Source organism: Rhizobium hidalgonense (genome assembly GCF_005862185.2).
GTDB lineage: Bacteria > Pseudomonadota > Alphaproteobacteria > Rhizobiales > Rhizobiaceae > Rhizobium > Rhizobium hidalgonense.
This window is the reverse complement of the sequence record NZ_CP054028.1, coordinates 738,402-794,759: the sequence shown is the minus strand read 5'-3', so window position 1 is coordinate 794,759 and position 56,358 is coordinate 738,402. Positions and strand designations below refer to the sequence as shown.

At 62.1% G+C, this 56,358-nt stretch carries 52 protein-coding genes and 1 pseudogene (2 of these 53 running past the window's edge); 23 read left to right on the top strand and 30 right to left on the bottom strand.

Annotated elements, in window-relative coordinates; translation table 11 throughout:
• From FFM81_RS24995 to FFM81_RS24980, 4 genes are all read right to left on the bottom strand, one after another.
• A protein-coding gene (locus FFM81_RS24995; protein WP_138386039.1) for a ferritin-like domain-containing protein crosses the window boundary here: on the bottom strand, nucleotides 1–186 show its 5' end (the start). It extends 933 nt beyond the left edge of the window; the window shows 186 of its 1,119 coding nt (coding positions 1–186); the start codon lies at nucleotides 184–186; its stop codon lies beyond the left edge, outside the window.
• 99 nt (nucleotides 187–285) lie between these two features.
• Entirely contained in the window at nucleotides 286–2,157 is a 1,872-nt protein-coding gene (locus FFM81_RS24990) for a GMC oxidoreductase (RefSeq protein WP_097536773.1), read from the bottom strand.
• A 95-nt stretch (nucleotides 2,158–2,252) separates the two neighbouring features.
• Complete coding sequence (locus FFM81_RS24985; protein WP_138386040.1) at nucleotides 2,253–3,686, bottom strand: glycoside hydrolase family 15 protein; 1,434 nt, start codon at nucleotides 3,684–3,686, stop codon at nucleotides 2,253–2,255.
• A gap of 264 nt (nucleotides 3,687–3,950) precedes the next feature.
• The gene (locus tag FFM81_RS24980; protein ID WP_025418600.1) at nucleotides 3,951–4,295 is read right to left on the bottom strand and encodes a helix-turn-helix domain-containing protein; all 345 of its coding nucleotides are present in this window, start codon (nucleotides 4,293–4,295) and stop codon (nucleotides 3,951–3,953) included.
• A gap of 178 nt (nucleotides 4,296–4,473) precedes the next feature.
• Between FFM81_RS24980 and FFM81_RS24975 the strand changes: the two genes are divergently transcribed.
• Both FFM81_RS24975 and FFM81_RS24970 read left to right on the top strand, forming a co-directional pair.
• A complete protein-coding gene (locus tag FFM81_RS24975; RefSeq protein WP_025418601.1) occupies nucleotides 4,474–5,127 on the top strand; it encodes an acyl-homoserine-lactone synthase in 654 nt (217 codons plus the stop codon).
• A 191-nt stretch (nucleotides 5,128–5,318) separates the two neighbouring features.
• Nucleotides 5,319–6,041, top strand: a complete 723-nt coding sequence (locus FFM81_RS24970) for a helix-turn-helix transcriptional regulator (RefSeq protein WP_003568728.1) — start codon at nucleotides 5,319–5,321, stop codon at nucleotides 6,039–6,041.
• Nucleotides 6,042–6,057: 16 nt separating this feature from the next.
• Here FFM81_RS24970 and FFM81_RS24965 read toward each other — a convergent pair whose 3' ends face one another.
• Entirely contained in the window at nucleotides 6,058–6,522 is a 465-nt protein-coding gene (locus FFM81_RS24965) for an Lrp/AsnC family transcriptional regulator (RefSeq protein WP_003568729.1), read from the bottom strand.
• 124 nt (nucleotides 6,523–6,646) lie between these two features.
• Here FFM81_RS24965 and alr point away from each other — a divergent pair, with 124 nt between their 5' ends.
• The 3 genes from alr (at nucleotide 6,647) to FFM81_RS24950 (ending at nucleotide 10,170) form a co-directional block, all read left to right on the top strand.
• A complete protein-coding gene (gene alr / locus FFM81_RS24960; RefSeq protein WP_138386083.1) occupies nucleotides 6,647–7,780 on the top strand; it encodes an alanine racemase in 1,134 nt (377 codons plus the stop codon).
• Between the two features lie 31 nt (nucleotides 7,781–7,811).
• Nucleotides 7,812–9,068: a D-amino acid dehydrogenase gene (locus tag FFM81_RS24955; RefSeq protein WP_025418604.1), complete on the top strand. Its 1,257-nt coding sequence runs from the start codon at nucleotides 7,812–7,814 to the stop codon at nucleotides 9,066–9,068.
• Nucleotides 9,069–9,168: 100 nt separating this feature from the next.
• On the top strand, nucleotides 9,169–10,170 hold the full coding sequence (locus tag FFM81_RS24950; protein ID WP_246401388.1) for a helix-turn-helix transcriptional regulator: 1,002 nt from the start codon (nucleotides 9,169–9,171) through the stop codon (nucleotides 10,168–10,170).
• Between the two features lie 67 nt (nucleotides 10,171–10,237).
• On the opposite strand, the gene aptA is transcribed toward FFM81_RS24950, so the two are convergent.
• Complete coding sequence (gene aptA, locus FFM81_RS24945) at nucleotides 10,238–11,569, bottom strand: omega-aminotransferase AptA (protein WP_025418606.1); 1,332 nt, start codon at nucleotides 11,567–11,569, stop codon at nucleotides 10,238–10,240.
• Nucleotides 11,570–11,711: 142 nt separating this feature from the next.
• Here aptA and FFM81_RS24940 point away from each other — a divergent pair, with 142 nt between their 5' ends.
• A complete protein-coding gene (locus tag FFM81_RS24940; RefSeq protein ID WP_003568734.1) occupies nucleotides 11,712–12,260 on the top strand; it encodes a cupin domain-containing protein in 549 nt (182 codons plus the stop codon).
• Here FFM81_RS24940 and FFM81_RS24935 read toward each other — a convergent pair.
• Nucleotides 12,257–13,042 carry a pyrroline-5-carboxylate reductase gene (locus tag FFM81_RS24935; protein ID WP_003568735.1) on the bottom strand — a complete coding sequence of 262 codons (786 nt, stop codon included), beginning with the start codon at nucleotides 13,040–13,042 and terminating at the stop codon, nucleotides 12,257–12,259. The genes FFM81_RS24940 and FFM81_RS24935 overlap by 4 nt on opposite strands.
• 4 nt (nucleotides 13,043–13,046) lie before the next feature.
• Nucleotides 13,047–13,766: a GntR family transcriptional regulator gene (locus tag FFM81_RS24930; RefSeq protein WP_003568736.1), complete on the bottom strand. Its 720-nt coding sequence runs from the start codon at nucleotides 13,764–13,766 to the stop codon at nucleotides 13,047–13,049.
• Nucleotides 13,767–13,967: 201 nt separating this feature from the next.
• Between FFM81_RS24930 and FFM81_RS24925 the strand changes: the two genes are divergently transcribed.
• The 11 genes from FFM81_RS24925 to FFM81_RS24875 all read left to right on the top strand — a co-directional run bounded on the left by FFM81_RS24925 (nucleotide 13,968) and on the right by FFM81_RS24875 (nucleotide 24,095).
• On the top strand, nucleotides 13,968–14,798 hold the full coding sequence (locus tag FFM81_RS24925) for a substrate-binding periplasmic protein (RefSeq protein ID WP_025418607.1): 831 nt from the start codon (nucleotides 13,968–13,970) through the stop codon (nucleotides 14,796–14,798).
• 61 nt (nucleotides 14,799–14,859) lie between these two features.
• The gene (locus FFM81_RS24920) at nucleotides 14,860–15,642 is read left to right on the top strand and encodes an amino acid ABC transporter ATP-binding protein (RefSeq protein WP_025418608.1); all 783 of its coding nucleotides are present in this window, start codon (nucleotides 14,860–14,862) and stop codon (nucleotides 15,640–15,642) included.
• A gap of 12 nt (nucleotides 15,643–15,654) precedes the next feature.
• Nucleotides 15,655–16,317, top strand: coding sequence for an amino acid ABC transporter permease (locus tag FFM81_RS24915; protein WP_138386042.1), 663 nt, complete (start codon nucleotides 15,655–15,657; stop codon nucleotides 16,315–16,317).
• A 9-nt stretch (nucleotides 16,318–16,326) separates the two neighbouring features.
• Complete coding sequence (locus tag FFM81_RS24910) at nucleotides 16,327–16,992, top strand: amino acid ABC transporter permease (protein WP_025418610.1); 666 nt, start codon at nucleotides 16,327–16,329, stop codon at nucleotides 16,990–16,992.
• 31 nt (nucleotides 16,993–17,023) lie between these two features.
• Complete coding sequence (locus tag FFM81_RS24905) at nucleotides 17,024–17,902, top strand: dihydrodipicolinate synthase family protein (protein WP_003568741.1); 879 nt, start codon at nucleotides 17,024–17,026, stop codon at nucleotides 17,900–17,902.
• 46 nt (nucleotides 17,903–17,948) lie between these two features.
• Entirely contained in the window at nucleotides 17,949–19,187 is a 1,239-nt protein-coding gene (locus FFM81_RS24900; RefSeq protein ID WP_138386043.1) for an NAD(P)/FAD-dependent oxidoreductase, read from the top strand.
• 34 nt (nucleotides 19,188–19,221) lie between these two features.
• The gene (locus FFM81_RS24895; protein ID WP_138386044.1) at nucleotides 19,222–20,712 is read left to right on the top strand and encodes an aldehyde dehydrogenase family protein; all 1,491 of its coding nucleotides are present in this window, start codon (nucleotides 19,222–19,224) and stop codon (nucleotides 20,710–20,712) included.
• Entirely contained in the window at nucleotides 20,709–21,743 is a 1,035-nt protein-coding gene (locus FFM81_RS24890; RefSeq protein ID WP_138386045.1) for a proline racemase family protein, read from the top strand. Before FFM81_RS24895 ends, FFM81_RS24890 begins: the two co-directional genes overlap by 4 nt.
• 8 nt (nucleotides 21,744–21,751) lie before the next feature.
• The gene (locus FFM81_RS24885; RefSeq protein WP_138386046.1) at nucleotides 21,752–22,516 is read left to right on the top strand and encodes an SDR family NAD(P)-dependent oxidoreductase; all 765 of its coding nucleotides are present in this window, start codon (nucleotides 21,752–21,754) and stop codon (nucleotides 22,514–22,516) included.
• 62 nt (nucleotides 22,517–22,578) lie between these two features.
• Nucleotides 22,579–23,334 carry an SDR family NAD(P)-dependent oxidoreductase gene (locus FFM81_RS24880; RefSeq protein WP_138386047.1) on the top strand — a complete coding sequence of 252 codons (756 nt, stop codon included), beginning with the start codon at nucleotides 22,579–22,581 and terminating at the stop codon, nucleotides 23,332–23,334.
• 83 nt (nucleotides 23,335–23,417) lie between these two features.
• Nucleotides 23,418–24,095, top strand: a complete 678-nt coding sequence (locus FFM81_RS24875) for a GntR family transcriptional regulator (RefSeq protein WP_138386048.1) — start codon at nucleotides 23,418–23,420, stop codon at nucleotides 24,093–24,095.
• 24 nt (nucleotides 24,096–24,119) lie between these two features.
• Here FFM81_RS24875 and FFM81_RS24870 read toward each other — a convergent pair.
• The 4 genes and pseudogenes from FFM81_RS24870 to FFM81_RS24855 form a co-directional block, all read right to left on the bottom strand.
• A pseudogene (locus FFM81_RS24870) lies at nucleotides 24,120–24,485 on the bottom strand (Ldh family oxidoreductase); the annotation flags it as partial.
• Nucleotides 24,486–24,631: 146 nt separating this feature from the next.
• Complete coding sequence (locus tag FFM81_RS24865) at nucleotides 24,632–25,216, bottom strand: TadE/TadG family type IV pilus assembly protein (RefSeq protein ID WP_003568751.1); 585 nt, start codon at nucleotides 25,214–25,216, stop codon at nucleotides 24,632–24,634.
• A 1-nt stretch (nucleotide 25,217) separates the two neighbouring features.
• Entirely contained in the window at nucleotides 25,218–25,748 is a 531-nt protein-coding gene (locus tag FFM81_RS24860; protein ID WP_003568752.1) for a TadE/TadG family type IV pilus assembly protein, read from the bottom strand.
• Nucleotides 25,745–27,103, bottom strand: coding sequence for a TadE/TadG family type IV pilus assembly protein (locus tag FFM81_RS24855; RefSeq protein WP_003568754.1), 1,359 nt, complete (start codon nucleotides 27,101–27,103; stop codon nucleotides 25,745–25,747). The genes FFM81_RS24860 and FFM81_RS24855 overlap by 4 nt, the downstream gene beginning before the upstream one ends.
• 342 nt (nucleotides 27,104–27,445) lie before the next feature.
• On the opposite strand from FFM81_RS24855, the gene FFM81_RS24850 reads away from it, so the two are divergent.
• A complete protein-coding gene (locus FFM81_RS24850) occupies nucleotides 27,446–27,751 on the top strand; it encodes a hypothetical protein (RefSeq protein ID WP_246401346.1) in 306 nt (101 codons plus the stop codon).
• Here the strand turns inward: FFM81_RS24850 and FFM81_RS24845 are convergent.
• The 4 genes from FFM81_RS24845 to FFM81_RS24830 form a co-directional block, all read right to left on the bottom strand.
• Nucleotides 27,738–28,451, bottom strand: a complete 714-nt coding sequence (locus FFM81_RS24845) for an RNA polymerase sigma factor (protein WP_003568757.1) — start codon at nucleotides 28,449–28,451, stop codon at nucleotides 27,738–27,740. The genes FFM81_RS24850 and FFM81_RS24845 overlap by 14 nt on opposite strands.
• 45 nt (nucleotides 28,452–28,496) lie before the next feature.
• Nucleotides 28,497–28,823 carry a cupredoxin domain-containing protein gene (locus FFM81_RS24840; RefSeq protein WP_003568758.1) on the bottom strand — a complete coding sequence of 109 codons (327 nt, stop codon included), beginning with the start codon at nucleotides 28,821–28,823 and terminating at the stop codon, nucleotides 28,497–28,499.
• A 7-nt stretch (nucleotides 28,824–28,830) separates the two neighbouring features.
• Nucleotides 28,831–29,352 carry a DUF4142 domain-containing protein gene (locus FFM81_RS24835; RefSeq protein WP_003568759.1) on the bottom strand — a complete coding sequence of 174 codons (522 nt, stop codon included), beginning with the start codon at nucleotides 29,350–29,352 and terminating at the stop codon, nucleotides 28,831–28,833.
• A gap of 146 nt (nucleotides 29,353–29,498) precedes the next feature.
• Entirely contained in the window at nucleotides 29,499–29,846 is a 348-nt protein-coding gene (locus FFM81_RS24830; RefSeq protein ID WP_003568760.1) for a DUF488 domain-containing protein, read from the bottom strand.
• Between the two features lie 199 nt (nucleotides 29,847–30,045).
• On the opposite strand from FFM81_RS24830, the gene FFM81_RS24825 reads away from it, so the two are divergent.
• On the top strand, nucleotides 30,046–31,185 hold the full coding sequence (locus FFM81_RS24825) for a polysaccharide biosynthesis/export family protein (RefSeq protein ID WP_138386050.1): 1,140 nt from the start codon (nucleotides 30,046–30,048) through the stop codon (nucleotides 31,183–31,185).
• Here the strand turns inward: FFM81_RS24825 and FFM81_RS24820 are convergent.
• The 14 genes from FFM81_RS24820 to tssA all read right to left on the bottom strand — a co-directional run bounded on the left by FFM81_RS24820 (nucleotide 31,182) and on the right by tssA (nucleotide 49,858).
• The gene (locus FFM81_RS24820; RefSeq protein WP_138386051.1) at nucleotides 31,182–32,105 is read right to left on the bottom strand and encodes a serine/threonine-protein kinase; all 924 of its coding nucleotides are present in this window, start codon (nucleotides 32,103–32,105) and stop codon (nucleotides 31,182–31,184) included. The genes FFM81_RS24825 and FFM81_RS24820 overlap by 4 nt on opposite strands.
• The gene (gene tagF, locus FFM81_RS24815) at nucleotides 32,095–33,471 is read right to left on the bottom strand and encodes a type VI secretion system-associated protein TagF (protein ID WP_138386052.1); all 1,377 of its coding nucleotides are present in this window, start codon (nucleotides 33,469–33,471) and stop codon (nucleotides 32,095–32,097) included. The genes FFM81_RS24820 and tagF overlap by 11 nt, the downstream gene beginning before the upstream one ends.
• Nucleotides 33,472–33,481: 10 nt before the next feature.
• Nucleotides 33,482–36,961 (bottom strand): type VI secretion system membrane subunit TssM, encoded by a 3,480-nt coding sequence (gene tssM, locus FFM81_RS24810; RefSeq protein WP_138386053.1) that lies wholly within the window; start codon nucleotides 36,959–36,961, stop codon nucleotides 33,482–33,484.
• Nucleotides 36,958–38,481 carry a type VI secretion system protein TssL, long form gene (gene tssL, locus FFM81_RS24805; protein WP_138386054.1) on the bottom strand — a complete coding sequence of 508 codons (1,524 nt, stop codon included), beginning with the start codon at nucleotides 38,479–38,481 and terminating at the stop codon, nucleotides 36,958–36,960. Before tssL ends, tssM begins: the two co-directional genes overlap by 4 nt.
• Nucleotides 38,478–39,818, bottom strand: a complete 1,341-nt coding sequence (gene tssK / locus FFM81_RS24800; RefSeq protein ID WP_138386055.1) for a type VI secretion system baseplate subunit TssK — start codon at nucleotides 39,816–39,818, stop codon at nucleotides 38,478–38,480. Before tssK ends, tssL begins: the two co-directional genes overlap by 4 nt.
• Nucleotides 39,808–40,980 (bottom strand): FHA domain-containing protein, encoded by a 1,173-nt coding sequence (locus FFM81_RS24795; protein ID WP_138386056.1) that lies wholly within the window; start codon nucleotides 40,978–40,980, stop codon nucleotides 39,808–39,810. The genes tssK and FFM81_RS24795 overlap by 11 nt, the downstream gene beginning before the upstream one ends.
• A gap of 10 nt (nucleotides 40,981–40,990) precedes the next feature.
• The gene (gene tssG / locus FFM81_RS24790) at nucleotides 40,991–41,992 is read right to left on the bottom strand and encodes a type VI secretion system baseplate subunit TssG (protein ID WP_138386057.1); all 1,002 of its coding nucleotides are present in this window, start codon (nucleotides 41,990–41,992) and stop codon (nucleotides 40,991–40,993) included.
• Nucleotides 41,993–42,012: 20 nt separating this feature from the next.
• Nucleotides 42,013–43,794 carry a type VI secretion system baseplate subunit TssF gene (tssF, locus tag FFM81_RS24785; RefSeq protein WP_138386058.1) on the bottom strand — a complete coding sequence of 594 codons (1,782 nt, stop codon included), beginning with the start codon at nucleotides 43,792–43,794 and terminating at the stop codon, nucleotides 42,013–42,015.
• Nucleotides 43,787–44,296: a type VI secretion system baseplate subunit TssE gene (gene tssE, locus FFM81_RS24780; protein ID WP_138386059.1), complete on the bottom strand. Its 510-nt coding sequence runs from the start codon at nucleotides 44,294–44,296 to the stop codon at nucleotides 43,787–43,789. The genes tssF and tssE overlap by 8 nt, the downstream gene beginning before the upstream one ends.
• A complete protein-coding gene (locus FFM81_RS24775; RefSeq protein ID WP_138386060.1) occupies nucleotides 44,289–45,119 on the bottom strand; it encodes a type VI secretion system accessory protein TagJ in 831 nt (276 codons plus the stop codon). The genes tssE and FFM81_RS24775 overlap by 8 nt, the downstream gene beginning before the upstream one ends.
• A complete protein-coding gene (gene tssC, locus FFM81_RS24770; RefSeq protein ID WP_425504984.1) occupies nucleotides 45,116–46,519 on the bottom strand; it encodes a type VI secretion system contractile sheath large subunit in 1,404 nt (467 codons plus the stop codon). The genes FFM81_RS24775 and tssC (FFM81_RS24770) overlap by 4 nt, the downstream gene beginning before the upstream one ends.
• 62 nt (nucleotides 46,520–46,581) lie before the next feature.
• A complete protein-coding gene (tssC, locus tag FFM81_RS24765) occupies nucleotides 46,582–48,063 on the bottom strand; it encodes a type VI secretion system contractile sheath large subunit (RefSeq protein ID WP_025418632.1) in 1,482 nt (493 codons plus the stop codon).
• A gap of 129 nt (nucleotides 48,064–48,192) precedes the next feature.
• Nucleotides 48,193–48,717, bottom strand: a complete 525-nt coding sequence (tssB, locus tag FFM81_RS24760) for a type VI secretion system contractile sheath small subunit (protein ID WP_138386061.1) — start codon at nucleotides 48,715–48,717, stop codon at nucleotides 48,193–48,195.
• Nucleotides 48,718–48,793: 76 nt separating this feature from the next.
• Entirely contained in the window at nucleotides 48,794–49,858 is a 1,065-nt protein-coding gene (gene tssA, locus FFM81_RS24755; protein WP_138386084.1) for a type VI secretion system protein TssA, read from the bottom strand.
• Nucleotides 49,859–50,087: 229 nt separating this feature from the next.
• Here tssA and tssH point away from each other — a divergent pair, with 229 nt between their 5' ends.
• The 4 genes from tssH to tssI all read left to right on the top strand — a co-directional run.
• A complete protein-coding gene (tssH, locus tag FFM81_RS24750) occupies nucleotides 50,088–52,850 on the top strand; it encodes a type VI secretion system ATPase TssH (RefSeq protein WP_138386062.1) in 2,763 nt (920 codons plus the stop codon).
• Between the two features lie 41 nt (nucleotides 52,851–52,891).
• Nucleotides 52,892–53,368 carry an Hcp family type VI secretion system effector gene (locus FFM81_RS24745; protein ID WP_003575677.1) on the top strand — a complete coding sequence of 159 codons (477 nt, stop codon included), beginning with the start codon at nucleotides 52,892–52,894 and terminating at the stop codon, nucleotides 53,366–53,368.
• A gap of 77 nt (nucleotides 53,369–53,445) precedes the next feature.
• The gene (locus FFM81_RS24740; protein ID WP_025418635.1) at nucleotides 53,446–54,039 is read left to right on the top strand and encodes a hypothetical protein; all 594 of its coding nucleotides are present in this window, start codon (nucleotides 53,446–53,448) and stop codon (nucleotides 54,037–54,039) included.
• A gap of 13 nt (nucleotides 54,040–54,052) precedes the next feature.
• On the top strand, nucleotides 54,053–56,358 hold the 5' portion of the coding sequence (gene tssI / locus FFM81_RS24735) for a type VI secretion system tip protein TssI/VgrG (protein ID WP_003568761.1). Its footprint extends 166 nt past the window's final position; only the first 2,306 of its 2,472 coding nucleotides appear in the window; the start codon lies at nucleotides 54,053–54,055; the stop codon falls past the right edge of the window.

The window sequence follows — 56,358 nt, the reverse complement described above, 5'->3', positions numbered from 1 at the left end:
GATCGTCAGATGCAGCATTTCTTCCACGACGATCACGCGCAGAACCTGGGTTGCATCCTGGTTGACGCCGGGCTTGATCGAGTAAAGCGCCGTCAGATACGGCGGAATCGTCGCATGTTCGAGCTGCATCGCCCGGTAGAGAAACTCTTTCAGCTCATCGAGCGTCTTGATACTGTAGGAATCCATGCTCATGCTCCATGAGAGATAAGTTGGGTGCACCGGCCGGCTTCGTGTGGCTTGCATCGAACCCAGCGGTTCGTTAGCGCGGTGGAGGCCGGCCTTCGTTCAATGCAGAGACTTCAGAATGTTGCGACCGCTTCGGAAGCACATGGCGGCTAGCGTCAAGGTGACATTGGCCGTGCCGATCGTCGGCATGCTGCCGCCGCCCACGAGATAGAGATTTTCGTGGTCCCAACTGCGCTGGTTCTTGTCCACGACGGAATTGCTCTTCGTCGTTCCCATGATATGGGTGCCGGCCAGATGATTGCCGCCGCGGATCGCATAGCCTTGTCCCTCATAGGCCACATAGCCGAAATCGCTGGGATCGTACTGGGTATGATCCTGCGCGCCCAGGCGGGTAAAGACGGTGCGTGCAAACTGGCGGCCATAGGCCGCACCCTTCATGGTATATTCCGGAACCGTGAAGGATAGGATGGGCCGCATGTTGCCCAAAGCATCGGTATATTGCGGATCCACCGCGATGCGGTTGCTTTCGACGGGCATGACCTCGATCATGAATGCCAGCAGCAACTGCCGCGAAATCTGGTCGATCATGCCGCGCCGAAGATCGGCCCCGTAGAGGTTGCGATCATCCACCAGTTTGAGAAGGTCGGAGGTCGGTGCACCCGTGGCCCAACCCCAGCCGTCATTATGGATATCGATGGCGAAGGCGGCTTGCCTTTCCCGGAAAGGGCCGTCCCGCAGGTCGACGATACCGCCCGTTGAACTGGTTCCGCGCATCGTGCCGCAGATTTCCGGCATCAGCGCCCAGTTCAGCAGATAGGCGTGGTCCATCAGATTGCGTCCGACAAGACCGCTGGTGCTGCGCAGGCCGGAGGCCAGCATTAGACGCGCCGTTTCGATCGCGCCTGCCGCAAGCACGAAAATCTTGCCCTTCACGGTGATGGTCTCGTGGGCCGGTGAGGCCGGGTCTTTGTAAATCTTGACCTCGAGAGAGCGGACTTTCCCGCTATCCGGATCGATGTTGACCTTCGACGCGACCGCCTGCGGCAAAAGTTCGACAAGCCGCTCGCCCCTTTCTCCGCTTACCGCGAACGCCTTGGCAAGCGTTTTGCCGGAGTGGTAGCGCGCTTGCACGGGACAGAGCGGTACGCAGTTGGTGTTGCCCTGGCAGCGACCGCCCTCTTCGACCTGATGCGTATCGACTGCGCCGATTGGACGGTAGCCCTTCCCACCGTCATAGGCCGGGTTCGGTATGCTATTGCGACCTTGCGGATAGGGCCTGACCTTCAGGGGATACGTCTTGTCGTAAAGTTCGACGCTGGTACCCTCGATGCCCTTATTGACCTGCTGATCCAGATAGGAAAGCGGCAGGCCGCGCATGGGAAAGACATAGTCTTCTGGGAAGGTCTGCCCGAGATACTGCTGATCTTCGACATTCGCCGATACGCCGATTTCCCGCTCCGCCAGGCGGTAATCCTCTTCGACTTCCTCAAAGCTGAGCGGCCAGTCCAGCCCCTGGCCGAAAAGCGTGCGCGTCTTGAAATCCGAGCGAAGCAGACGGGGCGTTTTCGCCTCCCAGTGCATGGTCGTTCCGCCGAAAATTCGGGTATATGTCGTATCGCTGACATAAGGGCCGGATTGAACGATATAGTTCGAGCTATCGGTTTCCCCAGCCTGCAGCTTGCGAAGCTGCGGGCTGCGGGGTATTGCCGCGTTCGCATTCAGCGGAAAGGGCGACTGGTTGTCCTTGGAGGCTGCCGAATAAAAAGTCGTCAGCAGATGGTCATAGCCCGCCAGAGTGCTATTGGCACCGGTTCCGGCTTCCAGGATAAGGACCCGCTTGCCCGCTTCCGCAGCCTGCTTGGCAATGATTGCTCCGGAAACGCCGCTGCCGACGATCACGATATCGTAGTCATCAGACTCTGCGACCGTCTTGGCATCGGCTCTTATCGCCGATTCGAGGGGAAAAAGCACTTTGGTCCTCCATTATTCCCGGGAGCCGCATCAGGTTTTGCGCAACATGCGTTCTGAACTCAATCGAGATTTTCAGGCCGGACAGCCTGAAATCGTCATGATCTCCGGCTGCGGGAGCTTCGGGGTTTGGGCTTTGCGGCCGGGGCGGCGGCAGAGCGGGCTCTGACTGCGGAGAGAAAGGCGGCATAGCTCCAGGTCAGATTCCGGACGCTTTTCTCGTAGCCGACGGTACCATCGAACTGTTCGCTCAGCTCGTAGTGATCGCTGTGATAGACGATGGCGCGCAGCATGACGTCAGATGAAGCCCGCAGGGCAGCCGACGCTTCGGCGGTGCTGTTGGATGCGCCAAGTCCCAGTTCCGCGAAGAAGGGTTCGGAGAACTGATCGAGGGGGATGGCGCCGCTGGCATCGATGGCATTGGCAAGCCGATATTGAAACTCGGCGAAGTTGGCGGTGCACAGAGCCCAGGGATGCCCGCCGACCACCGGAGCCGCCACATCGCCATCGTAGTGATCGCCTGGATAGCGCCCGAAGAGCGGTCCGAGCCCCTTGGCCGCGTCGGCGCCATTGACCGGGAAATAGTTCGAAGACGAAGGATTGGCCCACTGGCGCCGCAGGATGGCCGCCGTTGCCAGAAGCTTGGTATCGGCCGCTTCGATCCCGCCATAGCAGACCGAGGAGACGATATCGATGTTCGCGTCATAACCGGCTTGCTCCGCGGCGGCATCCAGAATGCTAACATAGAGCTGCCCGTTCCAGTGGGTGGCCAGTTGGCTTTCCAGCCAGGATATGGCATCGGCCACCCCGGCAGGCACCGCAATACCGATCGTGTTCGTGGAAATTTCCCGGAAAAAGCGCAGCTGTACGGCTCTTGCAAAAAACGAATAGCCTTCATATTCCTCCCAGAGATTTGTGGTCTTGTTCTGGTAAACGTCGAGAAGGTAAGAGAGGTTGGTCTCGACCAATTGTTTGGCGATCGTCTGCGTGGCGCCATCCAGCTGATCGAACAAGGTCATGATCGCAATCGACTGAATGGCCGGCCCGTCATTCTGCTCCGACCACGGACGAACCTCGCCGCTTATGGTGAAGCAGGCGTGGCCAAGTGTGACGGTCGGGGAATTCTTCGCATTCGCCTGGCAGAGCGCGGCGAAGTTCACATAGTCGACCAGGCTCGGCAAAACCCCGCCCGGAACCGGCAGCAAGCCGGCAAGCGCGATCTCGATGGCCGTAATCGCCCCGTCGCGGACCCAGTTGAAAACATAGTCCTGGTCGACACCTGGCGTGTTCGCTGGATAGGAGGGTGCAGCGATGACGCAGCCGGGGGCGGAGAAGACGCCGGGCGATGCCGGATTCTCAATGACATAGCCATCGCTGGTGATGTTGCGCATCATCAGAAGAGAAAAATAGCGCGACAATGCGACCAGATCGGTCTGCGCGAAGGCAGGCCGCGGTTTGACTGTCGGCGCATTGGCGCCGATATGGGCCGGGTTCGCACCCGACATTGACTGACTCCAAAGCGCAACGGTCATTGACTGACTCCAAGATAGATTGAGACTTGCCGGGACCAGATCGAGAAATATTCCGGGCCTGGATGGGAGAAATATTGCGGCCGAATGGGCGTTGAGAGTGAACACAAGCTCTGCGGCGACGAGGGGTAAGGTGGCTGGCCACCCGCCGCGCCCTGCCTTCGCTGTCGCTGAACGTTTAACTAGAAAGATCGTCGACTATCTGCTTTTTATCAATCTAAACGTGTTGATCTCAGGTCAAAAAATCTCAGAGAATTGCGCCTGGCGTTACGGGTGCTCCGGCGGGATGGCTTCGACCAGCCCGACGAGATTGGACCGTGTTGCCGCAGACCGGTTGCGCAACGCCAGTACCATTTGCAATTCCGCGGCGGAGATCGCGCTGTTCCGATGCCAGTCCATCGTACCTCGCCCGAGCAGCAGCCAGTCGAGGGAGACATCCAGCAGGTCGGCGAGCGCGCAGGCGCTTTCCAGCGAGGTATGACCGCCATTCTGCCAGCGTGAGACGGCGGCGACGGACACGTCCAGTTCGGCCGCCAGGGCGTGAACTTTCCGGAACTTGCCGCGGGATATCGCCTCTCGAATGCGTTTGCCGCGTGCCATGTCGTGGGTCATCAAGAATCCTCCCGTCGTTGCGTTAAAATTGGCAATTGCCAAGAGCTTTCGATCGACGAATATCAGAAACTTCTTATGGAAGGGATGGCAAAGCCAAGCACCAGTCAACCTAGTGAAATATCCAGATTGCTGGGGATCGGCCTCCTGTTGAAACGTCAGCGCGTCAGGAGGAACGGATATGTTGCGGATACTCACCAAAGACATGCTCGAGACCGATCGACGGGCTTTCGACGAGATGTTTCGAGCACGCGCCACTGTTTTTCGCGATCGGCTGGGATGGCAGGTCGATGTCAGGGACCAGTGCGAAAGGGACCGGTACGACGAGACGGAAGACCCTGTCTACCTCGTTACGCAACGGCCTTCCGGCACACTGACAGGCTCGCTGCGCCTGCTGCCGACCACCGGGGCAACGATGCTTAAAAGCGAGTTCCGGGATTTCTTTGATCAGCCCATCGACGTCGATAGCCCGACATGCTGGGAATGTACCCGCTTTTGCCTTCATCCGCTTGTCCAAGACGCCGATCAGAATTCGTCTCGCACAGTGGCGACCGAACTGCTCTCGGGGCTTTGCGATCTGGCGCTCGACACCGGTATCGAAAGCATCGTCGGCGTTTATGACGCCGCGATGATCGGCGTCTATCGGCGGATCGGCTGGAAACCGACGCCGCTCGCCCGATCGAGGGCCGAGATCGGTAATCTGTATGTCGGTTTATGGGACGTGACGGCAGACAATAGCAGGACGCTTCAGGCCAACCTGTCCCGACTTTTGGAGCAGGTGTCCCCCTCTGCTGCAGCAACGGTCATCGGCGAAGGACATGGCGGCATGCGGTGAACGCAGCAGCGGCCCGCCCGATCGCCACCCCGGCAGTCTGAGCATGAAAGCGGCTATCCCTCGGCGGTCGGCTATGCCGCGCCGAGCCTTAACGTATTTTTCACGTCATGCCCGGAACAGGCTATTATCAGCAGTCGCTAAATGATACCATTGCGAGCGGCAAATGAACAATACAACCGCGAGTCCATCTCATGCAGACCAGTTCTCGTTTTTTCGACTGTCTGGACCGGATCTCCGCATCGCCGACATTGCAGGATCTGGAAACAACGCTGGATGAGGTCCGCCATATTTATGCGATATCGCATATGGTTCTGCATGTGACCCGTTCGGCAACGGCAGCCAACAATCCGTTGCTGATGCTGACCTATCCGCCCGAATGGGTGAAACAATATATTGCCCGGGATTACTTCAGCATCGACCCCGTCGTGCGGCTCGGCCGGCGCGGCTTTCTGCCGGTGGAATGGTCCGCATCAAAATGGGATTCAGGCCGGGCATGCGGTTTCTTCAAGGAGGCGATGGCCTTCGGGATCGGCCGGCAGGGTGTTACGCTGCCGGTACGAGGACCTCAAGGCGAGCGCTCGCTGTTTACGGTCACATCCACTCACCCCGATTCCTACTGGTGGCAGTTCCGCATGGACAGTATGCGCGACCTGCAGTTTCTCGCCCATCATCTTCATGACCGGGCCATGGTTTTGTCAGGAATGAGAAAAACCGCGGATTTTCCGCAACTGTCGCGGCGCGAGCTGCAATGTTTGCAGATGACCGCCAATGGCCTCCTGGCAAAACAGATTTGCGCCCGGTTGTGCATTTCGGTGAGTGCGGTGCAGCTCTATCTCGCCTCGGCGCGCCGCAAGCTGACCGTCGCCACGACGAGTGAAGCGGTCGCCAAGGCGACGGCGCTGGAGTTGATATAAGTTGGGTGACTGCGTTTCACCGCCTGCCTCTGGTGCGCGTCGCCAGAACATTGCGGATCGAGAAGCTGGAATGAATCCTGAGGACGCCCGGCAAGGTCGATAATATTTCCTTGTGGATGCGCTCGAACTCGCCCGGACTGGCCACCTCCACGCGCAGGAGATAGTCGGAACCGCCCGTCATCAGAAAACATTCGCGGAGCTCGGGATGCCGGCGGACCGCCGCTTCGAAGCGGTCGAGATGATCCTCGGTCTGTCGCTCAAGCGTGATGTTGATGATCACGGCGATCATCTCGTCCGCATTGCCGGCGTCCACCAGCGCCGTATAGCCGCGGATCACTCCCGATTTTTCCATGATCTTGATGCGCCTGAGGCAGGCGGAGGGCGACAGGCCGATCTCGGCGGCGAGCTTAGCATTGCTCATGCGCGCATCGAGGCGCAGCAGCCTCAGTATATTGCGATCGATCGTATCGAGAGCGGTCATGATGGATCATTCTAAATCTTCAATGATTGTGCGGATATTAGGTAAATCATGCAATAATTAGCTGCTGAATGATAGGCAATTTCGCTCGTTGTTTCATAAACTTTCTCGAGATTTAGGGATGGATATGGACAGCGATATTTTGGTTTCCCGGACACGCACCATCACGACCGCGCAGGGCGCCACCGGCTATCTGAGGATCGATCTTGCCGCACTCGGCCGCAATTACCGAAAGCTCGTATCGATGCTGACGCCGGTCCGCTCGGGGGCCGTCGTCAAGGCAGACGCCTACGGCCTCGGCGCCGAGCGGGTCGTCTCAACGCTCTACGGTGAAGGCTGCCGGCATTTCTTCGTCGCCCAGTTCGTCGAGGCCGTCAGGCTGCGGCCGACCCTTGCGAACGACGCCCAGATTTTCGTGCTGAACGGCTTGCAGCCGGGCAATGAGATCGCCTGCGCCGAGAGGGGCATCGTCCCGGTTCTCAACTCGCTGGCCCAGTGGCGGCAGTGGTCGGCGACGGCGCGCATGCTGAAGCGCTGCCTGCCTGCCGTCCTGCAATTCGACACCGGCATGTCGCGGCTCGGCTTTCCCCGGGAAGAACGAGCCGAACTGGCGGCAGCGCTTGGCGACGGCAGCAATGTCGAAATACTGTTCATCATGAGCCATCTGGCCTCGGCCGACGATATGGAGAGCGACCAGAACGGCGAGCAATGTGCCGAAATGTCCTGCATCGCCGACGAGTTCCCGGGCTTCGACCTGTCCTTCGCCAATTCCGGAGCGGTCTTTCTCGGCGACGCCTATCACGGCGTGCTTGCCCGCCCCGGCATCGCGCTCTACGGCGGTGCGCCGAACGCAGGCGCGAACAACCCGATGGAGCCGGTCGTCAGCCTCACCGTCGCCGTCGTGCAGACCCGCACCGTGCCGGCAGGCACGAAAGTCGGCTATGGCGGCGCGTATGTCACGCAGCGAGAAATGCGTCTCGCGACGATCGCCGCAGGCTATGCCGACGGTCTGCCCAGATCGCTCGGCGACCGTGGCGCCGTCTATTTCAACGGCACCCGGCTGCCGATCGTCGGCCGCGTCTCGATGGACAGCGTGACCGTCGACGTGTCGGCGCTACCCGAAGGCGCCCTGACGCTGGGTAGTCTGGTCGAAGTGCTCGGCCCCAGCCAGACGCTCGAGGACATCGCCCGCGATGCCGGCACCATATCTTACGAAATCCTAACCGGTCTGGGCGATCGTTACGACAGGCAATATCGCTGAGAAGCCCCGCGGCTCCATCATTGGGAAGATCATGAAAGTCATTGTTCTGGGGGCCGGTATCGTCGGCGTCACATCCGCCTATCAGTTGGCCAAATCAGGTCATGAGGTCACGGTCGTCGACCGGCAGAAAGGCCCGGCGCTGGAAACGAGCTTTGCCAATGCGGGCGAAGTCTCCTTCGGCTATTGCTCGCCATGGGCAGCGCCCGGCATCCCTGCCAAGGCGATGAAGTGGCTGTTCATGAAACATGCGCCGCTCATCCTCCGCCCGAAGCTCGACATGGCTATGCTCTCCTGGATGACGAGGATGTTGTCGAACTGCACCTCCGAGCGTTATGCGATCAACAAGAGCCGCATGCTGCGTCTTGCCGATTACAGCCGCATCGCGCTGGCCGATCTTCGCGCCGAGACCGGCATCGCCTATGACGAACGCATGCAGGGAACGCTGCAGCTGTTCCGCACGCAGCAGCAGCTCGAGGCCTCTGCCAAGGACGTCAAGGCGCTGGCGGCCGACGGTATTCCCTATGAGGTGCTGGATCGGGACGGCTGCATCCGCTTCGAGCCGGCATTGAAGCACGTGCGCGACAAGATCGTCGGCGGTTTGCTGACGCCGAAGGACGAAACCGGCGACTGCTTCAAGTTCACCAATGCGCTGGCCGCCAAAGCCGAGGCGCTCGGCGTCCGCTTCGCCTATGGCACGACGATCAAGGCGCTGGATGTCGAGGCCGGCCGCGTGCGCGGCGTCATCACCGATCGCGAGCGCGAGCGGATGAGCGCGGAGGCTGTGGTTGTTGCGCTCGGCAGCTATTCGCCGCTGCTGCTCAGGCCGTTCGGCATCAAATTGCCGGTCTATCCTGTAAAGGGCTATTCGCTCACCATCCCGATCACTGATGCGTCGCGCGCACCGGAATCGACCGTCATGGACGAAACCTACAAGATCGCAATCACCCGGCTCGGCGACCGCATCCGCGTCGGCGGCATGGCTGAAATCTCGGGCTATACCAACGATCTGGGGTTCGCCCGCCGCAGCACGCTGGAACATTCGGTCACCGATCTCTTCCCCGGCGGCGACGTTTCTAAGGCGTCCTTCTGGTCCGGCCTGCGCCCGATGACGCCGGACGGTACGCCGGTGATCGGTCCGACGAAGATCACCGGCCTCTTCCTCAACACCGGCCACGGCACGCTCGGCTGGACGATGAGCACCGGTTCGGCGCGGTTGATCAGCGATCTGGTCGGTGGTCGCACGCCTGAAATCGACGCGCGGGATCTCGCAATCAATCGATACCGCTGAAACCTCGTCAGACGACGCAAAATGCAAAAAATGTTTTGCGACAATCGCTTATCGCCGATGGGTGTTGTTTTCGAGGTCATGAATGTCCGGTCTTTCCCAAATGCCCGCCAATGGCCGCTCCCTCCACGATCCCGCGAGGAAACGCCCGTTGTTTTGGGAGACGGCCTTCAGCGGCAGCGATCCGGACGCACTCTCGGAAATATTGTCGACGCCGAATTCCCCGATCAAGGCCGCGGCGCAAGCCGACGCGCCGATCGCCTACCGCTGCAATTTCGTCTCGACCGAAGAGCTGGCCATCGCCGACTGCGCCTACGATGGCACGATCTCGATCAGGCGGGAGGCACCCAATGGCAAGCTGATCATATTCCTGCCGCTGGAGGGGAACGCCGTCTTCGATGCAGGCAAGGAGCAGTTCCATTCGGTTCCGGGCTGCGGCACCATTCTCGGGGCAGGGCGCGCATCCGGTGCCCGCCTGTTCGGCCGGCGCCGGCATCTCGGCCTGTTCGTCGACCAGGCGAGGATCAACAGACAGCTGGGGCATATGTTCGAGCGGACGATCGGCGGTGACACCGATTTCCATCCGACGATCGATCTGACGACCGGTTCGGGGCTTGTGTTGGAGCAACTCGCGGTGAATCTCTATCGCGGGCTTAGCGGCGATGGGCCGCTGCAGCAGTCGCCTCTCGCTCTGAACGCGCTTTGCGACGCGATGATCTACCTGCTTCTGGAAACATGTCCCCAACGCTATTCGGAGGCACTTGCGGCCCCCGCTTCGGCGCCGGCTCCTCGCCACGTGAAATGGGCGATCGACTTCATGCGAGAACATCTCGCCGAGCCGATTTCGCTGAGCGACATTGCGACCGCAGCCGAGGTCAGCGTCCGCACTTTGCAACAGGGTTTCCGGCAGTTCAGGAATACCACGCCGATCGCCTACCTGCATGAACTCCGGATGCTTGCCGCCCATCGCGATTTGCGCGAATCCGGCACGCGCCAAGCCGTCGCCGACATCGCGCTCAGATGGGGATTTACCCATCTCGGGCGATTTTCAGCCGAGTACCGGAAGCGTTTCGGTCAACTGCCGTCACAGGCCTTGAAGCGCTGAACGCCATGCCGGCGGCCGGGTGGTTCCGTCGGCGATTCAAATCGCCGACGGCCACCCGGATGCAGGTCTATGCCGCGCGCTTCAGAGCATCGCCGATCGTCGAGACGATCGTGTCGATCTGGCTCTTCTCGATGATGAGCGGCGGCGAGAGCGCGATGATGTCGCCGGTCACGCGGATCAGCAGTCCCTTGTTGAAGCAGTCGACGAAGATGTCGTAGGCGCGGGTTCCGGCCGCCGCTCGGGGCGCCAGTTCTATCGCGCCGACCAGGCCGAGATTGCGGATGTCGACGACGTGAGGCAGGCCTTTCAGCGAATGGAGGCCCTCCTGCCAGTATTCGGCAAGCTCGGCTGCACGGGTCAACAGGCCTTCCTCCTCATAAATTTCGAGGGTGGCGAGGCCGGCGGCGCAGGCGACCGGATGGCCGGAATAGGTATAGCCGTGGAAAAGCTCGATCGCGTTTTCCGGGCCGACCATCAGGCCGTCATAGACCTTGCGGCTGGCAAAGACCGCGCCCATTGGGATCGCGCCGTTGGTCAGGCCCTTTGCCGTGGTGACGAGGTCGGGCACGACGCCGAAATAATCGACCGCGAAAGGCGTGCCGAGGCGGCCGAAGCCGGTGATGACCTCGTCGAAGATCAGCAGGATGCCGTGCTTGTCGGCGGTTGCGCGCAGCTTTTCCAGATAGCCCTTCGGCGGCAGGACCACGCCTGCCGATCCCGACATCGGTTCGACGATGACGGCTGCAATGGTTTCGGCGCCGTGCAATTGCACCAGGCGTTCGAGATCATCGGCCAGTTCCACCCCGTGGGCGGGAAGGCCCTTCGAAAAGGCATTGCGTTCGACGTCGAGCGTATGGCGCATATGGTCGGCGGGTATCTGCGGGAAGACGCGGCGATTGTTGACGAGGCCGCCGACGGAAATGCCGCCGAAGCCGACGCCGTGATAACCCTTCTCGCGGCCGATGATGCGCGTGCGGGTGCCCTGGCCGACCGCTCGCTGATAGGCGATGGCGATCTTCAGCGCCGTATCGACCGATTCCGAACCCGAGCCGGTGAAGAAGACCCGGTCTAGCTTGGCATCAGTGCCGCCTGGCGCGTTCGCGGCCAGCTTGGCGGCGAAATCGAAGGCGATCGGATGGCCCATCTGGAAGGTCGGAGCATAGTCGAGGGTCGAAAGCTGCCGCTCGACGGCCCGGGCGATCTTCTTGCGGCCATGGCCGGCATTGCAGCACCAGAGGCCGGCGGTGCCGTCCAGCACCTGGTTTCCGTCGACATCGGTGTAATACATGCCGTCTGCGGCGGCCAGGAGCCGCGGCGTCGCCTTGAACTGCCGGTTCGCGGTGAACGGCATCCAGAAATTTTCGAGTACGGGCGCGTTCGTTTTGCTGATCTGGTCCATGCTGGCCTCCTGTGGTTGGCGCCGAGAATGGCAATTTCCCCTTGTCAAACAAGTCCTTTTCTTTGCTGCTGCAAACTATTGAATCTAAACAAATCAGAATATAGGATTTTGGATATTCTGGACAACACAAACGGACCAAACCATGTCAGTCGATATCGGCAGCCGCCTTCGCCATCTCCGCATCGCCCATAAGCTTTCCCAGCGTGAACTGGCCAAGCGTACCGGCGTGCCCAATTCGACGATTTCACTGATCGAATCGAATGCCTCCAACCCCTCGGTCGGGGCGTTGAAGCGCATTCTCGACGGCATCCCGATCGGGCTGGCGGAGTTCTTCGCCTTTGAGCCAGAGCGCCCAAGGAAGGCCTTCTATGCGGCGGAAGAACTGGTGGAGATCGGCAAGGGCGCCATTTCCTACAAGCAGGTCGGAGAAAACCTGTTCGGGCGCAGCCTGCAAATGCTCAAGGAGTGTTACCAGCCGGGCGCCGACACCGGAAAGATTCCGCTTGTTCACGAGGGAGAGGAGGGCGGAATCGTGCTCTCGGGAAGGCTTGAGGTGACCGTCGACGACGAGCGGCGCATCCTCGGGCCGGGTGACGCCTATTATTTCGAAAGCCGGCGACCGCATCGGTTCCGCTGCGTCGGGCCGGTGCCTTGCGAAGTCATCAGCGCCTGCACGCCGCCGACGTTTTAGTCCTTGCCCTCGATGCGGGCGAGAACAAGGTCGAGGGCGGCGGTCAGCGCGGCAATGCCGCCCTTCTTGTCGAAGTCCGAAAGGACCTGCTCGTTCAGTCCGCCCTTGGTGGCGAATTCGCGGCTCAACGCGCTGAATGGCTCGGCGGCGCCCGCGCTGCTCGCCTTCTGTGCAAGGCCAGCGAAGAGCGGGGCGATGTAGGCCTGTCCCTTCGCCCTTTCAAGCCCGCTTTTTTCCAGCCAGCCGGCAACCGACTCCATGACGCCGAAATAGGTAGACATGACAGCGCTTGCAGCTGCGAGAAGATCATATTCCTTCCTCGACTGGCATTGCACGGCCGTTCCGAGTGTGTCGAACAGTGCGGCGACAGCAGTATCCGCCGGATAGACCGCGGTCACGCCCTGCCGGTCTGCGACAAAGGGCAGGGGGATGGCCTGCACGAGATTGATATCGGCGCCGATCCACTCCAGCAGGGCCCGGCGCTCGGTCGCCGCAACGAGGCTGACGACCATCTGGCCGTTCCTGAATGAAAGCTCCCGCACCACCTCCTCGGCGATCTGCGGCCGTATCGCCAGAAACACCATCTCGCTGCGCTGGACGACCTCCTGATTGTCGCGAGCAATTCTCACGGAGGCGAACTCGGCCGCAAGTGTCTCGGCGATGTGGGCGCTTCGCGGAGAAACGTGAATGTCGCTGGCATAGGCCGGTTCGGCCAGAAGCCCGCGAACCATAGCTTCGGTGATGGCGCCGGTGCCGACGAATCCGATGCTGTTGGCGTTCATGTGATCACTCCGCGGCTCGCAGCCGTCCCAGCGCGACATCCGTCGTATAGTTCTCGCGCATGAAATTGATGAAATTGTCCTGGAACTGGCGCGTATGGGCGTGAGCGAGTTCGTCGGCCAGATCCACATTCTTGTCCCTGATGGCATTGAGCATGAGCGCATGCTCGTCGGTCAGCAGATAGCCCTCATGGGTTCGCTCCAGATACTCGAAATGCAGGTGGAGCATGCGCTGACCCTGCGACAGCAGCTTGTCGTAGAAGGAGGCCAGATACTGGTTCTTTCCAGCATGAGCGATCGCCATGTGGAATTCCTTGTTGGCCTCCGACATGGCGAGATGATTGCCGGTTCTAACCGCCGCCTCGAACGACTTCAGCCGCTTGGCGATGATCTTCAGGTCGGTCTCCGTCCGCAGCGCTGCGGCAAGCCGGGTATTCATGCGCTGCGCAATATCGAGCGCCTCGACATATTTGGGAAAAGTCGCCACTTCGATCGGCGCGACGATCGTGCTGCGGTTGGAAAGCGTCACCACCAGCTCGTCGGCGCCGAGCCGGATCAAGGCTTCGCGCACCGGCGATCGCGACATGTCGAAGCGTTCGGCGAGCGTCATCTCGTCGAGCAACTGACCGGGCGGTAAAGCGAGCGACAGGATCTCGTTGCGGAGCGTTTCATAGACGTTCTTCCAGCCGGTGCCGCGGATGCGTTTCACTTCCGATTCTTCAGACACTTAAGTCCCTTTCTGTCGACGCCAGTCCATTGGGCCAGAAAAACAGCGTGTCGGCAATGTAATTTTTCCGCTTGACTTTGTCGACACGCTGTTGACATATTTTGTCCAGTCGACACGCAGCCGACATAAAGACAACAGAAACGGTTAGATTCGACGAGTGGAACCGCGCGCTTTCCGCGCACAACAAAAGAGGAATGCCCGATGTTTTCTTTGATAACGTCCGCCTTGCGGGCGCTGCCTGCGCTCGCCCTGATGGGGGCTCTTTCCGCAACCGCCGCACAGGCTCAGACCACAGAGGGATATTGGCAGGGCGTGCAGAAGGCGGGTACCTTACGCTGCGGCGCGGCCGTCGCGCCGCCCTATGTCATGCGCGACCCGGCGACGGGCGAATATTCCGGCTTCTTTGCCGATCTCTGCAAGGAATTTGCCGAAGTCCTTAAGGTGAAGCCCGAATTCGTCGATACGACCTGGGACAATATCGTCGCCGGCCTGCAGGCCGGTAAATGGGACGTGTCGCTTGCGCTCAACCGCACGCCGGCGCGCGCCATGGCGGTGCAGTTCTCGGTTCCGGCGATGGAGTACCAGATCTCGCTTGCCTATAACAAAAACAATCCGAAAATTGCGGCCGGTGCCGCTTCGGTTGCCGATATCGACAAGGCAGGCGTGACGCTCGCCGTCATGTCCGGCACGGCGCAGGACAAGGCCATTTCCGCGGTCGTGAAGAACGCCACGATCATGCGGCTGCCCGGCAATGACGAGACCCGGCTGGCCGTCACCTCGAAGCGCGCCGACATCCTGGTTGACGCTTCCGACACCAATCAGCTCTTCACCCAATCGAACCCGGACTGGGCGGTGGCGCTCAACCCGACGCCGGCGCTCGCCAAGCAGGGCGTCGCCTTCGGCCTGCCGCATCAGCTTTCGGCCGCCGACGTCGAAGTGGTCGATATCTTCCTCGAAGAGAAGGTCGCGACCGGTCACGTCGATGATCTGATCAAGAAGGCGGTCGACGAAGTGCTCAAGGGCGCAAAGTAACCTCGCCGGGCCGGTGCGGTCATCGCGCCGGCCCTCCCAGCTTCGATCATCGGAGATTGGCATGACCACGTCCTTCAGCCTTCCCCTCGTGAAAATGCAGGCGCTCCACAAAAGCTATGGCAATGGAGCAATCCAGGTGCTGAAAGGCATCGACATTGAAATGAAACCCGGCGAACGCGTCGTCGTCATCGGACCCAGCGGCGGCGGCAAAAGCACGCTGCTCAGGGTGATGATGGGGCTGGAGCAGGTCGACAGCGGCTCGGTCAGTTTCGATGGCAAGCCCTATATTTCTTCCGTTGGTGCAGCGGGGAAAACTCAGATCGACACCCATGTCCGCCGGTCGATCGGCATGGTCTTTCAGCACTACACCCTGTTTCCGCATCTGAATGTCACCCAGAACCTGATCCTCGCCCCCTGCAAGGTGCGTGGAGAAGCCAAGGCGAAGGCGACGGATCGCGCTCAGGCGCTACTCGAGCGCTTCGGGCTCGGCGCCAAGGCCAAGGCCTATCCGGCTCAGCTTTCCGGCGGCCAGAAGCAGCGCGTCGCCATCGCCCGCGCGCTGATGCTCGATCCGAAGCTGATGATGTTCGACGAAGTCACCTCGGCTCTGGATCCGGAGCTCGTCAGTGAGGTGGAGCAGGTCATTCTGCAGCTCGCCGCCCAGGACATGCCGATGATGATCGTCACCCACGACATGTGGTTCGCCAAGAACATCGCGTCGCGCGTCATCTTCTGCGCCGGCGGCGTGGTCGTCGAGGACGGCCCTCCCGAGCAGGTGCTCGGCGCCCCGCGCGAGGAGCGCACCAAGGAATTCATCGACCGGGTCTTCCACATCAAGCAGTAGGGAGGGCATTCCGTGAACTACACGTTCGACTTCAATTCAGTCTCTATCGCTCCGCTTCTCCAGGGGCTGTGGGTTTCTCTGCAGCTGACGGCGGCTGCGAACGTCATCGGCATCATCCTGGGCTTCGGATTGGCCCTCCTCATCATGAGCCCGATCAAGATTGTGCGGCTGCCGTTTATGCTGTTCATCGAATTCTTCCGCTGCACGCCGGCGATCGTCCAGATCGTCTGGATATTCTACTGCGTGCCGATGCTGTTCGACGTCTTTCTCGACCCGATGACGATGGGCATCATGGCGCTCGGGCTCAATCTGATGGCGTTCAATGCCGAAGCCTACAGAGCATCCATCCAGGCGGTTCCGCGCGAGCAGCTCGACGCCGGCATCGCACTCGGTCTCAATCCGCTGCAGCGGGTGCTCTATATCGTGTTTCCGACGGCGTTCCGCGCTTCGATCCCGGTGCTACTAACCAACGGCATCGTCATCTTTCAGCAGAGCGCGCTGGTTGCGATCGTGGCGATCCAGGACCTGATGTACCAGGGCAAGACGCTGGCGACAGAGACCTACCGCCCGATCGAGACCTTCACCGTCGTGGCGCTCATCTATTTTGCCGTGTCCTTCCCGATAACCCAGATCGTCGGCCTGCTCGAACGCCGCCGCCAGATCCTCGTCAGCTAGGAGGCCAGAATGACACTCGACTTCTCGATCCTGCTGCGCTTCGAGCATGCACTGCTGCTCGGTCTGTGGATGACGATCAAGCTTACGGTCATCTGCATCGTGCTCGGATGCTCTCTTGGCTTCCTCGTCGGTCTCGCCCGCGCGTCTGGCAATCTGGCGCTTCGCGCGGTCTCCGGCGCCTATGTCGAATTCTTCCGCGGCACGCCGGTCCTGATCCAGCTGTTCTGGATATTCTTCTGCCTGCCGCTGCTGCTCGGCGTCGAGCTTTCGAACCTGGCGTCCGGCGTCATTGCGCTGACGCTCTACATGGGAGCGATCACCAGCGAGACTTTCCGGGCGAGCCTCAAATCCATCGGCCGCGAGCAGTTGGATGCCTGCGTGGCGCTCGGCTTGCCGCGCAGCGCCCAAGTCGTCAACGTCGTGCTGCCGCAGGCGGTGCTGCGGGCGATCCCGACACTGCTGTCGAACTGCGTCAGCCTCTTCAAGGAGAGCGCGCTCGTCTCCGCCGTCGGCATGGCTGACCTGATGTTCGTCGGCCAGAACATCTCCAACAATACGGCCCGTCCCGTCGAAGTGCTGACGGTCGTCGCCCTGATCTATTTCATTATCGCCTTCCCTCTCACGCGGGCCGTTTCCCTCATCGAGGGACGCATCCTCAAGAAGCTCGCAATCTAGAAACAGCCGTTCCCAGGACAGGAGACATCCCATGAAACTTTCCGGCGTCATGCCCGCGCTCATCACTCCCTTCGATGCCAACAACAAGATCGATTTCAAGGCGTTCGAGAGACTTCTGATCCATCTCCGCGAGGCAGGCGTGACCGGCTGGGTCCCGAACGGATCGACGGGAGAGTATTTCAGCCAGTCCCGGGAAGAGCGCCGTGACGTGCTGCAGTTCGTCAAGGATTTTGCCAGGCCGGACGAAATTCTGATCGCCGGCACCAATGCGCCCGCCACCCGTGAGGTGATCGAGCAGACGGCGCTGGCGAGAGACATCGGCTATGACACCATCCTGCTGGCGCCGCCATTCTATACCCGCCCGACACAAGCCGAGCTCATCAAACACTACGAAGCCGTTCTCGGCGCCGTCGACGTGAACCTCGTCCTCTATTCCTATCCGGCCAAGGATGGTTCGGATATCAGTTTCGAGCTGATGGATCATTTTGCCGACAATCGGCGCGTCATCGGCATCAAGGAGAGCTCGGGCGTGCTGCAGCGGGCGATCGACATCGCCAGCCGCTATGAAGGCAAGATCCAGCTCGTCAGCGGTTCCGACGACATCGCGCTCGACTTCATGTTCTGGGGTGCGGAAAGCTGGATCTGCGGGCCATCGAACTGCATGGCCAAGGCCTGCTGTGCTCTGGACCGCACATTCAGGTCCGGCGATCTGAACAAGGCGCGCGAGCAGATGAAAACGCTCTACCGGGCGATGAACATCCTGGAGAGCGGTAAGTTCGTGCAGAAGATCAAATATGGCTGCGAGCTTCAGGGGCTGCCCGTGGGGCAGTGCCGGGCGCCGCTCGGCGAACTGACCTCGGAGGAAAAGGCCGAGTTCAGGGCAGCAATGCAGCCCATCCTCAACTGGTAACGGATCCGGAGCGGGCAAGCCGCCCCTCTAAATTGCGAGGTTCGCCGTGTCATCCATCGTGGTCGTCGGCGCCGGCATCATCGGCGTCACCATCGCCTATGAACTCCAGCGCCGCGGCCTTGCCGTGACGCTCGTCGACCGCGATGCGCCGGGCAAGGGGGCTTCCTACGGCAATATGGCGAGCGTCGCCGTCACCGAGTTCATGCCGGCCTCGCGGCCGGGCATCTGGGCGCAGATGCCGAAATGGCTGCTCGATCCGGAAGGGCCGGTGCGCATCCGGCCCGCTTACATGCCGAAACTGGTGCCATGGTTTCTGCGGTTCCTCGCCGCCAGCCGCCCCTCGAAGCTGCGGGAGCTGGAGGCCGCCGGCGCCGTGCTCTGCCAGCGCGTTTATGAAGACTTCGATGCGTTGCTGAAGCAGACCGGCCTGACGCACATGCTGACGGCCGAGGGATGCCTTAGCCTCTATACCGATGAGGCCGAGTTCAAGGCCGATCGCGAGCATATCGACATCCTGGAGCGCTTCGGCTTCCGGCACGAAATTATCGGCGGCAATGCCATCCGCGACCTGGAGCCCGCATTGACGACGAAGATTGGCAAGGCGGTGCTCTTTCCCGACAACCGGTCGATATCAGATCCCTACAAGCTCGTCACAGCCCTCTTCGAACGCTTCGAGGCGCTCGGCGGCAGGATCGTCCAGGGCGATGTCGCCGGCTTCGAGCAAAGCGAGGCCGGTGTCTCCGCCATTCGCCTGGCTGACGGGCGAAGGGTCGTGGCGGAGAAGATGGTGCTTGCGGCCGGCGCCTTCACCGCCCGGCTTTCGGCCCTGCTGCGCGAATATATCCCGCTCGAAACCGAGCGAGGCTACCACACGCAGATCATGGAACCCGGCATTTCGATGCGCCATTCAATCATCTGGCCGGCGCGCGCCTTCATGGTCACGCCGACGGCCGGCGGCATCCGCGTCGGTGGCACGGTCGAGATGGCTGGCCTCGAGGCGCCACCGGATTATCGCCGCGCGAAGATCTTGGTGAAGCGGGCTCGGGAGGCATTGCCCGAGCTGGACGCCGAACGAGCGACGGAGTGGATGGGGCATCGCCCGGCGCTGCCTGACACCGTGCCGGTCATGGGGCCGTCCGCCAAACGCCGCAACGTCTGGTACGCGACGGGTCACGGACATCTCGGCCTCACCTATGCGGCCACGACAGGCCGGTTGATGGCTGATCTCATTACGGGCGTCGAACCGCCCGTGGACATGAAACCCTATCGCGTCGACCGCTTCTAAGAGCGGCGTCGGCGCAAGGCGAAAGGGAGTGAACATGCGCAGCGAACTTTATATTGACGGACAATGGGTGAAGCCGGTCAAGGGCGGCACCTGCACGGTGACCAACCCTGCAACGGAAGAAGTGATCCAGACGATCGGGGCGGCGACCGCCGAGGATGTCGCTCTTGCCGTCAAGGCGGCTCGCCGCGCCTTCGACAAGGACGGCTGGCCGAAACTAACGGGCGCTCAGCGCGCCCGATATCTCCGGGCGATCGCCGAGGGTATCCGTGCCCGCCAGGCCGAGATCGCCCGCCTCGAAGTCCTCGACAACGGCAAGCCGTTCCCCGAGGCCGATTGGGACGTGGCCGACGCGGCGGGCTGCTTCGATTTCTATGCGGGCCTTGCCGAACAGCTCGACAACAATCCCGAGGAGACGATCGAACTGCCCGATCAGCGCTTCAGCTCCAAGGCGGTGCGCGAGCCGCTTGGCGTCGCCGGCGCGATCATCCCCTGGAACTACCCGCTGCTGATGGCCGCCTGGAAGGTCGCCCCGGCGCTTGCCGCCGGCTGCACCATGGTGCTGAAGCCTGCCGAACTGACGTCGCTGACGGCGCTCGAACTGGCGGCGGTCGCGGACGAAGCCGGCCTGCCGCCCGGCGTGCTCAATATCGTCACGGGAGCGGGGTCGGTTGCCGGGCAGGCAATCATCGATCACAAGCAAGTGGACAAGCTTGCCTTTACCGGTTCGGGACCGGTCGGCTCGAAAATCATGGCGGCGGCCGCCCGCGACATCAAGCGCGTCAGCCTGGAGCTCGGCGGCAAGTCGCCGTTCGTCGTCTTCGAAGACGCCGATATCGACAAGGCCGTCGAATGGATCATGTTCGGCATCTTCTGGAACCAGGGCCAGGTTTGCTCGGCGACGTCTAGAGTTCTCGTGCAGGAGAGCATCTACGAACGGTTGCTCGCCCGTCTCGTCGAGGAAACGAACAAGATCAAAATAGGCAACGGTCTGGACGAAGGCGTCCTCCTGGGGCCGCTGGTTTCCAAGCGCCAGCACGAGCAGGTCGTCGCGGCGATCGAGGCGGCGCGGCAGGCCGGCGTAACGGTCGCCTGCGGCGGAGCGCGCCCTGAAGGCTTCGACAAGGGCTATTACCTCCAGCCGACCATTCTGACGGATGTTCCGCTCGACAGCGCCGCCTGGGTAGAGGAGATCTTCGGGCCTGTCGTCTGCATCCGGCCTTTCAAGAGCGAAGCGGAGGCGATCGAACTCGCCAATCACTCCCGCTTCGGCCTTGCCGCGGCCGTCATGTCGAAGGACGATATCAGGGCCGAGCGTGTGGCGGCCGCTTTCCGCGCCGGCATCGTCTGGATCAACTGCTCGCAGCCGACCTTCACCGAGGCGCCCTGGGGCGGCTACAAGGAATCCGGTATTGGCCGCGAACTTGGGCGCTGGGGTCTCGATAATTATCTTGAGACCAAGCAGATCACCCGCTTCGCCAGCGAGGATCCCTGGGGCTGGTACATCAAGCCGGAGGCGGCCGAATGAACTGGGACCGCAGCCTCGACCTGCTGCAGGTCCACTGCCAGGGTGAGATCGGCAAGGTCATCGTCTCGGGCGCGCCCGAGATACCGGGCGCGACCATGCTCGACAAGATGAACCACATCAACTCGGTCGATGACAGCCTGCGCCGTTTCGTCACCTTCGAACCGCGGGCCAGCGTCGCCATGTCGGTTAACCTGCTGGTGGCGCCGACGCGCGCCGATGCAGATGCCGGCTTTATCGTGCTGCAGGCCGACCGCGCTCATCCGATGTCCGGCAGCAACTGCATCTGCGTGGTCACCGCTCTTCTCGAGAGCGGGCAGGTGCCGATGTCGGCGCCGGAGACGATCGTCCGCTTGGACACGCCGGCCGGCCTTATCGTCGCGCGCGCCACCTGCCGCGACAGCAGATGTCTGTCCGTCAGCCTCGACAACGTGCCGAGTTTCGCCGAAGCGCTGGACAGGGTGGTGGAAACGCCGAAATGGGGGCGCATCAAGATCGACGTCGCCTTCGGCGGCGTCTATTATGCGCTCGTCGACGTCGATCAACTCGGACTCGATATCGCGCCTGCCAATGCGAGGCTGCTGGCGGAATCCGGCATCGAGCTCAAGTCGCTGCTGGCTGGCCAGGTCTCGGTCACCCATCCCGTTTTGAGGGGCGTGAATGAGATCGCTTACGTGATGTTTCGCGGCCGCGAGGCCGATAGCGCGGTGAGGACCTGCACGACGCTGCAGCCCGGCCGCGTCGACCGCTCGCCTTGCGGAACCGGCAGCTCGGCGAACCTGGCGACACTCTATGCCCGTGGTGAAGTTTCAGTGGGAGACCGAAGAACGTCGCGATCGATTATCGGCGGCGAGTTTCTCGCGGAGGCGATCGGCGAAACGGATGTCGGCGGCCGCCGTGCCGTGCTGCCGAGAATAACCGGCCGTGCCTTCGTCTATGGCCGCGAACAGTTGCGCCTGTCCGACGACGATCCGTTCGCCGCCGGTTTTGCGCTGTCCGACACCTGGGGTCCCCAGGTCGATCTCCTCGGTTAGGAGTCTCTATGTCCCACGTTCAATCCCTTGCCGGCCAGACGGTCCTCGTCACAGGAGCATCGGGTGGGATCGGCGCCGCCATCGTCGAGCGCCTGTCTGCCGAAGGCGCGCAGCCCGTCATCCATTACGGGCGCGACAAGGAGAGGGCGCAGGCCCTGCTTCGCAAGCTCGGTAGGAACGGCCTGATGGTCCAGGCCGACCTCTCCAGCCCGGACGGCGCCTTCACGCTATGGCGCGACGCGCTCGCGGCGGCGGGACGGATCCATGCCGTCGTCAACAATGCCGGCATCCGCAGCGAGATTTCGATCGATGCCGATGCCGCCGAGTGGCGGGCCGCCTGGCAGAAAGAGTTCCAGGTGAACTTCTTTGCGGCAGCGGACCTCTGCAAGGAAGCTCTCGTACATTTCAAGCAACAGGGCGGCGGGCGGATCGTCAATATGGCCAGCCGCGCCGGACAGCGCGGCTACGCCGCCGACGCCATGCCCTATGGTGCGACGAAGGCGGCGTTGATCAATCTCACCAAGTCGATCGCGAGGAGCTTCGGGCGCGACGGGATCGTCGCCGTCTCCATCGCGCCGGGCTGGGTGCGGACCGATATGGCCGAGGAATTTGTAGCCAGGAACGGAAAGGATGCAACGGTCGCCGATATTCCGACCGGCGAAATGGCCGAGCCGGCCGAGATCGCCGAACTGGTGGCCTTCCTGCTTCGTCCTTCGCAAGCATCGGTCAATGGGGCGACGTTCGACGTCAACGGCGGCAGTTACATCAGATAGAGCCATTCGAGCAAAAGCGTGCAGCGGTTTTGCGGGCGGAATTGCGCGAAAAGGAGGTTCATATGAAGAGGTTTGTAGGCAAGGTCGCGGTGGTGACGGGCGGCGGCGGCGGCATAGGATCGGCCATATCGCAGAGGTTGGCCGAGGAAGGCGCGCTGGTGGTGGTGACGGATGCCAACGCCCAGGCCGCAGGCGAAGTCGCCTTGCTCATCGAGGCGGCGGGCGGCTCGGCCGTCGCCATTGCGGCCGACATCTCCGGCAAGCCGGAATGCGTCAAGCTCGTCGAAAAAGCCTTTGCGATCGAGGGGCGGCTGGACGTTCTTGTCAACAATGCCGGCATCAACCGGCGCGGAAATCTGCTATCTCTGTCGGATGAAGATTGGCAGCTGAGTTTTGCGGTCAATCTGGATTCGATGTTCCATCTTTGCCGCGCGGCGCTGCCGCATATGATCGCTGCCGGCGGCGGCGCGATCGTCAATACGGCGTCGCAATGGGGGCTCTACCCCGCGCCGAACCATATCGCCTATAACACGACAAAGGCGGCGGTCGCCGCCTTCACCCAGAACCTTGCCCGCGACTATGCGCCCGACAGGATCCGGGTCAATGCCGTCTGCCCCGGCGAGATCCACACGCCGATGCTCGAAGCCGGTGTTACCCGCTCCGGCCGGACGATCGCCGATCTCGACAAGCTCGTTCCCTTTGGCCGCATCGGCAGACCTGAGGAGGTGGCGGCCCTCGTTGCCTTCCTCGCATCGGATGAGGCGGCCTTCATGTGCGGTTCGCTGGTGGAAATCACTGGCGCGCAAGCGGTGGCTTGAAAAAGCCGATCGTCCTTGAGCAATGAGATTGTCTACGATATCCCAATTGGGATATTCGTCAGGCACGAAACAAGGAGCTCGGGATGCCTTTCAACACCGCTCAGGTGACCAATCTCGGAAAGGCGCCAACTGCCTCTGACGTGATCTTGAAATTCATCCGGGATTCGATTGCCGACGGCTCGCTTGATGAAGGCGAGCCGATCCGTCAGGACGATGTCGCCCGGCTGTTCAACGTCAGCAAAATTCCGGTGCGGGAGGCGCTCAAGCGGCTTGAGGCCGAAGGTCTGGTGGAATTCCACCGCAACAAGGGCGCGATCGTCACGAGGGTCTCGGAGCCCGAGATCGCGCAGATTTTCGAGGTGCGCGCGATCCTGGAATCGAACGCCATCAAGCTATCGATCCCTCACATGACGGAAGAGACCTTTGAAAAGGCGCTTGCCTATTGCGATGCCTTCGCGCGGGAAACGGATGTCGCCCGGTGGTCAGAATTGAACTGGCGGTTCCACAGCTGCCTTTACGAGGATGGGCAGCGGCCATTTCTCGTCACCACCATTCGTTCGGTGAACGACCGGCTGGAGCGATATCTCCGGGTGCAGTTGACCCTGTCGCATGGCAAGCAGACCGCCGATCGCGAACATCGTCAGATCCTCGAAGCTTGCCGCGAGCGAGATGAGGAAAAGGCGGCCGGTCTGATCTACGCCCACATTATGAGCGCCTGCCAATCGCTTCTCGAACATCTTCCCGCAAAAAAGGGCCGCTGAGCGTCATCCGAGCGGCGGGGACCGTCAGGCGCCGGCGATTTTCACGACAGCCTCGAAGACGGCGCCGGCACTTTCAGGCCTTCCGTCGCCGGCCTTGGATATTCGATGCCGCTAACGCCAGGCACGAACACGCCATGTTGCTGAAGGCGGTCGGCCTGGCGGCGGGCACGCTCGACCAGGCCAACGTCGATGCGCGCCCGGCATCATGGCGACGACGGTCAATCCCACGGCGGGGCTGGCGCTTCCCTTCCTGAAAGACGGTGTGTCCAACGACCAGGGGCCGCCGGAGAGGCCGGCCGACAGCATTTCCACCATCAGCGCCACGTTGGCGCCCTTGCGCCAGCCGAAAGGAAGCAGCGCTCCACCAAGCGCTCTTGCCGCATCCTGGGTAATTGGTTCTCTAGACGCCTTGCAGTTGACGCAGGCGCAGATCCAGAAAGTGGGGCCGCTGGTCAGAGAGGCCGGCGCTTGCGAATTTGCAACGGGTTAGGCCGGCGACAACTGACCCCGAAGGTCCGGCCGACAGAGCCTGCGGCTCAGTTGTATTTGATCGTGTCGCTGACCCTCGGGCGATTGAAGAAATAGCGATCGAAGCTATAGCCGTTCTGTCCGGTGAAATTTGAGAAAAACGCCGAGACTGGTGTCGTCAACGTATATTGCACCCGGGTCAGCACGATCTGCACGCCTGTTTCCTGGATGTTGGAGGGGACCGCGACCGCGCTCGCCGTCCCGGAATTCACCGCCGAGGTGTTGAGTGCGGCAGACCAGTTGACGGTCGCGCTGCCGCTGGCGTTGACATCGTTAACCGCAACCGTGAGCGTCAGCTTGCTGGTGTCATAGGGCTGCAGGATGAAACTGGCGCCGGAAAGAAGCTTGGTGACATCGGTTTTCGTCCATGAACTCTGCTGGGCAATCATGTCACCTGTGGAAGAGGCGATCTCGTCTATTTTTCGACTGACAGTCAGCGCATGGCCGAGCTCGACGGTGCCGAACAGCAGCATCACCAGGATCGGCAGCACGAGCGCAAATTCGACGCCTGATGCAGCCGATCGATCGCGGGCGATACCACGGATGCGGCATTGCGCGAACCGGAAAAAGGACAGGCTCCGTTTCATGGTCATGTCAGAATGGCTCGTTGCGGAACAGAGCGGAAGATCCGAGCAGATAGCGGCCATCGGAAAGCTTGGCGCTCGACAGGCTGAAGAAATTGGCGACGGCCGTCCATGGCAGAAACGCCTGGACGAGGATGTAGTCGCTGCCCTTGCCGATATCATAAGTCTCGGTGACGGCGAGTTTGCCGCTGCTGTCGATGGGATTGGTTCTGGCCGCGGACGACATGTCGGAAAGCACGTTCACCTTGACCACGAGACCGCTGGAGCAGTCGAAGGTTAGAAGCATGTCGTCGCATATCTTGGCCTTGAAGCCGGCCAGCGTGATCTTGGACGACGCCACCTCGCCGGTGCGGATCATCCGGGAAATCTTATGGACCGAGGCGTCAAGTGCCGAGTTGACGAAAAACATCAGCGACACTTCGATAATGCCGAAAAGAATGATGAAGAGCGGCAGGGCCAGGATCGCAAATTCGATCGCGGCAGCCCCCTTGTGGTCGCCGACCAGACGGCGCAGCAGCGCGAAGGTTTTTTTCCGCGTCATTGGGTCAACCGAACAGCAGAGAGATATTGGGTGAAAAGCGTCGACAGGCCCGCCGTGATCTCGGTCGACGAGGATGCCGACAGGAACAGGCTCTTGGACGATGCACAGTCGGCAAGCGCATAGGGGATGTAGTCCCGCCGCGTAATGCTGGTCGACACGCCGCTGTTCATCGTGCCGCCCCAGGTGTTCTTCCAGTTGGCGCTCGCCATGGTTGAGCCGACGGTCGCGTTGTATCCCCAGTCCGTGGTGATCGGCAGATATTCGGTATATAGCACAGCCATCGTATTCGATTGGCTTTTCAGATAGTTGCACCAGGCCGGATTAAGGGGTGCAACCTTGGGCCAGTAACTCGAGCCATTCGTTACCCATTCGCGCTGCGACTGGACGCCGTCGGTCAACAGGAGAACCAGCTTGAGCGGCGAGGCTGAGGAGGTCCCGTCCCCTCCGGCACCGACCTTCTGCTTGAGTGTGGTGAGCGAAACGTCGAAATAGGTGGCTGCCTTCGAGGTCGCGCTGGTGAGGCCATAGCTCGACGTCGAGAGGCGGGTGCGGGCCGTGTCTGTGCTCAGCGTCGGGGCGAGAACCTCCGTCAGCGTATCGCCCAGGCTATAGAGTCCGACCTTGATCCGTTCGTGGTTCTTGTCGGATGTGTCGATCAGGCTGAGCACGTCCTTAACGGCGTCGCCGGCGACATCGGCCCGCAGTTTTATGTTCTTTGCTGTGCTGTATTCATAGTTGTTGGCATATGTCTTATTGCCGACCTTGTGCGAATCGCCGGTGTGGCAGGCGAACTGACAGCCAATGCCGGAATACATGGTCGATTGACCCGTTGTCGTTGCCGCCAGAAGCATCGACGGGGATGTGTCGATGACGATATAGACATTGAGATAAGAGGTCGCCGGCCCCTTGACGGCACTTCCCACGCTGACCGGAACGGTGTCGATGTTGGCGATCTTCATGAACGTCGTCGGCACGGTGCCGCTTGCCGTCGCCGTAATGTTGTGGTTGGCGGTATCGATGTCGATTTCGCCGAGCGTGTAGCTGTTTTCCACCTGCGCGTGGAACCAGTCGGAGACCTTCTGTTTGAGGGCGTCGGTGTCCCCGGTGTTGTTGATTTGCTTGACGGCGGCGATCAAGGCCGCATCAAGATCGCTCTGCATCTTCTGCCGCACATTGTAGCTGCGAATATAGTCGAAACTCGCGCCGACCGCGACGAGCATCGGCACCAGACTAAGAGCAACGACGATCGCGACGTTGCCGGCTCTGTCCCTTCCGAGACCGCGAAGGGTGTGGAAGCATCGACCCAATAAAAATGAAAGAGCTGACTTCAAAAAAACCACCGTCGCGCAGCACATGAAAAAATACTAATGCGAGATGTATCCGGGAAGCTTAAGCCTTTGTTAAAACTTGCAAGTTCCAGCCGAAAATGCGTCGCCGGCGCGTCGTTTGCTGCGTGTTTTGGATATGTCTGCGAATTATGGATATTCGCGCAACGCCACCCATTGTCTTCGTCGGCGCTAATCACTCGTCGAGCGCATCAGCAAGTCATGCAGGCGTTTTTGAACCTCTTGCGGGGACATGTTCCTGCTATTGAAAAAGTCGCCTACCACAGCATTCCAGCCTTCTGACATCTGGGTGGGCATGGCCTGGGATCGAGCACTGACTTCGCCTTTCCTTGCCTTCTCGGCGTTCGCGCCGTGCTGGCGCGAACTTTCGAACGGATTCATCGCTCCAACCTCATCGGCATGGGAATATTGCCGCTGCGCCTGCCCTGCGAATATGGGCCTCAGGCATTGAAACTGACGGCGGGCGATGTCCTGGAGATCCGGGTGGATGATCAGTTATTCGCCCCTCGTTGCCCCGTCGGCGTAAACGTCAGACGGGCCGCCGGCGATCATATCTCGTTCTCCGCTACGGCCGCCATCGAGACGATGACCGAGGTTGAAACACTTAAGGCCGGCGGGATTCACCTACTGATATTGCGTGATATCATGGCGTCTTGACGCGCAGGGCGGCGATGACACGGTCGCCCATGGAGGCGCAGCGGGCGCCGTCGAAGGGGAACAGGGCCGAGAACGCGCCGGAGAGCTGTTTTTCGATCGATTGGCGCATCATCTTTCGCGCCCGATGCAACCGGGTTTTGGCAGTTTCGGGCCTGATGCCGAGATAGGATGCAGCCTCGTCGGTGCTCATGCCTTCGACATCCCGCAGCACGAAGATGGCGCGAAAGTCATCCGGCAGTTCGTCGACCGCCTGTTCGAGAAGCTGACGCGCCTGGCTCCGCGAGAGCTCGGTTTCCGGGTCACCTGCGCAGAGCAAGGACGGAAACTGGAGGACTTCGCCGCCCCGCGATCTCGTCTGCATGTCGATTTCCTCGATCCCGGTGGTGTTTTTGCGGCTGCGCACACGGCCGAGCGCTTCGTTGAGAGTAATCCGGGTCAGCCATGTCGAAAGCTCGGCCTCACCGCGGAATGTTCCCAGATTGGTGAAGGCCCTGACATAGGCGGCCTGAACGACGTCTTCGGCTTCCCAATCGCTGCGGATGACAGCGCGCGCAGTGCGGAACAGACGCTGATTGTGACGCTGGACGATGGCACGGATGGCGGGCTCGTCGCCCTGCATTGCAAGGGGCACGAGCTCGGCGTCTGATAGCGTCGACAGGTACTGCCGGTGTCGCGCGACCGGAACCGGAATGGCTGCCATGGGAAATCTCCGCCTGCTTGCCTCGTTTTTTTCAGAAGTCCGGCCCTAGGGCCGGACGTCCAGTTTGCCGGTCATGGCTGGATGAAAACGGCAATAGAAATCGACTGCTCCCGTTCGGTCGATCGTCATCCTGCCTTCCGCTTTCGGTGGCAGGTCGATATCGAAGCTTTTGTCGCGAGCCGTGGCCGTATGCCGGAATATATCATCATTTCGCCAGACGATCACATCGCCGACATGCAGTTGGGCAGGCGGCGCACTGAATTTCATGCCGGCGATGGTAACTTGATATTCCGCTGCCGAAGCGGCCCCGACGCTCGCCCACAGCAGCGCAAGCAGCAAGGGAAGCCGCAGCGCCTTGATAAGACTGCCCATCGCTGACCTACTTGATCATCGAAGCAAGATGCTCGGCATGCATCTGGTGCTGCTTGAACAGGGTGAGGCCCGTTTCCAGGAGTGACTTGAGCTCCTTATTCTTTGCCGAAGGGATCAGCACCTTGGCGAGCGCATCGTTGACCGACTTGTGATAGGCGACCTCGTTTTCGACATAGGCCTTGTCGAAGGCGGCGCCGTCGAGGCCGTCAAGCGTCTTTAGTTCCTTGCTCGCCTCGGTCGAGAGCGACTGGCTGATCTTGTTGTCCTCAGGCGTCACATTCAGCTTCTTGACGAGGGCAAGCGCCTGATCGTTGACGGCCTTGTGGTCGCGTTCCATGGTCTTGGCGAATTCGATGACTTCGGCATTTTTGCTCTTCTTCAGCGCCTGCTCGGCAGCGGCGACGTCAATCTGCCCCGCCGTATAGGCGATGTGGGCGATTTGAGGGTCGGTCGGCTTGGCATCGGCAGCGATCGAAGCCGTGCCGAGCGAAGCTGCTATGACGGCTGCGCCGAAAATTTGTTTCAACATGGTCTTTCTCCCTTGTGTCGTGCGACATGCCTTCCGCAGCGCTCGCGCGCCTTTGGAAGTGAGCATTGGATGCAGATCGATCGAAAAGGTTCCCGGAAATTTTTACGCAGGGCGACGGGCGTTCATCGGCGTTGGCCGCCGGTGCTTCAGTCTTTGCCGAGGAAGCGTTGAAGGACGATCGCGTGATTGTGGCGCAGGTCTTTCGTCGCGTAGAGAAGCGTTACCGTGAATTTCCCGATATGGCGTTCGAGGTCCTCGACCGCGGACACGTTCTTCTTGAGCTCCTCCCGGTAGCGGCGCTGAAATTCGCTCCATTTGGCGGGATCGTGGCCGAACCATCGGCGCAGCTCCGGGCTCGGCGCGATATCCTTCAGCCAGACATCGACGGCCGCCTCCCGCTTGCTCAGCCCGCGCGGCCACAGCCTGTCGACCAGAATACGCGTGCCGTCCTTATCCTCTTTCGGCTCGTAGATCCGCTTGATGTGCAAGGCCATTTGCTCAGCCGCTATGAATGTATTTCTGAACGAATACGCAGATGCAGGATTTGGTTCCGCTTACGGCCTATGGTTGCAAATTAGTCACACCGGACAGCCTCTGAGCTGTCACAATTGATTTTTCGCGCAAAACTGGTATTGCTCGCTCACCTCTCGCTGATATTTTCCGATTCTTTCAATATTGCCAAAAGGATACCTGATGCGAAAGCTGGCACCGTTGGTCCTTGTCGCAGTTCTTAGTGCATGCGCCCGGCCATCCGATGGCCCCACGGCCGGTGGTTTCTATAATGCCACCTCACCGCATACCAACGAGCGAATCCCGGTCGTGAGATTGTCGGAAGCGCCGATGGCTCCGGTTTCGGCCACGCCGCTAGCCTATGCCGCCACCGATACGGGGCTCAGCAGCATGCGCTCGAGCGGATTTGCCGATACGAGGCTCAGGCGCGGCGACGTCATCGACGTGACCATTCTCGATCCCGGCGAGGATGGGCTTTTCTCTTCGACCCAGAGCAAGACCCTCAATCTCGGCCGGTTCACCGTCGATTCCACCGGCAATGTGACGCTTCCCTTCATCGGCAAGCAGCGGGTGGTGGATTCCTCGACTGAGGCTCTGCAGACGCGCATCGTCACCGGTCTCAAGGGTTCGGCCGTCAATCCACAGGCTGTCGTTACCGTAGTCGACAGACCCTCCAGTGGCTTCACCGTTAATGGCGACGTGCGCTCTGCCGGCCGCTTCCCGCTGACTGCCCGCAAGGAGCGTGTGCTCGATGCGGTCGCACTTGCCGGCGGCGCATCTTCCGCGCCGAGCGCCACGACCCTCACGCTGATGCGCGGCAAGCAGCGCTCCACCGTGCCGCTGCAGCGCGTCATCGACGACAGCAAGCAGAACGTCTACCTGCTGCCGGATGACCAACTCTATGTCGACAAGGATTCACCGACCTTCACCGCCTTCGGCGCCTTCAAGAGTGTCGGCGAGTTCGAATTCGAGCCGGGCAGGCTGACGCTGGCGCAAGCGCTCGGCCGGGCCGGCGGCCTGCTCGACGATCGTGCCGATGCGAGCAATTTCTATGTACTGCGCAACCAGCCGGTCTATACGCAGGTCGCGGCTGCGAATGCCAAGACCGCCGCGCCGGTCGTGGTGAGCGGCAAGCCGGTAATCTACCGCGTCAATATGAAGGACGTTTCCAATCTGGCGCTGATGCAGCGCTTCCAGATGATGGACGGCGATATCATCTACGCAAGCAATGCTAGCCTGGTGGACTTCGCCAAGCTCTTCAACGTCTACCAGAAGAGCGTGCCGACGGCCGCTGCGCCAATTCCTGGTTCCAGCGGCAATTAAGTCTCGACAGAACGTTTCGCTGGGCCGCCGAGCAGACGCAAGGCGGCCTTGGCATTTTGGGGTCGGTCCCGCGGATCCTGTTCGGACAGGTGGATTGCCAACGCTTCCAGCCGCTCGCCACGTTCACTGCAATGGCGCAGCAGCAGGGAGAGCAGCAGCCCGGCTGCATAAAGATCGGATCGCCCGTCCAGCGGATCACCTGCGGTCTGTTCGGGAGATGCGAAATCCGGCCGGCCGGCAAAGGCGAGATCGAATTGGCGATGGCGGCATCCGGCCTCAAGGGCCACGCCGAAATCGGCGATCTTCAAACGGGAAAAATCGCCCTCGGCGAATAGAAGGTTGAGCGGCGACAGGTCGCAATGCACGAAGCCGGCGGCATGGATTGCTCCCAGGCCGGTCAGCACTGAAGTCATGATCGCTGTCACATCGCCAAGGGATAACGGCCTTCGCGGCAAAAGCTCCGCAAGCCGGCTGCCGATCCATTCGATGACCAGGGCAGGGCGTCCGTCGCCAAGACGCAGAACGGTCTGCGTCGCGGCAATATGGGGATGGCGAAGCGCCATGCCGATATCAGCCTCGCGCAACATGAGTTTCCTGAGCACGGGATCGTCCGCATGCTTGGGCCGCGGCACCTTGACGGCGTGCAGCGTTCCGAGATCGCGATGGCGAGCGCGATGCACCTGGCTGAACGCGCCCTCGTGGATTAGTGCTTCGAGCACAAAGCTGTTGGCGACAATCTCGGGATCGGCATTGCTCAGGCGGGCCTCCCCGCGATCGAGTGCATCTCTGACCCGGTCTAGCAGCATTTGCCGGGTTTCGGTCGAATACGGATTGTCCGCGTCGGCGTTCAATGCCTGCCAGAGATGCGAGAAGCGGCGTGCGATCTCCTCGAAATTGGCTTCCGGCGGATCATGCGTCATCGGTGGTCACGTCGATCACAATGGCGCTGAGATTGTCGCGGCAATTGGCGATCAGCCCTTCCTGCACGAGAATGTCGGCCGCCTTTTCGATTTTTGCCGAAAGGAGAATTTCGGCGATGCTGCGCTCCGGGACGGCGCTCGGAAGGGCCGCACTGCAGAGCAGCAGCCGGTCGCCAGCCTGCAATCCGCCGAAGAGGACTTCGGGAACGAGATGCCCGCGCAGGCCGATGGCGCGCGAAAGCGTGCGCCGCAAGCCAATCTCCACATGGTCGCGGGTGAGGCAGCGCATCATGCCGTCCCGCCTTAGATAACAGCGGGCATCGCCGACCCAGAGGAGGGCGCAGCGGTCGTCAAAAGTGGCCAGCGCGACGATGCTGGCGGCCGATGGTTCGCGGTCTTGGGAGTGATGGGCCGACTGAAGCAGGCCGTGGGCACGGCCGAGCTTGCCCTTGACCTCCTGTACCAGAGCTTCGATCGTCTGCTGTTTCGTCGCTTCGGCTAGCACATGAACGGCGATCTTGCCGACCTCGGCCGCAGCGTTGCTATCGCCCACGCCATCGGCGACTGCGAAGAGCGAAGGCGTCTCAGAAACGAGCAGTGCATCGGCATTGACCGTGAGTCGTGTGCCGGGATGCGTGGCGTGGCTGTGCCGGAGAACCAGGGAGTGATGATGTGGTTCGACGATCACAGAGGGCGGTATCGCAGGTGTTTCGGATCGCGGCGGTGGTGAAACCACACTGGAACTCTCGCGCAGCAGCTTCGCGAAATGCGCAGGTTCCGGCGCGCCGCTGACGCCAAACCCCTTGGCCCGTCGTTCGTCCGGGTCGATGTGCCACCAGATCGTGCCTCGGCTGGAGGCTCTGTCCTGCAGCGTCTCGTTTTCCGCGAGATCGGCCGGCCGCAGGCTCCGCAGCCGCTTCAGGCTCGCGGTGAACTGGTTGATGTCGAAGTCGCGATTTGCCGAGCTCTCGGCGATCGCCTCGGTTGCGGTGAACCATGTGTCGTCGAGGTAGAGTTGACGAGGATGTTCGGAAAAGCCGTGAAGCTGGGCGGCGATGACGAGGGGAAAGCTGCGGCCGACCCGGTCGAGGCTCGGCAGCAGGACGCCGGCAACGGTCGACGATCCCCATAGGCCGCGCTCGACGATAAAACGCCATGCCGGCATGAGGCGGAAACGGCGTTCCCATTCCTCGCCGAGTTCCTGATGCGCTGCCTGCATCCCGGCCTGCAGCCAGGTATCGAGCGCCGATTGCAGGCTGCGGCCGAGCCCCATCGAAACGAAATCGCCATGGCTCGGCAGCTTGCCGTAGAAGCCGATCCTGTCGGCCCCGGTCGGGTTTCGCTCGAGGGTGGCGCGCTCGTTCATATCGGTTCGATCAGAATTGCACCGGACAGGAGAAGGCGCCGAGCGCCTCCAGCCGGAATGGATTGAGCACAGAACCGAATTGCACGTCGAACTCGGCCGCCTGGCCGTCCTGCTGAAATTTTGCCCGGAAGAGATCGTCGCTCTGTACGGTGACATTGGCATCGTCGAACAGCCGGAAGGGCGACCAGTCGCCATTCTCCGTCAAGGCCTGCTGCCAGCCGCCCGGCTGGAAGGCGATCCGCGAAGCGTTGCTGGCTTCCGTCGACGGCCAGGTGATCGATTTCGACTGGATCGGCCCATGGAAATAGACCACCCGTTCGCCCTCGATCTCCAGCATCACGGCGCTCGCCGCATCGCTCAGCGATACCGGCTTGACGTTGATCGTGATCGACGGGTTCTTGCTGCCGGCCGGGAAGAAGGCGCGGTTGATCTTGTCGGCATTCTCGAATTGTGCGATCGCCGCGCTCGGAATACTCGCCGCGCCGAAGGTGCCCTTCCAGCCCCATGGCGAGGCGCTGGTATCGACGAAGGCTTCGAGCTTTTCCTTGAAAAAGGTCTTGAACAGGCCTTCCGGCCCGAACAGCCTGACGAAGTCGCTCATCGCCACGTCGCGGGCCGAACTCCGGTCGAAAGGATAACGGCCGGTAACGACATTCGAGCAGAAGCCGGAGCCTTCCGCGGCCCAGGCGCCGCTGATGCGAGAGCGGGCGGATTTGACCGCCAGCGATCCGACATCCGCAGCCAGCCCCGCCATCCAGCTATCCACCGGCGCGGGCAGCTTGCGGGCCTGCTGCAATAGATCCTGATTGGCGTCGGTGAGCTGGCTGTCAACGTCGAACACTTTCGCCACTTCGGCGGTGGAGGTCGTCGCCCGCGAAAGCTGCTCCTGCACCCTCTGCAGGATCGGCTCGAGCTGGCCGATCTCCGATCGCGGCGCATCTTTCTGTTGGTCGGCAAGCGGAGACTGTCCGGCCGATGCCTTCAACGCGTCGCGCAGACGCCCGAAGGGATCGGGCGCATTCGCCGCACTGGCAAGCGCCGTGGTCGACTCGGCCAAGGTGTCGCCGGCAGCCGAGGCGATTTCGGCGCCGGGTCCGCGCAGATCGGTGGCAGCGGTGATCGATTTCGCGATCGTCTCGACTGGACCGGGTTTGCCGGCCAGGATGCGGGTGGTTTCCGCCGCATCGCTGATCGTCTGCGAGGGTTTCACCCTGATATCGTCGAGCAGCGTCGACCAGCGCTGTTCGAAATTGTCGAAGTAGAGCTGAAGTGTGGCCTGGGCGACCGTATCGACCGTCACACCGGCGGGATTGGGATCGCCCCGGACCCATTGCTCGTCGAGCGCCTCGCGCGCAGCGTCGCTAATCTCTGGCAGAACGACGGTGCGATAGCCGATCGCCGAGAAGAGGCCGGGAATGCTTTCACCAAGCGACGTCTTTGAGCTGCGCTCGAACGCCTGTTCGCCGAGCGGCCCGAGCGCGCCGGCCGGGCTCCAGCCGGGAATGGCGCGGGATGCGCGGTATTCCGCCAGGATATCATAGGCGCGGCTGGCGATATTCTGCGAGCGAATGATCTCACGCGCCTTGGCGATCAGCGCCTTGTCGAGCTCGATCGGCGGCAGCGGGCCGCGCGCCATGGCTTCGGCATGGGCGATCAGCGCCTGCCGGGCGACGGCCCTACCTTCGTCGGGATAGAGCCTGGTGAACATGTCCTCCGCCTCAAGCGAGGCAAAATCCGCATTCACGGGGCCGAGCCCGCCGAGCATGCCGTAGAGCTTCAGCGCATCGAAGGTCCGGGTGACGTCGGTGGTTTCGGTCATGTCCTGCTGAAGCTGCACCAGCATGCGCGGCAGAAGCAGCGTGTTCAACGCCCGCTGATAGGCCTCGCGCTGGCGGCTTGCGACCTTGCTCTCCTGGTCGAGGCCGAGGCTCACCGGCCAGACACGGGCCTTGGAAAAATCGGTGGTGACGGAGGCGAGGTTATCGAGCGCCGGCAGGATGCGCAGAAAATCCGCATCCGAGACATCGCGAACCGGCACGCCGCGCACCAGCTGCTCATAGGCGTCAATGCGTCTTTCCGCGCCGGCGAGCGCCGTAGTGTTCTGGAAATAGGTGGCCGTCCAACTTGTGAGAACAACGGCCAGCAGCAGCACCGCGCTCGCATAGGCGGCACGACGGAAGAGGAGCTGCCGGCCGGAAAGCCGCTTGTCGCGGGCAACCAGCGAGGCCTCGTCGAAAATTACCTCCTTGAAGAGGCGCGAGAGGAAATAGCTGCGTCGCATGCGAGGGGCGGCGGCTGCTGCCTCCTCCCTCTGGGTGCCGGAGGCGAAATAGATGCCGCGCAGCAGCGGCGCCTCCACCAGTTTCGAACCCGAGCACAGTTCGGTTACGACCTCCTGCAGGCGCTCTTTCAAAGAAACGAGCTCGGCCGGGAAACGGAAGATGCGGCCGCGCAGCTCCGGATTGGGCTCCTGCTGCAGGCGCTCGATCAGCATGGCGTCGACGCGCTGCTGAAGGAGGGTGAATTCCTCCATGAAACGATCGGGCAGGTTGGCCGCCTTGTAACTCTCGTCGAGCCCGAAGGTCGTGCCCCAGACCTGTTCTCGGTCGCTTTTGTTGAAACCGTCGAAGAACTCGACAAAGCCGGTCAGGAGGTCGGCCTTGGTCAGCAGGAGATAAACAGGGACGCGCGCATGCAGGAGTTCGTCGAGTTCGGACAGCCGCTGGCGGATCGCGCGGATCTCCTCGCGCTGTGCCTCGGCATCGCGCGTCAGCAGATCGCCGATCGACAGCGTCACCAGTGCGCCGTTGATCGGCTGCGAGCGGCGGTACTTGCGCAAGAGGCCGAGAAAACCTTCCCAGCCGGCTTTGGCGGTGCCGTTCAAATCGTCCTGCGTCGTGTAGCGGCCGGCGGTATCGATGAGGATGGCCTCGTCGGTGAACCACCAATTACAGTTGCGCGTGCCGCCGATGCCCTGCACCGAATTGCTGCCGAGCGCGTCGCCGAGCGGGAATTTGAGCCCGGAATTGCTCAGCGCCGTCGTCTTGCCGGAGCCGGGCGCGCCGAAGATGACGTACCAAGGCAGCTCGTAGATATAGCCGAAGCGCTTCTTGGTGATGCGGCGCAGCAGCTGTAGCGCTTCCTTGAGCCGGCTATGGATCTCGCCGACCTCCGCCTGCTGGCTGGCCGCCGCTTCGGCTTCCGCGTCCCGCTCTATCCCTTCGACGAGCCGCTTGTCGCGGCGCCGGTCGCGGATCACCGTGAAGAGGAGGTAGGCAAGCCAGGCGGCAATGATGACGCCGATCAGCGTCAGCCGCGTCGAGGCGCTCGTCAGGGGCTTGAAGTCGCCGTAGGCGGCGAGATAACCGTAGAACCAGATGACGACGCAAATTGCCGCCACCCAGATGATCGAGATGAAGCGGCGACCGAGGAGCCCGGCATAAGCCTCCACATAAGAACGCAGCGTATAGAAATAGCCCAAGGGGTTCATCGCGTAGCGCCTCCTGCTGCGGGCGCCGTTTCATTGGGGTTATCGGTCTCGATCGGCGACGTCTTGAAGCCGACGTCGCTCAACCGTTCGCCCGGATCGGTCAGCACCAGGATCTCGGTACGGCGGTTCATCTCTCGGCCTTCCGGCGTGTCGTTGCCGGCGATCGGATCGCTGTCGGCACGCCCTTCGGTCAGGATCGCGCCCGGCCCGGCGAAGGCGCTCAATATGTCGCCGACCGCCTTGGCGCGGGCTTCCGACAGGTGCCAGTTGGAGGGGAACTGGATGGTACGGATCGGCACATTGTCGGTATAGCCCACGACGACGGCGCGGAATTTCTCGGCGGCGAGTGCGCCGCCGATCCGCTGCAGAAGATCGTAGAACTTCTCGCTGACCTCGGCGCTGCCGGTGGAAAACAGGCCGGAATTACTGATGCGCACCAGGAGCCTGCCGTTCGAATCCGAGAGCGTGACCAGCTTCTTCTCGACCTCCGGCTGGAGGAAGGCGAACAGGTTGTCGAGCCGGCTTGGCGGTTTCACCTGCGGCGGTGGAGGCGGCGGCGGGGTTTCGGCGACGACGACGGGCGGCGATGCGCGCGGCGGCTCCGGAATCTTGACCAGCACACTCGGTGTCTCACGCGGCGGCAGCTTGGCGAGGCGCTCGAAGGTGCCATCGGAGGCGCGATTGAGCGAGAGCGTGAAGAAGAGATAGCCGAACGCCAGGATCAGCGTCAGGACGGAAAGAAGCGTCCAGAGCGCGGCGGCGGTGCGCAGCGGCTGGTGCCGGGCCGAAATCCCCTTCCAATGTGGGGAAAGCTCCCGTTCGAAGACGCCGTATTGGCCAAGCAATGTCTTGTAAAGACCGTCGCGGATCCGGGCGAGTTCCAGCCCGCCGCGCGCGGAAACGCGGGTGCGGCCCTCGAAGGCAAGCGACAGGCAGAGATAGATGAGGAGCAGCAGGTCCTTGTTGGCGCCGGGGCTCTGGTGGAAATGGTCGAGCAGATCGAACACCCGCTCGCCGCCGGTGACGTCCATATGGAAGGTGGAGACGAGGCCGGAGCGGGCCCAGCCGGCGCGCACACCCCACGCTTTGCTGAGCACGACATCGTCGACCGTGGCGCAGACGACATAATGGGCGGCGCGCGCCCGTTCGGGGCTGATGCGAGCGCTCGCCAGATCCCGCTCGTAGCGGCCGACGGCTGCGATCGCCACCGCGCGCAGTTCATCGATGTCAGGCTGCTCTTCCGCATAGCGCAGACCATGGGCAAGATTGAGCAGCGGTGCTGCCGAGCGCACCACGGTCGGCACGTCTTCGGCACCGAAGCGGAAATCCTTGACGAGCGTTTCGACCGATGCGCCGCCGTTGATGGACGATCCCGACGAGCCCTTTTCGCCTTCCGGAAAATCGAGAACGTCGTCCAGCATCTCCGCCATCTTGCGCGCGGATTGCTTTTTCTTCATGCCATCCTCGGTGAGTTCGACGATGGTCGGCAGGTTCTGCCAGGAAGCGGGTTCGTTCTTCATTCTCTCAGGGCCCACAGTTCTATTTCGAGCCCGGGGAAATCGCCGGCGAGATGCACGGCGATGGCGCCCGAAGTGTCGAGTTGTTTCCAGAGCGGGTTTTTGGTGTCGAGTTCGAAATAGATGGTGCCGGAGCGATAGGGGAGCTGGCGCGGCAGCACGGGCAGCGGCCGCACGGGAATGCCCGGCAGCGCCACGTTGACGAGATCGGCGATACGTTCGACCGGGCCGACCTTGATCTGCGCCGGCAGTTTGCGGCGCACGTCCTCGGCCGGCATCTCGGCACGGACCGCCAGGACGAAGCCGGCATCGCGAAGCAGCGAACGGTCGTTGATCGTGCCGATCCTGACCCCATGCCGGCGTTCGGCAAGTTCGATCGCCACGGCCGCCTGTTCGAGCACGGAGGAAAGCGAGGCTCTGAGATCGTCGAAGACGGCAGCAAACGTTGCCTTCAGGTCGTCATGGCGATAGGGCGGGAAATCGCTGGCGCGCTTGCGGTCGGTGGTGAAGGTAGCGAGTTCGCCGGCAAGCTGGATGCAGTTCTCGTAAAAGACGATGGGGTGGACGCGCGTCGCATTGGCCGAAATATGTTTCAGCATTGGATCGGCTCGGTTGAGGATCTGCAGCAGCAGGTAGTCGCCGACCTCCGCCGTTCCTCGAATGGTGGGGTCACCGATCCGTTCGGCGATTGCCTCGGCGCGGTGGCGCACGATTCCGAGAAGCTCGGTGATCAGCTCGTTCAGCCGGCCCGCGGCCGTGCAGTTGAGGCTCGGCAAGATATAATCCGGATCGAGGATCACGGCCCGGTCGGAGCGCACCTCGATGATGCGGGCAAGCCCAATGAGTTCATAGCCGGCAAGCTCGTCGCCGGTGCGGAGATAACGCAGGCTGAGGCGGCCGACATCGATCGGCGCCATGAAATCGGTCTCGACATTAGCATCGGGCGCTTCATAGGGCGAAGCGACGAGCCGGACGCTGTTGCGCTGAGCACCGCCGTTCAGCGCCACATCGGCCTTGCCCGGCTGCCGGGCGGGAAGGGCGAGATAGACGACCGCATTCTTGGTGTTCTCGTCGAGATCGAGCGGTGGCGGCAGATCGGCATCGAGCGGGGCCTCGAACGGTGTGCCGTCGGGCAGGACGCCGCGCAGGTTCGACAGCGCGAATTGGCCGATCGCCAGCGCGCCGCGGTCGATGCCGATTTCCGATATTCCCCAAGGATAGGGCGCAAGGCTGTGCGTGGCGGTGCGCACGAGCCGCTCGGTCCAGCGGTCCGCCTGCTGAAAATGCTGCACGCGAAGGAACATGCCTTCGCTCCAGGCCACCCGGTTCTCATTCCTCATGATGCGCGTCGTTTCCTTCCTGCCTGTCCTGCGGACGAGGCCCTGCGTTCCTGCCATTCATCGCGCCGGTCATGGCGTCGCGGAAAAAGTCCTGGATCGACAGGCTCTTGCCGTCTTTTTCAAATTGCGTCCGATAGGCCCGCCAGTAATTCCGGTCACGGCGCCAGGCACCCGTCTCGACACGCGCTTCCAGGCTGCGCGGCTCCAACTGGCCCGCCGCCTGAACGAAGGCTTCGAGGGCGGAGTTGAGCTTGAGCTGTTGCCCGAGCAGCGCCTCGATACGGGCAAGCAGCGCCTCCTCCCTGCTGCCGGCCAGAAAATCCGGCTGGCTGTCGGAGGACGGCGCACTCATTTCGAAAACGGCATAACTGTTCTCGACAACCTCCTCGAGCCGGCCGAGCAGCGGCTCCAGGCGGTCCGCAAAGGCTTCCTGCCGGCCGATTATCAGCGTCGGAAATTCCTCGGGCTCTGGCTGGTGATCGTTATCGTTGACGATCTCGATCACCGCTGCGGCCCGGCGCTGGGCGATCGGGACGGCGACATGGGTGGCGGAACCATGTTCCAGGTGGCTGCCGTACTCGGTCTCCTCCGCATTCCAGTCTGCCGGCAGAAGCTGGGTGGCCGTGCGGATCTCCGGAGGACCGCTCCAGCCGATCTCGACATTGCGGGATGAGGCCGTCCCCTTTTTGCCGCCCGGTTCAGGAAGGGTCCAGTCATCGGCCGCGCGCTCGCCGAGAATGCCGCTGGCTGTGCGGCCGCCCGGAGCGATATCGGCCAGAAGCGCGGAAATGGTCAGCGGCTCGTCGCTCAGCACCAGGCCGGCATCCGGATCCTCGACCTCGCGGTCGCTCTCTCCTGAGATGTGGACGGAAAAGGTTAGTCCGCCGATCTCCAGCCGCGACCTGTCGGAAAGCCTGGCGATCTGGCCCTCATGCACGGTGACGCCATCGACCCGGGAGCCGTTTGCGCTCTGGTCGCGCAGCAGGAAACCCTCGCGGTCGCGCTCGATGATGCAATGGAGCTTGGAGATCGAGCGCCGGTCCTCCGGCAGCTGCCAGTCGCAATCGGGCGCCCGGCCGAGCGTGCGCCGGCCGCGCTCGAAGAACCATTTCGGCCGCGTGGCCGTCGTATCGCTGGTGATCTCTCTCAGTTCGAGCCGCATTCTCGCCTCCTCACCGCATCTCGGCCAGCAGGCGCTCGACGATCACCGCGTCGCCGCTGTCCTCTGCCGCCGGCGCGACCCTCGCCCAGCTGTTCCAACCCAGGCGCGGCGGATCGCCGGCCTGTCCGAGCTGGCAGAAGGGAACGTCCTCCTTCTTCAGGATGACCTGAATGTCGAAGTCGAGTGCTGCGCCGACATAGAGGCGCGCCAGGGCGAAGAGCTCGGTGATGGCCCGCCCGCCGGGCGCAAGTTGGAAATAGTCGGCATAGCCGAGCGGCCCGATGACGATGCGAAAGCCGCCGCTGAAATCGTGGATCGCTGCACCTGCCGTCGCATTGACACCGAGTTGCACGCCCTGCGGCTGGCCCATCCGGCTGCGATCCTCCATCGGGATGGTCAGCCAGCGGCCGCGGAACAATTCGATTTCCACCGGCAGGCCGCTGAATTCGGTCAGCATGGCACGGAGATTGACGGCATTGCGGTTGCGGGCGGCGAAGAAGCCGGAAAAACGCAGAACCAGCTCCTCGTCGACGCCGCTCTTTTCGACGAGACGCTTGGTGCCGAAGCCGGTGAGCGACAGCAGCGTGGTGACGAAAGCGTTGCTTGCCCAACTGCCGCCCCAGCGCAGCCGCCGGGCGATGCGGTATTTCTCGCAGGCATCAGTGAAGAGTTCCGCCATCCGCGCGCCGAAGAGATCGAAGAAACCGGCGAGCGCCCGCGACCGGTTGCGCTCCTCGCGCATGATAAGTTCGTTATAGGCCGAGGGCATGGAGCCGAGCGCGCCGACGAGGCCGGCAAGCGCGCTGCGGACGGTGGGGCGGCCGGCCTTGCGGCTGTATCCGCTGACCGCAAGCGGCGCCGGCGAGACGCCGACATGGGAGGCGACATCGAGCCGTCCTTCGCCGACCGACGTCTGGGCGACGCGAAAAGCCGTCACCGGCTCGAATCGGCCGGGGTCGCGTTCGAGCAGATCGACAAGAGCGTCTGGCTTAGGGGCGGTCGAAAGATCCATGGTTGGCTGGCGGTCCTTCCTTAAAGAAGCGGGCGTTCGGCGGCGCGTGCCGGCCATTGGGCGATCGGCCTCGACTGCCCCTTCATGCCGATGGTGAGCCGGGTGAAACTGTTCACCGAGGTGTAAAGGCTGAAGAAACGGTCGAGCAGGCTCCCGAACAGGAAGGCCGAGGGCCGGTCGATGGCGGCCGGATCGAATTCCAGCGCGATCTCGGTGCCGGGCACCATGCCGCCGCTGCCGAGACGGGCGATCGAATTGGCTGCCTTGATCGCAACGAGCGCATCGACGAACTGTTTGGTCTCGGGGCTGTCCCGGAAGGCATAGAGCGACAGGATATCCTTCAGCGCCGCGCCGCCATTGTCGAAGAGCGACAGGTGGTTGAGGACGAGATGCGAGATCAGCCGCCAGTTCCGGCCCTCCTGATCACTCATTCGGACCGATGGCGTCGGCGGAATCAGCGCCTCGACGCCTGCCACCGCCTCATGGCCGGAGGCGAGTTGCAGGAAGGGATGGCCGCCGCCGAAAGGAAGCTGTTCCGGCAGGTCGCGGTTGAGGCAGAGCGTATCGACGCTTGCGACCGCATCGACGGGACCGGCGGAACGGCGATGCCGGTCGACGAAGGCAATGTCCATGTCGCTCGTCCCGGTGTCTTCGTCGAAACGCCGATTGGCCTGCCAGTAGGTCGGGCTCGCGCCCGCCCGCTGCGACCGTCCGAAGAAAGGCTGGCAGAATTCCTCCTGGCCGCGCGATCCGGTCAGCAGCACCCGGTCGATCGAATAGATCTCGCGGGTCTTCTGGCGCCGCGCATCGGGCAGGAGACGGTATTCCGTGCGGGTGCCGTCGATGGCGATCGGCTCGCAGAGCTGGCGAAAGAGGTTGACGACAGGCGTCGCATGGAGCGCGAAGTCGCGGACCGACACTGCCCGTTCCAGCTTGGCGTCACTTTCACCGAGATAGATGAAGAGCTCCAGCGTCTCGCCCGTCCAAGCATCGAGCCCATCGATGTCGAGAAAGAGAAACTTCCGCGGTAGGGCGAAGAACTCGGTCAGCAATCGGTAGCCGGTAAAGCTCGGTGCCGGATAGGGCAGCATCGCCTCTTCCGGCTCGAAGCCGACGGGCTTGAGATTCCTGGCCGGCAGGAAGACCGGCGAGCGGTCGTCGGCATGTTTGGCAAGCGCGATGCCGAGCGTGTGATTGGCAAGCAGTTCGTAGATCGCCACCGCCTGCTGCCAGGGGGAGGGAATATGCAACCGCAGCCGGCTTACGCCGAGACTGCCGAGCGGCTTGCGGGCATCGAGCGAACGAATGGAAAGCCTGAGGCAGCCGGCAATGCCGGCATAGGGCGAAAGCGGCGCGTTGATCGGCTGGCCGGAAAGGCTGGCGCCGGTGATTTCGATCGGCGCCATCTCCACGTCCTGCGTAGTGCGGAAGCGGCAGGCTTCCCCGCCCACCGGCTCGGCCAGGATTTCCGTATGACGCGGCACGGTCTGGACCGAGGCGAGCGTATCGCTCGGCCGGAACTTGACGATGCTCATTGAGGGCAGCGGCGCGAGATAATGGGGGTAGAGCGTTTCCAGCAGGCCATCGGTGAGCTCAGGAAACTCGTCGTCCAGCTTCTGGCGGACGCGGGCGGCCGAATAGGCGAAACTCTGGATCAGACGCTCCACATGCGGGTCGTCGGCGACGTCGCCGGTCATGCGCAGGCGGCCGGCGATCTTCGGGAAGGCGTCGGCAAAGCGCGCGGCCCGGCGGCGCAGCGCCAGCAATTCCTCATTGTAGCGGTGCAGGAAGCCTTCAGCCATTGCCGGCCTCCACGAGGAAGCGCTGGGTCGACGGATCGATGGTCGATTCGAAGCTGATCGGCGGCATGCCTTCATCCAGGCGGAAACTCGCGTGGATGCGCAGGCGCAACGCCCGCTCGGTCATCGTCCGGCTTTTCAGGATCGTCACCCTGACATCGGAAAGCCGCGTCTCGAAAAGCGCGATCCTCCGCTCGATCGTGGCCGCCAGCTTCAGCTTCGCTTCCTCGGTCATCAGATTGGCCGAAACGACGCCATCGACGCCATAGCTCACCAGCGCATCCTTCAGTTCGGCAAGTGCGGCCGGCGGCGTGGCCGGGCAGTGCCGCGTGTTGAGCAGTGCTTCGAGATCGCGGCGGATCGCTTCTCTGACGTCGCGAACCTGGTCGACGAAGCTCATCGGCGGATCGGCGGCGCGATCCGGAGCCTCGTCGATCAGCCTGTCGAGGATCGAGCGGGCAAGGACGCGGTCGCGTTGCCGGTAGCGTTCGAGCGGATCAACCATTCGCGGCCTGCCTGCCGGAGGAGCTTGCCGGCACGATCTCCAGCTCCTGGGTATCGTGGAAGGAGACGAGGTCATCGCCGGCGAGGAAACAGCGCTGGCCGCGGCCGGTGGTGATGCCGGTGGCTTCCTCGATCCACTCGGTCTCGCGGCCGAGCCTGAGCGTCGCATCCTCGCCGGTGCCATGATAGACCGCCGGCAGAAGCACCGATGCGGCTGCGCCGTCGATCAGGGACAGTTCGGCGCGACGGAAGGCGAGATCCCGCGGCCGGGCAATCGGCTCGATCGACAGGGCTGCGATCTTGGCGAAGTCGATCCACAGATAGGCGCCGCCGGTCATGATGACTTCGAGAGCGTGGGGCGTGCGGTCGTCGAGGTCGCGGAAATCGGAGACCGCCTTGCCGTTCCAGATCAGCGGTCGCTCGCCCCTCACGGTTTCGAGTGCTTCGAGCGTTGTTCTCGTGTCATCCGCATTGCCGTCGCGATGGGTGATCCCGAGGCGGACGGCGAGCTTGTCGAGTTCGCTCGGCCCCTGTGGGAATTCCGGCATGGCGCCGCTTGCAAACCAGGCGTCGCGCGCTGCCATCGCCCGAAGCTCGTTGCGCAGCAAAGCAAAGCCCATCGTCGCGTCGGGAGAGAGGGTGGCCGCGAGGCTGCACTGATTGTCGGCGCGCTCATAGTCGCCTGATAGCACCAGAAGATCGATATAGAGATGCCGTGCTTCCTGATCAGAGGGTTTGGCCTTCAGATGCGCCTTGACCCCCTCGAGGGCGTCTTCAAGGGCATTGTCGCTGAGCGATTGGGCGATGTTGGCGGAAAGCGTCATGCGGACATCCTCTCGGGCATGGTGACGGGGCGGCTCAGGATCTGGCCCGTGGTTGCGGTCTCGGCGACGAGATGGAAGCTCGTGGCAACGTCATCGAGCTGGAAATGCGGCTGCAGGCGGACCGTACAGGAGAAGCTGCCGGGCTTGCCCGGAATTTCGGCGACGCTGATGCCGGCGGAGCGCAGTGGAAAGCGCGTGCGCAGCGCAATGTCGGCATCGTCATTGCCAAGCGTATAGGCGGTTAGCCAGTCCGCCAGCCTGCGCTCGATCGAGATCGCATCGGAAAGCTGGCCGATTTCGTCGCGCATGATGACCTTGAGATAATGGGCGAAGCGCGACGCACAGAGCACATATTGAAGCATGGCGGCGAGCCGCGCATTCTGGCGTGCATGCTCGTTGGAGTAGTGCGGCGGCGCATGAAGCGATTGGTTGGAATTGAAGATCGCCGAAGAGGAGAGATAGGTGGTCGCGGCCGGGATGATGCCGAGCTCGCAGAGCTGCTGCTCCTGGCTGCTGGTCAGATGGACTTCCACCGGCGCCTGGGCTGACAGGCCGTTACTCTCAGTGCCGAAATCATAAGGCGGCAATTCGGCCGCGCTTAGCAGGCCGCCATCGACGGCATCCTGTGTGACGCCGCGGATATCGGCGAACCAGCCGGAGGTGATGAAATTGCGGACGACGACCGTCGAAAAGGCGAAAGCAGCATTGCCCCAGAGCAGCGAACTGCCGTCGCTGGCAATGCTTTCGCGGAAGGGAAAGCCGTCGTTGCGATTGCGCGCATGCGGCTCGAGCGGCGAACGCATCAGGATGCGCGGGGCGACAAGCCCGAGGAAGCGCGAATCCTCACGGGCACGAAGGCCGTTCCAGCGGGTACGGTCCGCCTCGGTGGCAAGCCAGGAAAAGTCGTTGACCCGGTTCAGCTCGTGAAAATCCTCAAGCCCGATCGCAGCCGGCGCGGCACCAGCGACGAAGGGGCAGAAGGCGGCGGCCGCCACCATGCCGATCTGCGACAGCGTGCTGACAGGATCGCCGTCGGCGGGATCGCGCGGAGAAAGATGATAGTCGCCGACCAGCAGGCCGAAGGGTTCGCCGCCCGGCATGCCGAACTCGCGGCTGTAGATCAGTTCAAACAGGTGGCTCTGATCGAAATCGCTGGCCCGCTCCATGCTGCGCGCAAGTTCGCGCCAGCTGATGCTGAGCAGCTTGACCTTCACCTCGCTGCTGCGGCTTGCCTCGCGCACGAGCATGGCGAGGCCACGCCATCTCGCCTCCATCGCCTGGAAATCGGGATGGTGGAGGATGGCGTTGACTTGCCTGTTCAGCGCCTCGTCGATCAGCGTAATCAGCTGATCCGCCCGGCGCCGCCATTCAGTGCTGGAACCCATCGTCGACCTGACCAAATGTTTCAGATGTAAGCACCGGTGCGCGGCAGAAATTTCGCCACGCACCAGCCCTGGTTTCGTCAGTTCTTCGACGGAATCCTGGCGACCATGCGCAACGAGGTGGTCAATTCTTCCATCTGCAGCCACGGACGCATCCAGGCGACGGCGTTGTAGGCGCCCGGCCTGCCAGGGATTTCCTGCACGGTGACTTTCGCCTCGCGCAGCGGATATTTCGCCCGCGATTCCTCGCCGGCATCGTCATTGGCGTTGACATAGTTGGAGATCCAGCGATTGAGCCAGGCCTCGCAATCTTCCGCCTCCATGAAGGAGCCGATCTTGTCGCGGCCCATCACCTTGAGGTAATGCGCAAAGCGCGAGGTCGCCATCATATAGGGCAGGCGGGCGGAAACGGCCGCATTGGCGGTTGCCTCGGGCCGGTCGTAGAGCTTCGGCCTGTGCGCGGTCTGCGCCCCGAAGAACACGGCATAGTCGGTATTTTTGTAGTGGCAGAGCGGAAGGAAGCCGAGCTTGCCGAGTTCGGCATCGCGGCGATCGGTGATGCCGACCTCCGTCGGGCACTTCAGGTCCAGATCGCCGTCGTCGCTGGAGAAGATGTGCATCGGCAGGCCTTCGACCTTGCCGCCGTTCTCCGCGCCGCGAATGGCGGTGCACCAGCCGTTCTTGGCGAAGGCTTCGGTCAGCCGAGTGCCCATCACATAGGCGGCGTTCATCCAGCAATAGGAGCCGTGCGGCAGCTCGCCGCTCTTGGAGCCGCCGGTTTCGTCGAAGTTGAATTCCTCGATCGGGCTGGTCTTCGGGCCGTAGGGCATGCGGGCCAGCACGCGCGGCATGGCGAGCGTCACGAAGCGGGAATCATCGCTCTCGCGCAGGCTCCGCCACTTGGCGTATTCGACGGTCTCGAAGATCTTTTCGAGATCGCGGGGTTTTGCCAGCCCGCGGAAATCTTCAAAGCCGAACATGCGGGGGCTGGCAGCGGAGATGAACGGGGCGAAAGCAGCAGCGGCGATCATCGAAACGCCCTGCAGAAGCTGGACGTCATCGAAGGAATTGTCGAATTCGTAATCGCCGATCAGTGCACCCATCGGTTCGCCGCCAGGCGTGCCGAATTCGTCTTCATAGACCGACTTGAAAAGTCTGGACTGATCGAATTCCACCGCTTTTGCCAGATCCTTGGCGACATCGCGCTTGGATGCGTTGAGCACGCGGATCTTCAGATTGGCGCTGGTCTCGCTATTCTTGACGAGATAGTTCAAGCCGCGCCAGGCGCCTTCGAGCTTGGTGAACTCCGGCGACTGCATGATTGCCGCGAGCTGGCTTGAGATCGCCTTGTCGATCTCGGCAATGGCATTGTTCAGGGTGATCGTCAGATTGCGATCATAGGTGACGGTGCCCTTCAGGGCCTGGTCGGTGAGGGTGCGCAGAAGATCCTGCGCACGGTCGGGCTCGGTCTGGCGGGTTGCCGCAACGACCTTGGAGAGCAGGTCCTCATCAGGAGCGAACCCGGCCTCTTCCTTTGTCTGCAATTGCGTTTCAGCAGTCATCAATCGATCCTTTTTTGCGAAAGCGGCGACCCTTTGGGGATTGAGGGGTTTCCTTCGAAAGGGGCCGCTGCCGGACAACGATTCTTCATGAATTCACGCGGGCCGCGTTCGGCCGGCGAACCCAAACACTCAGTTCAACGCGTCCTTCGCCGCTTCGGCTTTGCCGCCGCCAAGTTCCGCCACTAGCTGCGAGAGATCGGCCTTGTTCTGCAGGATGTCTTCCAGCAGGCGCTCGAGTTCTTCGGAGCGGTCCGCCTTGCTCATCAGATCGCGCAGCTGGTTGCGGGCGTTGAGTAGGGCCTTCAGCGCCGGCACCTGATCGACGACCGCGCCGGGTTCGAAATCGGCCATGCTTTCGAATTTCAGCGAAACCGGAAGCTCGGTTCCGCTTTTCTCAAGCGTGTTCTCGACCGACAGGGTGAGGCCCGGCGTCATGCGCCGCATGACGTCGTCGAAGTTGTCGCGGTCGATCTGCACGAATTTGCGCTCGCCGAAAGCCTTGAGCGGCTGCGTGGGATTGCCGGAGAAATCGCCGAGCACGCCGACGACGAAAGGCAGCTCCTTCACCACCATCGCGCCTTCGGTTTCCACTTCATATTTGATATGGACCCGCGGCTTGCGAACCCGTTCCAGTTTCTCATGCACACTTGCCATCGAGATTCTCCTTCTCATCGGCGGGTTGCGAATTGAGATGCTTCGGCGTTCGGCCGGAAAGCCCGGCCGCGCGCCGCTAGCCTCCCTTGTCGGTGACGGGCTGAATGCCGGCTGCCGTCAGCACGGCATTGCGTGTGTGCTGTTCGGGCAGGAGCTCGGCAAGAAGCTCGGAGAAATCCATGCGGCCGCGACGCACCAGCGTCTCGATCGACATGGAGATCGGTGAATGGGGCTCCGTGCGGCGGAAATAGCGCGCAACCGCGATCAGAAGTTCGAAGGCCTCTTCGCGCGAACGGATCGTCTCAGCGCCGGCAGGCCGCATGCGAATGGCCTCCGCGCCGTCGGTCTCGCCTGCCGGCGATGGCTGCAGCCCCTGCGATACAGGCGCTTCGGACGCGGTTGCGGAGGCTTCGATGCCGGCGAGTAACCGGATTGCAGTCGCGGCCTCTTGCAAAACATTGCGTGTATTCGAACTCGGCGGCGCCTGGTCGCCGCAGTGTTGGTCAAGTATTTCGACCATGCGGTCGAAAGCGGCGATGCACTCGGTCAGCACGCCGAGATAGGCTGACATTTGCGCGACACCGGCTTCTGCGGCCGCCTGCTGCAATTCTTCGCGCCGTTCGGCCTCGTTCGGCCGCTGCGAAAGCTGAAAATCCCAAAGCGAATGATGAGCGAACTTCCCGTCCGGGATCAACGATGTCAAACGAATAGCCTGGATCAGAGTTCCCTCGCCGCCGACACCGTTGAGGCCCGCGAAAGGTGCGAACCGTTCCTCGAAATCGCCGTCCCCGATTGAATGCAAGGCGTCGAACTGCTGGTCTAAAAGCGACACGGTTGCGACGTAAACATCTCGCAATCCTGAGAAGCCGCGCAACCGCAGCTGCGCCTCTGCTAACCAGGCCAATACTTCGATATCCTTGCTACGGGAAGAAAGGATTTGCAATCCAAGATTGTTAACATCGTGCCAGGCAGGTGCAATCCCAATAACATCACCCGGGGAAATACTACGTTCGGCTGTACGGGCAGCGTTTCTCGCGTCCTTAATTCTATAGTATATTTCACGAGACAAAGTATTGATTCGCACATTTTCTCCGCACGGTCGATCATTTCCAAATGTATCTGTAATCTCGTGGACGTTCACGCGGTTAAATACATCAAAAATCAGAGCATACTGCAGAGAGACGGCATTTTGGTCGGCCTGTATTGGCTTGTCAACCATCTCCGGATGATGACGAATTTATGACGACTTTCGATATGCTCATTTTTCAAAATAGAGTAGTTTTTCTTCTGGACAAGGGTTTATGAGCGCCCTAGTTGTTCTTTGCGTCTGGAAAGCGCGCTGAATTTCGACATAAAAACAGGACTTGCGAATGTCCCATATCGATCTCAATCGTATGATAAGAACGCTTGAGCCCAATTTACGTGTCGGTCTTGAGACAGCGGCTTCGCTTGCCGTGCGCCATCAGCACGGCGTTGTGGACATCGCCCATTGGCTGCGCTCCCTTCTTGATATTGCGAAGTTTTCGGCCGTTTTCGAAGAGCTAGGTGTGTCCTCCGCGGCGCTGAGGACGGAGCTCGACGCGGCCATCGCCGACATCCCGCGAGAGGATGGCGCTGCGCTGGCGCTCTCGCCCAACCTGCTTGCCCTTGGCCGGGAATCATTTCTGGTTGCATCGCTGCAATGCGGGCGCAATATCGTGCTTCTCGCCGATCTGCTTGCCGCGTTGCTGAACGATCCGGCATTGCGCGCCCTAATCCGCGGCATCGCTCCGTCGCTGCGCAACCTCGACAGAGCGATGCTCGACAGGTTGCTGGAGACGGCAGCGCCCGGTCCAGCAGAACAGCTTTCCGTGGCCGCCACGCCGGCCGGAGACAACGAGTTCCTGCGGCTCTACACCCGCGACATGACCGCGGACGCCCGCGCCGGCCGCACCGACCCGGTCATCGGCCGCGATCGCGAGCTACGGCAGGTGATCGATATCCTGATGCGCCGGCGGCAGAACAATCCGATCCTCGTCGGTGAGGCGGGCGTCGGCAAGACTGCGGTCGCCGAAGCACTGGCGCTGGATATCGCCGGCGGCAATGTGCCGTCCCGGCTGAAGGACGTGAAGCTGCTGCTCCTGGATCTCAGCTTGCTGCAGGCAGGCGCCGGCGTCAAAGGCGAGTTCGAAAGGCGGCTGCATGGTGTCGTCGATGCGGTGAAGACCTCGCCGCAACCGATCATTCTGTTCATCGATGAGGCGCATGGGCTGATCGGCGCTGGCGGACAGGCAGGGCAGGGCGATGCCGCCAATATCTTGAAGCCGGCTTTGGCGCGGGGCGAATTGAGGACGATCGCGGCGACGACCTGGGGCGAATACAAACGTTTCATCGAAAAGGACGCGGCCCTGACCCGTCGCTTCCAGACCGTGCATGTCCGTGAACCGGACGAAGAAGCTGCGATCCGCATGCTGCGCGGCGTTGCGGAAGGCCTGAAAACCCATCACAAGGTCCGCATCCGCGACGAGGCGATTGTCGCCGCCGTCCGGCTCTCGGCGCGATATCTGCCGGACCGGCAGCTTCCCGACAAGGCAATCAGCCTGATCGACACGGCTGCCGCCGCCGTTGCGCTGGCACGCCAGACGACGCCGGAGGCGCTGAAGCTGCTGACCGACGAGCGCGATCTTCTGGAAACCGAGGCGAACTGGCTCGCCCGCGAACCGGAGACGCCGGAAAAGAACGATCGGCTTGGCGAGATCGCCGGCAAACAGCAGGAGATCGTCTTCGAGATCGAGGCGCTGCGGTCGAAATTCGACGAAGAAAACCGGCTCGTCCGTGAGGCCGACCGGCTGGAGGAGTTCTTCTCGCCCGACGACGCCGTCGTTCCACTGGCGCCGGCCGAGCACGCAGGCGACGGCACGAATGTGGCGCCTTTTCCATCGCAGGCTATGACTGCCGAGAGCGCACGCGCGGCACTGGCGGTGACGGAGCGGAGTCTCGCGGCCGTGGCGGATCAAACACCCCTGCTGCCGCGCGTCGTCGACAAGGAGATCGTTGCCGCCGTCGTTGCCCGCTGGACCGGAATCCCCCTGGGCAAGCTGCTCGCCGACCAGATCGAGACCGTCAAGACGCTCGATATCAGGCTGAAGGAGAGGGTGCTCGGCCAGGACGCGGCGATCGAGCGGATCGCTTCGGCCATGCGGGCGGCCCGCGCCGGGCTGTCCGATCCGCGCCGGCCGCCGGCCGTCTTCCTGCTGGTCGGCATGTCCGGCACCGGCAAGACCGAAACCGCGCTTTCGCTCGCCGAGATGCTCTATGGCGGCAGCCGCTACCTCACGACCATCAACATGTCCGAGTTCAAGGAGGAGCATAAGATTTCCATGCTGCTCGGCTCGCCCCCCGGTTATGTCGGCTACGGCGAAGGCGGCGTGCTGACGGAAGCGGTACGGCGCAGGCCCTATGGCGTGCTGCTGCTCGACGAGATCGACAAGGCGCATCCGGGCGTTCAGCAAATCTTCTATCAGGTGTTCGACAAGGGAACGCTGCGCGATGGCGAAGGCCGGGACATCGATTTCAAGAACACCACCATCGTCATGACGGCGAATACCGGCTCGGAGATGATCGCCGCGCTTTCCGCCGATCCCGAGACGATGCCGGAACCGGACGCACTCGAAGCGCTGCTGCTGCCGGAATTGCAGAAGCATTTCAAGCCGGCCTTCCTTGGCCGCACGACGGTGCTGCCCTTCATGCCGCTCGGAACCGACACGCTGTCGGGCATCGTCGATATCCAGATCGGCCGCATCCGCGAACGGGTTGCCGCCACTTACGGGACGACGCTTTCACTGTCGCCGGAAGCCCGCGACGCGCTGATTTCGCGCGCCCGCACCAGCGAGATGGGCGCCCGCGCGATCGAGGTGATGATCGCGCGCGACCTCTTGCCCGATCTTTCGACATTTTTCCTCGATGCCGTGGCAGCGGGCAAGAAAATTACGGGGATTGCCATCGGATATGATGGCCACCGCTTCGGCCTCGATGCCGAAGAGGCTGCCCCTCAGGAATTCGACACGCCGGGGGAAAACCGGTTGTCGGATGAAGTAACCCCGAGCCGCAAGCGCACTCGGGGAGCAGGAAGAAGAAAGGCAACTACGCCTTAGACGCAACGAGGCACTCAACCGCCAACAGGAGAGCTGACAGCATGCCGATTTATCTTCAGATCGACGGTATCCAAGGGGATGCTACCCACGAGCAGCATCGCAAGTGGATGGATATCGAAGCCATTCACTGGAACGTCGCCCGCAACATGAACACCTCCGCTGGTTCGGCGGCAAACCGCGAAGCTTCCGAGCCGACCGTTTCGGAAGTGATCCTCACCAAGGTCAGCGACTCCTCGTCGACCAAGCTTTTCCAGGAGGCCTGCTCGGGCCGCACCGGCAAGCGCTCCGTCATCCATCTGGTCACGACGGGCAATCCCGGCGACACCTATATCGAGTATTCGCTCGAGAACACGCTGATCGCCAGCTACTCGATCGATTCCAACGGTGACCGACCGGTCGAGACGATCAAGCTGAACTTCACCAAGATGGAAGTGAAGTACACGCCCTACGACGACAAGCACTCGCCGCAGTCGCCGATGATCGCCTCTTACGATCTCGCGACCACCAAGGCCGCCTGATAACCGACCGGAACGGGCGCCAATCAGATGGCGCCCGTTCTCTCCATCCTCGTCGCGAGCTGAAGGAAGTCTTTCCCATGGGCGGATTGGCCATCGATAATGTGAAACTGACGAACTACCATCTCATCGTCGAGGAAGTGTTCGACGAAAGCGTTTTCGGCATGGTCGCGCCCAGCATCAAGATCAAGGGCGTCAAAGGGGTCGGAACCAGCCATCTTCAGGTGATGCGGAGCGTCTATACGATCGCCATCGGCGAAGACGTCTATTTCAAAGGCCGCAAACTGCAGGGCTCGCCGGGCGCACGTGAGCTGCTTTCGGAATTCTTCGAATCGGGGACGCAATTGACGACCCGTCCGAACGGCCGCACGACGGTCATGCACCGTTATCTCGGCAAGAAGAACATCTTCACGGCCAAGGCGCTGGAGCATTACAAGGCCTCGGTCACGCTGAATTTCCTTCCCATCTACGGCGAGGATCCGGCCCCGACCCGTCTGCTCTACGGCAATCCCGCGGTCACCTTCATCCAGAAGACCGGGGAGCGGCCGATGGCCGCCGCTTATTTCAACGGCAACAACAATCGATTGGAATTGCTGCATTATTTTGATCGCCGCACCCTTGTCGATGGCTTTCTGAAGCGCTTCTCGGAAGCATCCGCCGCGGCCGCAGGCTGAGAGGTCCTCATCGATGAACGATATGTCGTCCGCCGCGGACTTCGTCCAGGCGAACCGTATTCTGAAGATCGTCTCGCCGCTCGGCGAGGACCAGCTTCTGCCCGAGCGGGTAACGATTGAGGAAGGTATTTCCTCGCTCTTCGAGATCAAGCTTTCGGCCCGCGCCAAGAAACCGTCCGTCAAGCCGGAGGAACTGATCGGCAGGCTGATGGATGTCTCCGTCGAGGTGAGCCAGGGCGATGGCGAGGGCGGCGTGCGCCGGCCGTTCAACGGCCTGGTGACCGAACTCAACGAGGGGCCGCCGATCACCCGCGGCCTCCGCTCCTATTCCATGGTGCTCAGGCCGCAGATGTGGCTGCTGTCGCGCCGCTCCGACTGCCGCATCTGGATGGACAAGACCTCGGTCGATATCGTCGAGACGCTGTTTTCCGAGCACGGCATCCCGGCGCCGGACACCTCGGGCGTCATTACGCCACCGCCGCCGCAGCATTATTCGGTGCAATGGAACGAAACCGACCTTGCCTTCCTCACCCGCCGCTTCGAGGAGGACGGCCTGTTTTACTGGTTCTCGCACGAGGACGGCAAACACAAGCTGCATGTCGCCGATAGCGCCCGGTCCTGGCTCGGCCCGTCGCCCTCGGCGCAGGGCGAGGGGCAGGTCCGCCTGGCGCAGGGCTCGGCCGACCGCAACCACATTACCGAGTGGAGCCGGCGCTATTCCTATGTGCCCGGCCAGCGGGCAGGTGCCGACTGGAATTTCGAGACGCCGCGCATGGTGCCGGGCACCATGACCCCGTCGCTGGTGCAGATGCCGGAGGCGACCAAGCGCGAACTCTACGAATATCCGGCCCGCATTTCTTCCGTCGCTGAGGCGGAGCGGGCGGAAAAACTCAGGATGCAGGCGTCGGAAGCCGATCACGACCGCGTCTTCGGCGGCTCGACATCGCGCATCCTGGAGGCAGGACGCCGCTTCACCCCCTATGAAGTCGCCCATCCCGACCATGCCTATGAGGAGCATGTCGTGGTCAAGGCGGCCCACACCGTCGTCGACCGTTCCTACGAGACCAACAGCAACGAGCCGGAATACACCAACACCTTCGAGGCAGTGCCCTCACGGGTGTCGATGACGCCGCATCGCGAGACCAAGCGGCCGCGGATCGAAGGCACCCAGGTAGCGATCGTCGCCGGCCCTTCAGGCGAGGAGATCCATCCCGACCAGTACGGCCGCATCAAGCTGTGGTTCCCCTGGGACCGCAAGGCGAAGAAGGACGGTTCCGACACCTGCTGGGTGCGTGTCAGCCAGGTCTGGGGCGGTGGCACCTGGGGCGCCCAGGTCATTCCGCGCATCGGCATGGAAGTGATGGTCGCCTTCGTCGACGGCGACCCCGACCGGCCGCTGGTGACAGGCGTGGTGCCGAACCCCGCCAATACGGTCCCCTACGACTTGCCGGCCAACAAGACACGCATGGTCATGCGTTCGAACACCCATAAGGGCACCGGCTTCAACGAAATGACCTTCGAGGACGAGGCCGGCCAGGAGAACATGTTCTTCCACGCCCAGAAGGACCAGACGACGCGGGTGCTGAACGACCGCACCAAACGCGTCGACCGCCACGAAGTCTCGGCCATCGGCGCCAATCGGACGGTCGAAGTCGGCGGCAACCAGAAACACGAAGTCGGCGGCTCGATGAACACCGTCGTCGGCGGCACCGGGCCGATGGCGATGGCGCTGATGGGGGCGGTGCAGGGAATGGCGGGCCAGACAGCGGGCCTTCTTTCGCAGGCCGGGCAGATCGCCGGAGGTGGCGGGCCGGGCCTCGCCGCTTTTGCCGGCACGCTTGCTTCCTCGGCGCTTGGCTTCCTGAGCATCGGTGGCCTCGGCAACCGTGAAGGTGTCGTTTCCGGTCCCAGCCCGCGCTCCGACGCGGGCACGGCTCTTGCCAGCTCTGGTACAGGTGTCGGGGCAGACGCTTCAAGCCTGTTCCCGCTTTCAGGCATCATGAACACGATTGTCGGCTCCTTTCAGTCGACCAGCGTTGGCGTGGCGAAGGCCGAGCAGATTGGCGTGAGCAAGGTAACGAATATCGGCCAGACGGAGATGATCAACGTCGGCAAGCAGCAGAACCTGACGATCGGCAAGGTACAGAGCGTCACGATCGGCGAGGAACAGAATACCAATATCGGAAAAGCCCAGGGCACGGTCGTCGGCGAGAAGATCACCGTCAATGTCGGCAAGCTTTACGGCCTTGTGGCGGGTGAAAAATATCGCGGAGAATCGAAAGTCTGGGAAGTCTTCGCGGAAGACAAGATCTTCTTGTC

What these genes read in the sequence shown, in the direction of transcription:
- aptA (WP_025418606.1), bottom strand. Translation starts at nt 11,569, where the DNA reads ATGGACCAGATCAGCAAAACGAACGCGCCCGTACTCGAAAATTTCTGG.
- tssL (WP_138386054.1), bottom strand. Translation starts at nt 38,481, where the DNA reads ATGAAGAACGAACCCGCTTCCTGGCAGAACCTGCCGACCATCGTCGAA.
- FFM81_RS24795 (WP_138386056.1), bottom strand. Translation starts at nt 40,980, where the DNA reads ATGCGGCTCGAACTGAGAGAGATCACCAGCGATACGACGGCCACGCGG.
- FFM81_RS24820 (WP_138386051.1), bottom strand. Translation starts at nt 32,105, where the DNA reads ATGACGCATGATCCGCCGGAAGCCAATTTCGAGGAGATCGCACGCCGC.
- FFM81_RS24840 (WP_003568758.1), bottom strand. Translation starts at nt 28,823, where the DNA reads ATGGGCAGTCTTATCAAGGCGCTGCGGCTTCCCTTGCTGCTTGCGCTG.
- FFM81_RS24740 (WP_025418635.1), top strand. Translation starts at nt 53,446, where the DNA reads ATGGGCGGATTGGCCATCGATAATGTGAAACTGACGAACTACCATCTC.
- alr (WP_138386083.1), top strand. Translation starts at nt 6,647, where the DNA reads ATGGACAGCGATATTTTGGTTTCCCGGACACGCACCATCACGACCGCG.
- FFM81_RS24895 (WP_138386044.1), top strand. Translation starts at nt 19,222, where the DNA reads ATGCGCAGCGAACTTTATATTGACGGACAATGGGTGAAGCCGGTCAAG.
- FFM81_RS24880 (WP_138386047.1), top strand. Translation starts at nt 22,579, where the DNA reads ATGAAGAGGTTTGTAGGCAAGGTCGCGGTGGTGACGGGCGGCGGCGGC.
- FFM81_RS24950 (WP_246401388.1), top strand. Translation starts at nt 9,169, where the DNA reads ATGCCCGCCAATGGCCGCTCCCTCCACGATCCCGCGAGGAAACGCCCG.
- FFM81_RS24860 (WP_003568752.1), bottom strand. Translation starts at nt 25,748, where the DNA reads ATGACGCGGAAAAAAACCTTCGCGCTGCTGCGCCGTCTGGTCGGCGAC.
- FFM81_RS24925 (WP_025418607.1), top strand. Translation starts at nt 13,968, where the DNA reads ATGTTTTCTTTGATAACGTCCGCCTTGCGGGCGCTGCCTGCGCTCGCC.
- FFM81_RS24975 (WP_025418601.1), top strand. Translation starts at nt 4,474, where the DNA reads ATGTTGCGGATACTCACCAAAGACATGCTCGAGACCGATCGACGGGCT.
- tssF (WP_138386058.1), bottom strand. Translation starts at nt 43,794, where the DNA reads ATGGCTGAAGGCTTCCTGCACCGCTACAATGAGGAATTGCTGGCGCTG.
- FFM81_RS24910 (WP_025418610.1), top strand. Translation starts at nt 16,327, where the DNA reads ATGACACTCGACTTCTCGATCCTGCTGCGCTTCGAGCATGCACTGCTG.
- tagF (WP_138386052.1), bottom strand. Translation starts at nt 33,471, where the DNA reads ATGAACGAGCGCGCCACCCTCGAGCGAAACCCGACCGGGGCCGACAGG.
- tssE (WP_138386059.1), bottom strand. Translation starts at nt 44,296, where the DNA reads ATGGTTGATCCGCTCGAACGCTACCGGCAACGCGACCGCGTCCTTGCC.
- FFM81_RS24935 (WP_003568735.1), bottom strand. Translation starts at nt 13,042, where the DNA reads ATGAACGCCAACAGCATCGGATTCGTCGGCACCGGCGCCATCACCGAA.
- tssH (WP_138386062.1), top strand. Translation starts at nt 50,088, where the DNA reads ATGTCCCATATCGATCTCAATCGTATGATAAGAACGCTTGAGCCCAAT.
- tssB (WP_138386061.1), bottom strand. Translation starts at nt 48,717, where the DNA reads ATGGCAAGTGTGCATGAGAAACTGGAACGGGTTCGCAAGCCGCGGGTC.
- FFM81_RS24885 (WP_138386046.1), top strand. Translation starts at nt 21,752, where the DNA reads ATGTCCCACGTTCAATCCCTTGCCGGCCAGACGGTCCTCGTCACAGGA.
- FFM81_RS24905 (WP_003568741.1), top strand. Translation starts at nt 17,024, where the DNA reads ATGAAACTTTCCGGCGTCATGCCCGCGCTCATCACTCCCTTCGATGCC.
- FFM81_RS24890 (WP_138386045.1), top strand. Translation starts at nt 20,709, where the DNA reads ATGAACTGGGACCGCAGCCTCGACCTGCTGCAGGTCCACTGCCAGGGT.
- FFM81_RS24920 (WP_025418608.1), top strand. Translation starts at nt 14,860, where the DNA reads ATGACCACGTCCTTCAGCCTTCCCCTCGTGAAAATGCAGGCGCTCCAC.
- tssG (WP_138386057.1), bottom strand. Translation starts at nt 41,992, where the DNA reads ATGGATCTTTCGACCGCCCCTAAGCCAGACGCTCTTGTCGATCTGCTC.
- FFM81_RS24875 (WP_138386048.1), top strand. Translation starts at nt 23,418, where the DNA reads ATGCCTTTCAACACCGCTCAGGTGACCAATCTCGGAAAGGCGCCAACT.
- tssK (WP_138386055.1), bottom strand. Translation starts at nt 39,818, where the DNA reads ATGAGGAATGAGAACCGGGTGGCCTGGAGCGAAGGCATGTTCCTTCGC.
- FFM81_RS24940 (WP_003568734.1), top strand. Translation starts at nt 11,712, where the DNA reads ATGTCAGTCGATATCGGCAGCCGCCTTCGCCATCTCCGCATCGCCCAT.
- FFM81_RS24980 (WP_025418600.1), bottom strand. Translation starts at nt 4,295, where the DNA reads ATGACCCACGACATGGCACGCGGCAAACGCATTCGAGAGGCGATATCC.
- FFM81_RS24825 (WP_138386050.1), top strand. Translation starts at nt 30,046, where the DNA reads ATGCGAAAGCTGGCACCGTTGGTCCTTGTCGCAGTTCTTAGTGCATGC.
- FFM81_RS24965 (WP_003568729.1), bottom strand. Translation starts at nt 6,522, where the DNA reads ATGACCGCTCTCGATACGATCGATCGCAATATACTGAGGCTGCTGCGC.
- FFM81_RS24830 (WP_003568760.1), bottom strand. Translation starts at nt 29,846, where the DNA reads ATGGCCTTGCACATCAAGCGGATCTACGAGCCGAAAGAGGATAAGGAC.
- FFM81_RS24845 (WP_003568757.1), bottom strand. Translation starts at nt 28,451, where the DNA reads ATGGCAGCCATTCCGGTTCCGGTCGCGCGACACCGGCAGTACCTGTCG.
- FFM81_RS24970 (WP_003568728.1), top strand. Translation starts at nt 5,319, where the DNA reads ATGCAGACCAGTTCTCGTTTTTTCGACTGTCTGGACCGGATCTCCGCA.
- FFM81_RS24835 (WP_003568759.1), bottom strand. Translation starts at nt 29,352, where the DNA reads ATGTTGAAACAAATTTTCGGCGCAGCCGTCATAGCAGCTTCGCTCGGC.
- FFM81_RS24775 (WP_138386060.1), bottom strand. Translation starts at nt 45,119, where the DNA reads ATGACGCTTTCCGCCAACATCGCCCAATCGCTCAGCGACAATGCCCTT.
- FFM81_RS24855 (WP_003568754.1), bottom strand. Translation starts at nt 27,103, where the DNA reads ATGTGCTGCGCGACGGTGGTTTTTTTGAAGTCAGCTCTTTCATTTTTA.
- tssC (WP_025418632.1), bottom strand. Translation starts at nt 48,063, where the DNA reads ATGACTGCTGAAACGCAATTGCAGACAAAGGAAGAGGCCGGGTTCGCT.
- tssM (WP_138386053.1), bottom strand. Translation starts at nt 36,961, where the DNA reads ATGAACCCCTTGGGCTATTTCTATACGCTGCGTTCTTATGTGGAGGCT.
- FFM81_RS24985 (WP_138386040.1), bottom strand. Translation starts at nt 3,686, where the DNA reads ATGACCGTTGCGCTTTGGAGTCAGTCAATGTCGGGTGCGAACCCGGCC.
- FFM81_RS24745 (WP_003575677.1), top strand. Translation starts at nt 52,892, where the DNA reads ATGCCGATTTATCTTCAGATCGACGGTATCCAAGGGGATGCTACCCAC.
- FFM81_RS24865 (WP_003568751.1), bottom strand. Translation starts at nt 25,216, where the DNA reads ATGACCATGAAACGGAGCCTGTCCTTTTTCCGGTTCGCGCAATGCCGC.
- FFM81_RS24955 (WP_025418604.1), top strand. Translation starts at nt 7,812, where the DNA reads ATGAAAGTCATTGTTCTGGGGGCCGGTATCGTCGGCGTCACATCCGCC.